Origin of the sequence: Tianweitania sediminis, assembly GCF_017813335.1 — a bacterium.
Taxonomy (GTDB): domain Bacteria; phylum Pseudomonadota; class Alphaproteobacteria; order Rhizobiales; family Rhizobiaceae; genus Tianweitania; species Tianweitania sediminis.
The window spans coordinates 57,672-115,342 of record NZ_JAGIYY010000005.1; the positions used below are offsets into that span (position 1 = coordinate 57,672).

50 protein-coding genes, 3 tRNA genes and 1 pseudogene (2 of these 54 cut by a window edge) are annotated in these 57,671 nt (G+C 61.6%); 33 read left to right on the plus strand and 21 right to left on the minus strand.

All coding sequences use genetic code 11. The annotated features are described in order from the left end of the window. Positions 1-78, plus strand: the 3' portion of a protein-coding gene (locus J5Y06_RS15060; RefSeq protein ID WP_209336019.1) for a hydroxymethylglutaryl-CoA lyase. Its footprint begins 849 nt before the window's first position; only the last 78 of its 927 coding nucleotides appear in the window; its start codon lies off the left edge, out of view; the stop codon is at positions 76-78. 24 nt (positions 79-102) lie between these two features. Next, a complete protein-coding gene (locus J5Y06_RS15065; RefSeq protein ID WP_209336020.1) occupies positions 103-1,281 on the plus strand; it encodes a CaiB/BaiF CoA transferase family protein in 1,179 nt (392 codons plus the stop codon). A gap of 97 nt (positions 1,282-1,378) precedes the next feature. Here J5Y06_RS15065 and J5Y06_RS15070 read toward each other — a convergent pair whose 3' ends face one another. From J5Y06_RS15070 to J5Y06_RS15125, 12 genes and pseudogenes are all read right to left on the minus strand, one after another. Further along, positions 1,379-2,656 (minus strand): TRAP transporter large permease, encoded by a 1,278-nt coding sequence (locus J5Y06_RS15070; protein ID WP_209336021.1) that lies wholly within the window; start codon positions 2,654-2,656, stop codon positions 1,379-1,381. Then, positions 2,653-3,183: a TRAP transporter small permease gene (locus J5Y06_RS15075; RefSeq protein WP_209336022.1), complete on the minus strand. Its 531-nt coding sequence runs from the start codon at positions 3,181-3,183 to the stop codon at positions 2,653-2,655. Before J5Y06_RS15075 ends, J5Y06_RS15070 begins: the two co-directional genes overlap by 4 nt. Further along, positions 3,180-4,424, minus strand: a complete 1,245-nt coding sequence (locus tag J5Y06_RS15080) for a TRAP transporter substrate-binding protein (RefSeq protein ID WP_209336023.1) — start codon at positions 4,422-4,424, stop codon at positions 3,180-3,182. The genes J5Y06_RS15075 and J5Y06_RS15080 overlap by 4 nt, the downstream gene beginning before the upstream one ends. 135 nt (positions 4,425-4,559) lie before the next feature. After that, a complete protein-coding gene (locus tag J5Y06_RS15085; RefSeq protein WP_209336024.1) occupies positions 4,560-4,877 on the minus strand; it encodes a hypothetical protein in 318 nt (105 codons plus the stop codon). Between the two features lie 335 nt (positions 4,878-5,212). After that, positions 5,213-7,330 (minus strand): hypothetical protein, encoded by a 2,118-nt coding sequence (locus tag J5Y06_RS15090; protein WP_209336025.1) that lies wholly within the window; start codon positions 7,328-7,330, stop codon positions 5,213-5,215. 107 nt (positions 7,331-7,437) lie between these two features. Continuing rightward, positions 7,438-7,617: pseudogene (locus tag J5Y06_RS15095) on the minus strand (hypothetical protein); the annotation flags it as partial. A 261-nt stretch (positions 7,618-7,878) separates the two neighbouring features. Continuing rightward, positions 7,879-7,954: transfer RNA gene (locus tag J5Y06_RS15100), tRNA-Val, on the minus strand. A gap of 93 nt (positions 7,955-8,047) precedes the next feature. Beyond that, positions 8,048-8,124 (minus strand) — tRNA-Asp (locus tag J5Y06_RS15105). A gap of 154 nt (positions 8,125-8,278) precedes the next feature. After that, positions 8,279-9,832, minus strand: a complete 1,554-nt coding sequence (locus tag J5Y06_RS15110; RefSeq protein ID WP_209336027.1) for a phospholipase D family protein — start codon at positions 9,830-9,832, stop codon at positions 8,279-8,281. A gap of 82 nt (positions 9,833-9,914) precedes the next feature. Then, a complete protein-coding gene (locus J5Y06_RS15115) occupies positions 9,915-10,712 on the minus strand; it encodes an ion transporter (RefSeq protein ID WP_209336028.1) in 798 nt (265 codons plus the stop codon). A gap of 162 nt (positions 10,713-10,874) precedes the next feature. Then, a complete protein-coding gene (locus J5Y06_RS15120) occupies positions 10,875-12,605 on the minus strand; it encodes a cation:proton antiporter domain-containing protein (RefSeq protein ID WP_209336029.1) in 1,731 nt (576 codons plus the stop codon). 213 nt (positions 12,606-12,818) lie between these two features. After that, positions 12,819-12,895: transfer RNA gene (locus tag J5Y06_RS15125), tRNA-Arg, on the minus strand. 874 nt (positions 12,896-13,769) lie between these two features. On the opposite strand from J5Y06_RS15125, the gene J5Y06_RS15130 reads away from it, so the two are divergent. The 5 genes from J5Y06_RS15130 to J5Y06_RS15150 are packed head-to-tail and all read left to right on the plus strand — an operon-like array spanning position 13,770 to position 18,217. Next, positions 13,770-14,759, plus strand: a complete 990-nt coding sequence (locus J5Y06_RS15130) for a TRAP transporter substrate-binding protein (RefSeq protein ID WP_209336030.1) — start codon at positions 13,770-13,772, stop codon at positions 14,757-14,759. Beyond that, a complete protein-coding gene (locus J5Y06_RS15135; RefSeq protein ID WP_209336031.1) occupies positions 14,756-15,166 on the plus strand; it encodes a cupin domain-containing protein in 411 nt (136 codons plus the stop codon). Before J5Y06_RS15130 ends, J5Y06_RS15135 begins: the two co-directional genes overlap by 4 nt. After that, complete coding sequence (locus J5Y06_RS15140; RefSeq protein WP_209336032.1) at positions 15,150-15,635, plus strand: TRAP transporter small permease; 486 nt, start codon at positions 15,150-15,152, stop codon at positions 15,633-15,635. Before J5Y06_RS15135 ends, J5Y06_RS15140 begins: the two co-directional genes overlap by 17 nt. Positions 15,636-15,639: 4 nt before the next feature. Then, entirely contained in the window at positions 15,640-16,923 is a 1,284-nt protein-coding gene (locus J5Y06_RS15145) for a TRAP transporter large permease (protein WP_209336033.1), read from the plus strand. Positions 16,924-16,966: 43 nt separating this feature from the next. Next, entirely contained in the window at positions 16,967-18,217 is a 1,251-nt protein-coding gene (locus J5Y06_RS15150; RefSeq protein ID WP_209336034.1) for a Zn-dependent hydrolase, read from the plus strand. 39 nt (positions 18,218-18,256) lie between these two features. Here J5Y06_RS15150 and J5Y06_RS15155 read toward each other — a convergent pair whose 3' ends face one another. Continuing rightward, positions 18,257-19,198, minus strand: a complete 942-nt coding sequence (locus J5Y06_RS15155; protein WP_209336035.1) for a LysR family transcriptional regulator — start codon at positions 19,196-19,198, stop codon at positions 18,257-18,259. Positions 19,199-19,725: 527 nt separating this feature from the next. Here J5Y06_RS15155 and J5Y06_RS15160 point away from each other — a divergent pair. From J5Y06_RS15160 to J5Y06_RS15180, 5 genes are all read left to right on the plus strand, one after another. Further along, a complete protein-coding gene (locus J5Y06_RS15160; protein WP_209336036.1) occupies positions 19,726-20,775 on the plus strand; it encodes a substrate-binding domain-containing protein in 1,050 nt (349 codons plus the stop codon). 67 nt (positions 20,776-20,842) lie between these two features. Continuing rightward, on the plus strand, positions 20,843-23,422 hold the full coding sequence (locus J5Y06_RS15165; protein ID WP_209336037.1) for an ATP-binding cassette domain-containing protein: 2,580 nt from the start codon (positions 20,843-20,845) through the stop codon (positions 23,420-23,422). A gap of 12 nt (positions 23,423-23,434) precedes the next feature. After that, positions 23,435-24,424: an ABC transporter permease gene (locus J5Y06_RS15170; protein WP_209336038.1), complete on the plus strand. Its 990-nt coding sequence runs from the start codon at positions 23,435-23,437 to the stop codon at positions 24,422-24,424. A 12-nt stretch (positions 24,425-24,436) separates the two neighbouring features. After that, positions 24,437-25,162: an amidohydrolase family protein gene (locus tag J5Y06_RS15175; RefSeq protein WP_209336039.1), complete on the plus strand. Its 726-nt coding sequence runs from the start codon at positions 24,437-24,439 to the stop codon at positions 25,160-25,162. Positions 25,163-25,179: 17 nt separating this feature from the next. After that, on the plus strand, positions 25,180-26,139 hold the full coding sequence (locus J5Y06_RS15180; RefSeq protein ID WP_209336040.1) for a sugar-binding transcriptional regulator: 960 nt from the start codon (positions 25,180-25,182) through the stop codon (positions 26,137-26,139). Between the two features lie 284 nt (positions 26,140-26,423). Here the strand turns inward: J5Y06_RS15180 and J5Y06_RS15185 are convergent, their stop codons facing one another. The 3 genes from J5Y06_RS15185 to J5Y06_RS15195 all read right to left on the minus strand — a co-directional run bounded on the left by J5Y06_RS15185 (position 26,424) and on the right by J5Y06_RS15195 (position 29,377). Continuing rightward, positions 26,424-27,200, minus strand: coding sequence for an SDR family oxidoreductase (locus J5Y06_RS15185; protein ID WP_209336041.1), 777 nt, complete (start codon positions 27,198-27,200; stop codon positions 26,424-26,426). 184 nt (positions 27,201-27,384) lie between these two features. Further along, positions 27,385-28,269 carry a Rossmann-like and DUF2520 domain-containing protein gene (locus J5Y06_RS15190; RefSeq protein WP_385932436.1) on the minus strand — a complete coding sequence of 295 codons (885 nt, stop codon included), beginning with the start codon at positions 28,267-28,269 and terminating at the stop codon, positions 27,385-27,387. A 16-nt stretch (positions 28,270-28,285) separates the two neighbouring features. Beyond that, positions 28,286-29,377: a TRAP transporter substrate-binding protein gene (locus J5Y06_RS15195; RefSeq protein ID WP_209336043.1), complete on the minus strand. Its 1,092-nt coding sequence runs from the start codon at positions 29,375-29,377 to the stop codon at positions 28,286-28,288. A 276-nt stretch (positions 29,378-29,653) separates the two neighbouring features. Here J5Y06_RS15195 and J5Y06_RS15200 point away from each other — a divergent pair, with 276 nt between their 5' ends. The 4 genes from J5Y06_RS15200 (at position 29,654) to greA (ending at position 34,713) form a co-directional block, all read left to right on the plus strand. Next, positions 29,654-30,724: an MBL fold metallo-hydrolase gene (locus tag J5Y06_RS15200; RefSeq protein WP_209336044.1), complete on the plus strand. Its 1,071-nt coding sequence runs from the start codon at positions 29,654-29,656 to the stop codon at positions 30,722-30,724. A 184-nt stretch (positions 30,725-30,908) separates the two neighbouring features. Continuing rightward, positions 30,909-33,227, plus strand: coding sequence for an FdhF/YdeP family oxidoreductase (locus tag J5Y06_RS15205; protein WP_209336045.1), 2,319 nt, complete (start codon positions 30,909-30,911; stop codon positions 33,225-33,227). A 25-nt stretch (positions 33,228-33,252) separates the two neighbouring features. Next, positions 33,253-34,119, plus strand: coding sequence for an oxygenase MpaB family protein (locus J5Y06_RS15210; protein WP_209336046.1), 867 nt, complete (start codon positions 33,253-33,255; stop codon positions 34,117-34,119). A gap of 111 nt (positions 34,120-34,230) precedes the next feature. Continuing rightward, positions 34,231-34,713: a transcription elongation factor GreA gene (gene greA / locus J5Y06_RS15215; protein ID WP_209336047.1), complete on the plus strand. Its 483-nt coding sequence runs from the start codon at positions 34,231-34,233 to the stop codon at positions 34,711-34,713. A 124-nt stretch (positions 34,714-34,837) separates the two neighbouring features. Here the strand turns inward: greA and J5Y06_RS15220 are convergent, their stop codons facing one another. Both J5Y06_RS15220 and J5Y06_RS15225 read right to left on the minus strand, forming a co-directional pair. After that, positions 34,838-36,412, minus strand: a complete 1,575-nt coding sequence (locus J5Y06_RS15220) for a GMC family oxidoreductase (protein ID WP_209336048.1) — start codon at positions 36,410-36,412, stop codon at positions 34,838-34,840. A gap of 55 nt (positions 36,413-36,467) precedes the next feature. Continuing rightward, positions 36,468-37,127, minus strand: a complete 660-nt coding sequence (locus J5Y06_RS15225) for a GntR family transcriptional regulator (RefSeq protein ID WP_245247910.1) — start codon at positions 37,125-37,127, stop codon at positions 36,468-36,470. 195 nt (positions 37,128-37,322) lie between these two features. On the opposite strand from J5Y06_RS15225, the gene J5Y06_RS15230 reads away from it, so the two are divergent. From J5Y06_RS15230 to J5Y06_RS15275, 10 genes are all read left to right on the plus strand, one after another. Further along, positions 37,323-38,150 (plus strand): alpha/beta fold hydrolase, encoded by an 828-nt coding sequence (locus tag J5Y06_RS15230; RefSeq protein ID WP_342453436.1) that lies wholly within the window; start codon positions 37,323-37,325, stop codon positions 38,148-38,150. A 17-nt stretch (positions 38,151-38,167) separates the two neighbouring features. Further along, complete coding sequence (locus tag J5Y06_RS15235) at positions 38,168-39,307, plus strand: FAD-dependent oxidoreductase (RefSeq protein ID WP_209336050.1); 1,140 nt, start codon at positions 38,168-38,170, stop codon at positions 39,305-39,307. Between the two features lie 54 nt (positions 39,308-39,361). Next, positions 39,362-39,952 carry an amino acid synthesis family protein gene (locus J5Y06_RS15240; RefSeq protein ID WP_209336051.1) on the plus strand — a complete coding sequence of 197 codons (591 nt, stop codon included), beginning with the start codon at positions 39,362-39,364 and terminating at the stop codon, positions 39,950-39,952. A 31-nt stretch (positions 39,953-39,983) separates the two neighbouring features. Further along, positions 39,984-40,442, plus strand: a complete 459-nt coding sequence (locus J5Y06_RS15245) for a YbhB/YbcL family Raf kinase inhibitor-like protein (RefSeq protein WP_209336052.1) — start codon at positions 39,984-39,986, stop codon at positions 40,440-40,442. Positions 40,443-40,511: 69 nt separating this feature from the next. Next, the gene (locus tag J5Y06_RS15250) at positions 40,512-41,234 is read left to right on the plus strand and encodes a class II aldolase/adducin family protein (protein ID WP_209336053.1); all 723 of its coding nucleotides are present in this window, start codon (positions 40,512-40,514) and stop codon (positions 41,232-41,234) included. A gap of 111 nt (positions 41,235-41,345) precedes the next feature. Continuing rightward, positions 41,346-42,971 (plus strand): GMC family oxidoreductase, encoded by a 1,626-nt coding sequence (locus J5Y06_RS15255; protein ID WP_209336054.1) that lies wholly within the window; start codon positions 41,346-41,348, stop codon positions 42,969-42,971. Further along, the gene (gene fhmpcd1 / locus J5Y06_RS15260) at positions 42,971-43,894 is read left to right on the plus strand and encodes a 5-formyl-3-hydroxy-2-methylpyridine 4-carboxylate 5-dehydrogenase (protein WP_209336055.1); all 924 of its coding nucleotides are present in this window, start codon (positions 42,971-42,973) and stop codon (positions 43,892-43,894) included. Before J5Y06_RS15255 ends, fhmpcd1 begins: the two co-directional genes overlap by 1 nt. Before the next feature lie 4 nt (positions 43,895-43,898). After that, positions 43,899-44,453, plus strand: a complete 555-nt coding sequence (locus tag J5Y06_RS15265) for a TRAP transporter small permease (RefSeq protein ID WP_209336056.1) — start codon at positions 43,899-43,901, stop codon at positions 44,451-44,453. Continuing rightward, positions 44,450-45,721 (plus strand): TRAP transporter large permease, encoded by a 1,272-nt coding sequence (locus J5Y06_RS15270; RefSeq protein WP_209336057.1) that lies wholly within the window; start codon positions 44,450-44,452, stop codon positions 45,719-45,721. The genes J5Y06_RS15265 and J5Y06_RS15270 overlap by 4 nt, the downstream gene beginning before the upstream one ends. A gap of 15 nt (positions 45,722-45,736) precedes the next feature. Continuing rightward, positions 45,737-46,744 (plus strand): TRAP transporter substrate-binding protein, encoded by a 1,008-nt coding sequence (locus tag J5Y06_RS15275; RefSeq protein ID WP_209336058.1) that lies wholly within the window; start codon positions 45,737-45,739, stop codon positions 46,742-46,744. A gap of 20 nt (positions 46,745-46,764) precedes the next feature. On the opposite strand, the gene J5Y06_RS15280 is transcribed toward J5Y06_RS15275, so the two are convergent. Next, on the minus strand, positions 46,765-47,172 hold the full coding sequence (locus J5Y06_RS15280; RefSeq protein WP_209336059.1) for a hypothetical protein: 408 nt from the start codon (positions 47,170-47,172) through the stop codon (positions 46,765-46,767). An 83-nt stretch (positions 47,173-47,255) separates the two neighbouring features. Here J5Y06_RS15280 and J5Y06_RS15285 point away from each other — a divergent pair, with 83 nt between their 5' ends. The 7 genes from J5Y06_RS15285 (at position 47,256) to pldH (ending at position 54,745) form a co-directional block, all read left to right on the plus strand. Continuing rightward, positions 47,256-48,293 (plus strand): putative B6 ABC transporter substrate-binding protein, encoded by a 1,038-nt coding sequence (locus J5Y06_RS15285; protein WP_209336060.1) that lies wholly within the window; start codon positions 47,256-47,258, stop codon positions 48,291-48,293. Positions 48,294-48,359: 66 nt separating this feature from the next. Further along, on the plus strand, positions 48,360-49,919 hold the full coding sequence (locus tag J5Y06_RS15290; protein WP_209336061.1) for a putative B6 ABC transporter ATP-binding protein: 1,560 nt from the start codon (positions 48,360-48,362) through the stop codon (positions 49,917-49,919). Continuing rightward, a complete protein-coding gene (locus J5Y06_RS15295; protein ID WP_209336062.1) occupies positions 49,916-51,010 on the plus strand; it encodes a putative B6 ABC transporter permease subunit 2 in 1,095 nt (364 codons plus the stop codon). The genes J5Y06_RS15290 and J5Y06_RS15295 overlap by 4 nt, the downstream gene beginning before the upstream one ends. 3 nt (positions 51,011-51,013) lie before the next feature. Then, entirely contained in the window at positions 51,014-51,949 is a 936-nt protein-coding gene (locus tag J5Y06_RS15300) for a putative B6 ABC transporter permease subunit 1 (protein WP_209336063.1), read from the plus strand. Between the two features lie 22 nt (positions 51,950-51,971). Continuing rightward, positions 51,972-52,778 carry a 4-pyridoxolactonase gene (gene pldA, locus J5Y06_RS15305; protein WP_209336064.1) on the plus strand — a complete coding sequence of 269 codons (807 nt, stop codon included), beginning with the start codon at positions 51,972-51,974 and terminating at the stop codon, positions 52,776-52,778. A gap of 13 nt (positions 52,779-52,791) precedes the next feature. After that, positions 52,792-53,970: a pyridoxamine--pyruvate transaminase gene (ppaT, locus tag J5Y06_RS15310; protein WP_209336065.1), complete on the plus strand. Its 1,179-nt coding sequence runs from the start codon at positions 52,792-52,794 to the stop codon at positions 53,968-53,970. Positions 53,971-53,998: 28 nt separating this feature from the next. Next, entirely contained in the window at positions 53,999-54,745 is a 747-nt protein-coding gene (gene pldH, locus J5Y06_RS15315; RefSeq protein WP_209336066.1) for a pyridoxal 4-dehydrogenase, SDR-type, read from the plus strand. Between the two features lie 121 nt (positions 54,746-54,866). Here the strand turns inward: pldH and J5Y06_RS15320 are convergent, their stop codons facing one another. Beyond that, on the minus strand, positions 54,867-57,116 hold the full coding sequence (locus J5Y06_RS15320; RefSeq protein ID WP_209336067.1) for a xanthine dehydrogenase family protein molybdopterin-binding subunit: 2,250 nt from the start codon (positions 57,114-57,116) through the stop codon (positions 54,867-54,869). Next, positions 57,106-57,671, minus strand: the 3' portion of a protein-coding gene (locus J5Y06_RS15325; RefSeq protein ID WP_209336068.1) for an FAD binding domain-containing protein. The gene runs 493 nt beyond the window's last position; only the last 566 of its 1,059 coding nucleotides appear in the window; its start codon lies off the right edge, out of view — the gene reads right to left on this strand; its stop codon occupies positions 57,106-57,108. The genes J5Y06_RS15320 and J5Y06_RS15325 overlap by 11 nt, the downstream gene beginning before the upstream one ends.

Consider the following 57,671-nt stretch of genomic DNA (forward strand, 5'->3'; position numbering starts at 1 on the left):
TTGCCGGCACGATTGCTGCACAGCTCTCCCGTCGGAACCCTGGTCGACCCGACTACGATGAAACGTGCGGTCGGTTGAACGCAACTTGCAAGGAGTCACCAGATGAGCCTGACCGGTACGCGCGTAGTCGATTTCACTCGGATCATTTCGGGTCCGTTTTGCACCCAGCTCCTGGCCGATCTCGGCGCGGACGTAATCAAGATCGAGACGGCGGCGGGCGATCCCCTGCGCGAGCAGGGCAAGAAGGTCGAGGGACTGAGCTGGTACTATGCTGGCTACAACCGCAACAAGCGCTCGATCGCAATCGATCTTCGCCATCCGGATGGACATGAAATACTCGCCGACATGATTGCCAGCAGCGACGTCGTGGTCGAGAATTTTCGCCCGGGCGTGATGGCCGCCATGGGGTTCTCCGACGAAAGGCTGCGGAAGCTCAACCCTCGCCTGGTCGTCTGCCACATCAGCGGTTTCGGTTCCAGCGGCCCGTACTCGCATCGTCCGGCGTTCGATTTTATCGCTCAGGCGCTCAGCGGGTTCATGAGCGTCAATGGCAATGCCGACGACCTGCCGCTGCGCAGCGGCCTGCCGGTTTCCGACCTGGTGGCAGGGCTTTACGGCGCGCTCGGCGTCACGGCTGCGCTGGCTGGGCTGCGCGAAGATCGTGCTTTTCGCAGCCTCGACATCAGCCTGACCGATGGTCTGGTCAGCCTGCTCAGCTACATGGCAGCGGACACGCTCGCCACTGGCGAACCTCCGCAGCGAAGCGGGAACGACCATCCTCTGGTGGCGCCCTATGGTCTCTTCCGCACTGCGGACAAGCCGATCGCCATCGCACCGAGCAATGACGCCATCTATGCGCGCCTGCTCAACGCAATCGGGCGCGACGATCTCGCAACAGATCCGCGCTTCGATACCAACGAAAAGCGCATGGCTGATCGTGAAGCGATCCGCCTTGAGATCGAGCCGGTCCTGATGACGGCGAGCGCCGAGGAATGGATCGAGCGCCTGAATGAGGGCGGGGTGCCGGCCGGCCCGGTACTGACCATTCCCGAGATGTTCGACGATCCGCAGATCCGCCACCGCGAGATGGTGCTGCCCGTTCCGCATGGCCCGCATGGCACGGTCCGGATGCTCGGCTTTCCAATCAAATCCACGCCCGGAAGCTGCGAGATGCGGCGCCCGGCGCCGGCTCTCGGCCAACATGGCGACGAGGTGCTGGGGGAACTCGGCTATGATCGCGATCGCATCGACACACTACGCGCCAAAGGCGCTTTGCGCTGACGTCGCACGGTCGGCACGTCTGTTCTCACGCGCGGACGTTCCCCACGGCACGCATCCAGCTGGCGGGACGCCGTTCAGCTGTGGCGCGGGCGCTGATCTAGGGGGTGCTCGATAGCCACAGGGTCAAGCCGGGAAACAGCGTCACCAGTGTCAGAACGACCAGTGACCACAATACGAACGGCCAGATATGGCGGATGATGGCGGCGACCGGCACCTTTCCGGCGCCGCTGGCGACGAACAGGAGCAGTCCCACCGGCGGCGTCAGCATTCCGATCATGAGATTGAGGATCACGATCATCCCGAAATGGATCGGATCTAATCCTAGGCTGGCGCCGATCGGTATGAGGGTCGGAATGAAGACGATCATCGCCGGAAGCGGCTCCAGAAAGAAGCCGACCACGAGCAGCAATATGTTGATCGTCAGCAGGACGATGAGGGGGTTGGAACTGATGCTGGAAATGGCAGCCGCGATTTCCAAATTGACGCGGCTTTCGGCAATAAGCCATGCGAGGGGGCCTGCGGCCGCCAGCAGGAACAGGATCGCTGCCGAACTGCGCGCGGCACTGGCCAGCGCCTTGCCGAAGCCGGACGGGCTGAGTTCGCGCAGGAAAAACATCGCCACGACGAGGGCCCAGACCGAGGCCAGCGCAGCCGCCTCCGTGTCGGTCACCAGCCCGAAACGCATGCCGCCGAGCACGACGATGGGGAGGGTCAGCACGGGCAGGGTCCGCAAGGTGGCGCGAATACGCTCTCGGTTTGACAAAGGCTTGCGGAAATACTCGACCTTCTGCCCCGTGGGGTAGAAGCGGCAGATCACCGAATATCCCATGAAGAGCAGGAAGCCCGGAACTACGCCCGCCATGAACAGCTTCATGACCGATACGTTGGCCATGACGGCGTAGATGATCATCGGTACCGAGGGCGGCAGGATGGGACCGAGCATCGCACCGGCGGCGATGAGCGCACCGGCATAGCCTTCATTGTATCCCTCCTTGCGCATCGCCGGAATCAGGATGCGCCCGGTGGCGGCGGCGTCGGCCGCGCCGGAGCCCGATACGCCCGCCATCAGCAGGTTGGTCAGCAGCGCCACCTGACCCAGTGCGCCCCGCACATGGCCGAGCAGGGCCAGCGCCCAATCGACCAGACGCTGGGTCAATCCTCCGAAATTCATGATCTCGCCGGCGAGGATGAAGAGCGGAATCGCGAGCAGCACAAAATGATCCGCGCTGGCGACGATATGTTGTGGAAGTATCGTTTCGTTGACGAGGCGATCACCCGTGATGATCGCGGCATAGGCGGCGATGATCATCGTGAAGCCGACGTCGAAACCGACAATGAGCAACAGCAGGAACAGGATGATGATGGACACGCTCATGACGCATTATGCCGCGCGATTGCAGCGTGTAGAGCCGCCAATGATCTGGCAACGAGGATGAGGATGATGAGCGCCATGCCCAGATTGAAAGACAGATAGATCGACCAGTATGTGAAGGGCGTGCCGAGGATTTCCATAAACGATCCGACCCGCATGACCGGAAGTCCGTAGAAGAGGAGCAGGCCCGCCATCGCCGCCATCACAAAATTAAAGATCAGGTCGCGAACCCCCAGCATACGTTCGCTGAGATAATGGGCGATCAGGTCGGCAGTGATGGATTCGTAGTGCAGGATGGCGACCGGGAAGCCGAGAAAGACGAGCCAGACCAATGCGATTTTCGAATATTGCTCATAGGCGGAGAAGCCGCTTCCCACCAGGTAACGGTCCGCCGCCTGCGCAAACATCAGCAGCAGAATGAATGCAAGCAGAAGTGAGATTGAGACCGTCAGCACCGTCCTCAAGACATTCGTGGCCGTGCGGAAAATCCGCACGGCCACCGGTTCCCCGGCGATCGGGTCTTCGCTCATTCGATCGCCTGGATCTGGTCGGTAAAGCCTTCGGGCCAGACCGAGCCTTCGAACTTTGCGGCAACGTCCTTCAGCGCCTCACGGAAAGCCTCGCGATCGGGAACGGTATAGATGACACCTTCCGCCTCAAAGACCTTGAGTGCTTCCTCCTGCAGTTTCACCTCCTCGGCGGTCGTGACTTTGCCGCCTTCCTCGGTCGCCTTGGAGATCGCCGTGCGCTCATCGTCCGAAAGCGACTGCCAGAGCTGCTCGGAGATAAACCAGCCGGTTGTTTCATATGCATGGCCGGTAGCCGACCAGTGCTTGGCGACCTCGTGAAACTTGAGCGGCAGCGCAAGGTCGAAACCATTGTCTTGGCCCTCGACCAACCCCTTCGAGAGCCCGGTATAGATTTCAGTCATCCCCATCGGTACGATCTGCACGCCCAGGGTCTTGAACGTCTCCTCGAAGATCGGCATGGCCGGGATGCGCAGCTTCATCCCGTTCAGATCCTCGGGCTTCTCCACGGGCCCCTTGACCGACTGGACGGCACGCGGGGAACGCTGGCCCCACGCCGCAACGATGCGCACACCGGTGGCTTCGGCGATATCATCATAGATCTCGTGGAAGGCTGGGCTGTTCAGCGCCCGCTCGGCATGGCCGGCATCGCGAAACAGATAGGGCGCGTAGATGACCGTCAGGGGGGCGGCTTCCTTGAGATAGGTGGCCGAACCCAGGCCGAAATAGCCCATCTCGACATTTCCCAGTTGCATGCCGGTCAGCAATTGCGGGATGTCCCCGAGTTGACCGTCCGTGTAGACCGAGGCCCTGAGTTCGCCGTCGGTTTCTGCCGCGAGCACCTCGGCGAAGCGCTGAAGCGCCTTGTCCCACGGACTTCCGGCTGCAGAGATGGTTCCGATGCGAATCTCCTTCGCGACCGCTTCGTCGGCTGCGAACGCAGCAAGTATCGATAGCGACGCGGCTGCGAGCACCACTTTCAGGGCAGTCATTTTCATTTGATCCTCCTCCTTTGGCGAGATGTCTCGCCGCCGCCTCCAAGCACCAGGACCATACAGGGTTTCGATCGCCAGGGAATTGATGAATGCGATGCAGAGTGTTGCCTGGGGCGCAACGCGGATCGGAATCTGTCCAGCTCCCCCGGCGGAGATAGTTAGCGTGCCGCTGTGGTTCAGCGTTCCCCCGTAACGGCTAACGGCCATGGTCGGGCAGGCCACCCAAGTCGAAGCTTGCTCGCGCGCCACAGTCCGCTGCCGCATACTCGTGGATGCGCCCGCCCAGTGTCGCTGGTCCCGGCCACGTTCTCTAGCGCGACAATCGCGGGGCGGGGTTCCGCCGTTAGCTGGTGCTGGTATCGTCCTTCTCGCGGTTCGGGGACCTTATCCATCCGCCAGTCTCCGGATGAGTGAGTCCCGGGAACCCACAGCGCGGCGCAGCGCTTCCACTTCTGCCTCGAGTTCATGGACGCGCTTGACTGCGTCACGGGCGACGTTCAGCGCATTCGCGGCGGAGACACGCGCGTGCTGCAGGCGCCCCGCCCAGAGCTGCTGCGCACGGTCCTCGCGTGCCTGACGCATCGCGGCCATGCCGTCGCGGTGCGCGTTCACGGCGACGGCCGTGGCAAAGGCACCGATCGACGCGATCTGGATAGCTGCTCCGTGTGCGGGGCAAGGTACGCTGCGGTGGTTGTGTACCATGAACTGACCTCCTCCGTTGGGACACCCTATGTGGCAGGATCCGGGAACGGCGTCGACGCCGGTCTGCGCGATTGGCGATCGCATGCCTGGTGGAGACCTAATGTCCGTCACTTTGCAGGGGACGGAGCACGCCGTGTAAGAGCGCGTAAGGCAGGCCCGACCTGCCCATCTATGGGGCGTAACCAAGCGGTAAAACGCGGCTTTGCTGTCGCCATCCCCTGTTCGAATCCAGGCGCCCCAGCCAACCGCACAACGGTATATAAGAACAATAGGTTAGCTGCCTCGGGACGAGGTTGGTAGTACATGCTGGTAGCGCACCTGGCTCTCCAACAAGCCTAGGTCGTTTGGCTTGTCCCTATTGGCGCGCGATCAGCTTGGCCGTAGCTCCATGAAAACTCCGACTCATCTACGTCTGCAATCAAGCCCCGCCGCTCCAATGCTCTCCGCAGGCGAACTTTTCCGACCCAGTTCAGAACTGATCCAAAGCCAAACGAGGGCCAGCTTATGAATTGCTGTAGGGCGCCGTATAGGCCAAGCCCAGTTCCCGCAGCATAAAGTACCGGCTGGTCGGCCTGCCAATTTACCCACCCGAAGACCGCGTTGAGCAAGAGAAGCAGGGCGATGACGGAAGCGATAAGCGTCGTGAAGTAGCGCACGCTAGTCATCCGTCTATTTGCTTCCGCAACAACCGCATTGATCGAGCTTTGCAATCGGCTGAGTTTCGCTTGCTGCTGAGCCTCGTTCGCATCAAGCCGCGACTGAAGGTTTCGTACCTCTCCAGCGAGCTGAGCTTGAATAGCAGCGGCCTGCTTGCGTTCTTCCGCATGCTTCCTCCTCTGAGCGGCAACTGCTTTCTCGTGTTCCTCCTTCAACTCGGAAACCGTAGCGCGCTTCATCTCTGCCAAGAGCGTGGGAATTGTAGCCTCCGTCAGGCGCTCTTCATCGCCCAGCGTGAAATCCATCAACTTCGTGACGGACCGCGCATCTTGAAGAAGAAGATCATATTGCGCTTCCTGCTCTGGAGTAATCGTCCGCAGCAGCTCACGAGCCCTCTGCACAACCTCCTTTCGGACATTGAGGACGCGTTCACAGTGGGCCAGCAAATGAGCTGTTGGAATATCGCTTTGGGCACCAAATCCGGTGCGAAGCCAGGCCGCCACAGCGAAGGATGCATGCTGGATTACCGGTGGGCAGTGCCTCTCCTGAACAATCCCGCACTCCAATGAAAACTGCCTTGCCAGTCTCACGAAAGCACCGTTGTTGGTGATAAAAACAAACCTGTTGTCGAAGATGTCTACTGCGCGGTGCCCTTCACGAAGCCTGCAGACCAACGTCATAACGGTGGCGTCGTGCCGTATCGCATCGGGGAAGCCTTGCCTCCAGTTGATAGCGGCTTGGAAGTCCTGGAACAGTGCCTCAGTGAAATGAACGTGTTGAGAAGGTGTGCCAGCAAGGGTGAGCTGTCGCACTGTCACACCGATAGCCCTCAACGCCCGCTCCGGGTCCCGCTGAACGATCTCGACGAATTGCTCCCTCACTTGGCCCTTGACTATAGCAGAATGGGTCGGACCATGACGGTTCTGACGAGGGGTCGCGAGGGTGGTTTTCAAGATGCGCGACATCTCGTCGCAGCTCTCTTCAAGGACAACGACCGAACAACCGATCTGCCGAGCAGCGTCTATGTTAAGGGACACGTCTCGCTGTGCCTCAGTGCCGGATACGCCGAGCGCGGCCAGCGCAAGCGGAGCGTCAAGCACGATTGTAAGCTTCGACTGTTCGCCATTTTGGCTCGGTTCAACGAAGTCCTGCACGACCTCGGTCAGCATGCCGACAGCAGCGAGTTTCGTAAGCTTTCCAAACAGCTCCTCATCGGTCTTGCTGACTTGATCAACGAACCGCGCTGCTAGGTATCGCTCATCCGCGTGCAGGTGAGTGTCCTCTGGAGCCAATGTCTTGAGAAGCTCAGAGTACTTGTCGCCGTTTGCGTCACGCTTCCCCTGTGACGAGACGTCGAGCGTGACAAGGAACTTGACAAGCAGGTCAAGGGCATCCTCGTCTGACCGATCGCGGTGCAGCAGATCGTTCAATGATTGCGCAAATTGCTGAAATGCCTCAACGACCTGACGCATATCTTGAGCGAAACTCGCGCCTTCATCGGCCTCTGCACTGCGTGCCTGAACTAACCAGATGCGTGCCTTGGGATCGGGCTTTACCAGCAAGCCGTGGGCTTCCAGCCGCTCCTGAAAAACGAGGGCTACCTCAGTTGAAATTTTCCAGCCGTACAGCTTGTGAAGACCAGCAATAAGCAAGCCGGTTTCAAAGACCTTGCCGTCCAGGAGGTCCAGCAACGGACTGAGGAAGGGAATTAGCGCGTCCAGTACGTCCGCTTCATTCTTCGGCTTTAGGCCTTCCAGTGTGGCGTAGACGCGTAGCGCCTGCCTCGTAACGGTCATCCGACAACCTCGCACTAGCAACGAGGATGGGATGAAACCAAATAGACCCCCCACCCATGGATTTGAGTAGTATATTGCGGGGCTTCCGCGTCAATTGTCAGGAACCTTCAAGGCACAAGCTTATGGCTGTGCCAAGTTTTCATCGCCGCCTCGGCCTTGCCTCGGTCTGCTTTGATGCGCAGGACAATTTGACTTGAAAGTCCGACCCAGCGGGCGATGTCGCTGATGCCGGCTGTGCCGGTGCGGAGCATGTTGAGTACCATTTGGAGGCTGTCTTGGCTGTAGCTGGGCTGCCGCCCGAGGTAAGCCCCTACCTTCCGCCCTGGCCGCCTCTATGCCGGCCCTCTGGCTCGCTTCATGCTCGGGGCTAGCGAAGCGTACAAGCCGTGGGGACCTTTTACTTCGGGGGCGCCGTCGCGTAGCAGCGCGGGCGCGCCAGTCGTTCAGAAGGTCCATTCTCAGACCGTTCCGGTCGATACCGCGGGAGCTACCGGTGGCGGTTCCGGTGGCGGCAGCTCTCGCCGCGTCTCGTAAGTCATTGAAAATTATGGTGGGCGATGAGAGACTCGAACTCCCGACATCCTCGGTGTAAACGAGGCGCTCTACCAACTGAGCTAATCGCCCGCACCGGTGAAACCGGCAGTCACTTTTGGTGGCATCGCGTTGAAGAAGCTTCAACAAACAATGCAAGGACGTTGTCCAAGTCCTTGAAGAGAATGGCGCGAGTGACGGGGCTCGAACCCGCGACCTCCGGCGTGACAGGCCGGCACTCTAACCAACTGAGCTACACCCGCGCATCTCTTCGTCGGCCGTTGCCGGCGACGTGGTGGCGTCATTACGGACTTCGCCCGGGGGTGTCAAGCGACCACCCGAAGAGTTTCGCCGGCGTTGTGAATAAGGGGCATGACCTTGCGGCATGGAGACACAACTTGGCTCGTCGCCGCCGTCTCAAAGCTGTGAGCGGATCGGCAGCCAGCCGGTGAACCAGGCGACGGCGCGTCGGAGAATCCCTGCGTTGGGCTCCGACCTGTAGACAGCAACTTTCGCCTCTTCCTGCGTACGCCAGCGCAGCGAGCCATCGTCCAGGAAAAGTTCATAGCTGAAGCTCGGCCCGATCTCGCGCTCGAACAAGGCAGTCATCTCGGAAAGAAGCGCGGGCGAGCGAAAGAGCACGCCCATTTCCGTGTTGAGGGCGATCGAGCGCGGATCGAAGTTGAACGAGCCGATGAAGCCTTTCTCGCCATCCACGGTAAAGGCCTTAGTGTGCAGGCTGGCACCGCTTGACCCCAGCAGAGAGAAGCCCCGACGAAAAATGTCAGGCCGTAGCTCGTAAAGCACAATTCCGGCTTGGAGCAGGGGAACGCGGGCCGGTGCATAGCCGCCATGCACCACCGCCACGTCCGTCGCGGCGAGCGAGTTGGTGAGAACCCGGAGGGTGAGGCCCTGCTGCCTCCATTGTTTCAGCGCCTGTATGCCTTCGTTGCCGGGAACGAAGTAAGGCGAGGTGATGTCGATGCGCCTGGTGGCGGAGGTCAGTACGGGCAGAAGCTGCGACATCAGCCAGTTGCCGCGCTTGTTTCCAAGCGTTTTCTCGGGTGGATCGCTGACCACACGCGCTTCGGCAGTCCAGTGGATCGTGCCGTGTTGCAGGAAAACACGGAGCGACGTGTGATCCCGAAGGCGATCGAAGAATTGCCGCGTTGCCGGCGCTTCAACTGCGACCGACAGCTTCTCTCGCATCGCCGAAATGTCGGCGCGCCGCCCCTTCGCCAGCGCCCCGATAGGAATGGCGGATGCGCTGTTCCAGAAGGCGTCAAAGACTGCTTCCACCTGCTTCACCAGGGGGCCGAGCAGCACAAGGTCGAGGTCGCGGAAATTTGCTTCCTCATCAGCGTCGAAATACTCGTCGCCGATGTTCCGGCCGCCCACGATCGCCATACGGCCATCGGCGATCCAGGCCTTGTTGTGCATACGCCGCGTGGCGCTGAACGCCCGCAAGATCATTTCCAGCCCCCGGCGGAGGCCCGGGGTTCTGGCGCGCGTCGGGTTGAAGAGCCGCAGCTCGATGTTGGGATGGCTGTCGAGCGCGAGATAAACAGGATCAGCGCCGCTCGCGTTGATGTCGTCAAGAAGAAGCCGCACGCGGACGCCGCGGTCTGCGGCGGAAACCACCTCCTGCGTCAACAAGCGCCCGGTCAGGTCATCATCCCAGATGTAATAAAGAAGGTCGAGGCTGCGGCCGGCGCTGCGGGCGGATATGGCCCGGCCGACAAACGCATCCAAGCCATCGGACAAAAGCAGCAGCCCGTTTCCGGCGCCGGCGGGAGGCGACAACGCCTCCACAACGGCATCAAGCGGCGTCGAAGAGCCCGCCACGGGCAAGGCTTGCGAGGGTTCGACGCGAAGCTGGCGAGCGAACTGCCCGTAGGACCACACGGAAAGCACGGACAGAAGCGCCACGCCAAGCGCTGCGACAACAAGAAACAGGATCAGATCCGACACGCTGCACGGCCCCACTTTTCCGGCAGGGAGTGTAGTTCAACTCCTGCCGTTTGCCAGATTGAAGGGCTATGCATCGGGGATGTCAGCTCGGCCTCGCTGGCGGCGTTGCTGCGCCGCCGTAAAGCGCCTGGATCTCCGCTCGGAGTGCCCGAACCTCTTGCAGGATGAGGTCCTGCTCATCCTTCATCTGAGAACGCTCTTCGGATGCCGTGGACTCATGCTCCTCCTGCATGGCCGAGACGATGATGCCGATGAACAGGTTGAGAACGGCAAAGGAGGTGGTCACGATGAAGGGAATGAAGAACAGCCACGACCAGGGATAAACCTCCATCACGGGACGAACGATGCCCATGGACCAGCTTTCCAGGGTCATCACCTGGAACAGGGTATAGGCGCTTTCGCCGAGGGTCCCGAACCAGTCTGGAAAGGATGCGCCAAAAAGGTTGGTCGCGATCACCGAGGACACATAAAACACCAGCGCCAGCAACAGCACGATCGATCCCATGCCGGGCAGGGCGGCAACGAGCCCGCCCACCACGCGGCGAAGCGAGGGAACCACGCTGACAATGCGCAGAACGCGCAAGATGCGCAGGGCGCGCAGCACGGACAGATTGCTCGTTGTCGGGATCAGCGCGATGCCCACAACCAGGAAGTCGAACACGCGCCAGGGATCGTGGAAGAAGCGGCCACGATAAACCAGCATGCGCGCAAGCACCTCCAGAACGAAGACGGTGAGCACCAGGCGGTCGATCACAAGCAGCACTAAGCCAAAGCGCGCCATCGCCCAATCGGACGTTTCCAATCCAAGCGTAATGGCATTGATGATGATCAAGATGGTGATGAAGCGCTCGAATCGGCGCGACTCGATCAGCGTCTGCATGGCTTGTCCTGCGTTGGGAAGAGTCGGGTGACCAGTTGCCGACACGGCGGGCGGGCGTCAACTCCCCTTCTGGCATCGGGCAAGTTGCGGTTCAGGCAGGCGCCGGATCGCAGCTGACACCGGATCAACAGCGGACCTGATGCTGCAGCGTGGGAGGCAGAGCTAACCCGTTTCCCAGGCGCCGCGTTCAAGTTGCAAACGGTGCCGAACCGTGTCCTCGTCGATGCCGCATCCGGCGAGCACGCGACCCGCGAGCTCCAAACTGCCTTCAACCGTTTCGGGGACGGTCGCGGTCGCGCCGGCCTTCAAGAGGCGTTTGGCATGGTCGTGGTCGCGCGCGCGGACGTAGAGCGGCACATGCGGAACTGCTTGGCGGATCCGCTGCGTCAGGTTCTGAGTGACCATCTCGTCACCGATCGTGATCACAAGGGCCATCGCATGCTCGACTCGTGCTGCGCTTAAGACCTCAATGCGCGACGCGTCGCCGAACCGAACCGGTTGTCCCAGGCGGCGTGCTTCGGCGGCAGCTTCCGGATTACAATCGATCGCCAGGTAGGGGATTTGTTCACGATCGAGCACGGACGCAATCATCCGTCCAACCCGGCCAAAGCCGGCCAGCACCACATGTCCCTGAAGGTGCGGCACGAATATGGCCTCCGCTTCCTCCTCTGCGGTGGCCGAGCGCCGCTGCAGCGCTGCGCCGAGCCGTCGTGCCCCGCCGGCAAGCGCTGGCGTCACCAACATGGACAGCCCCGCGACGATGAGCATGAACTGCCCAACGGGCTGCGGGAGCAGGTCCAGGCTCATCGCCAGACCGACCACGACGAAGGCGAACTCCCCAGCCTGGGCGAGCAACAATCCCGTTTCCACCGCGACATGCCGCGGCAATCCCCACACTAGGCAGAGGGCGATATTGATCGCGGTCTTGAGCGCGATGAGCCCCACAACAGAGGCCGCAATCAGCACCGGTTCCGCGCCAAGCGTTCTCCAGTCGATCCCCATGCCGACCGACATGAAGAACAAGCCCAGCATCAGCCCCTTGAACGGATTGATGTCGACCTCAACCTGATGCCGGTATTCCGTTTCTGCAATCAACAGGCCGGCGAGGAACGCACCGAGCGCCATCGAGAGGCCAGCGAGGCCGGTCACCGCCGCGGTGCCGATCGCGATCAGCAAGATGATCGCCATGAAGGCCTCGCGGCTTTCGGTTCGGGCAACCACGTGCAGCAGTCTTCGCAGCAGCAGCCTGCCCAGGAAGTAGATTGCTGCCACCGTCCCAGCCGCCTTGGCAATGGCGAGGGCAAGGCTGCCCGCAAGGCTGCCGCCTCCTGCGGCGGTGCTGACGATGCCGACCGCAAACAGGATCGGCACCACCGCCAGATCCTGCATCAGGAGAACGGAAAACGCCGTTTGCCCGACGGGGGTGCTGAGACGCCGCCGCTCCACAAGCAATTGCGTGACGATGGCGGTTGATGACAGGGCGAGACAAGCGCCCAGCAGAATGGAAGCCTCAACGGAATTGTCCCAAGCCCAGGCGAGGATCCCGATTGTTGCGGCCGTAACGAGGATCTGCGTCGAGCCCAGCCCGAACACCGATCGGCGCATCGCCCAAAGCCGGTCAAACGACAGGTCCAGGCCAATGGTGAAAAGCAGAAAAACAACGCCAAGCTCCGCCAGCGCCTGAACGCCATCGAGGTCACTGATCACCAGGGCCGCCACGACCGGGTTCTCGTCCGCAAGCAAGCCGAGGCCGAACGGGCCAACGAGGCCCCCGATCAACAGGTAGCCGAGAACGGGACTGATGCGACGCTGCAGCAGCGGCACGATGACCCCTGCGGTGATCAGGAAGATCGTGACTTCCCGGAGATACGGGATGTGGACGTGCTGCTCCATGACTCATCTATTCGGCCACAGCGTGAGTCGTGTCGAGCACCCCGGAGCATTCTTCCCCGAAGCCCTAGATCAACGGGCGAACGGCAAGCTTGAGAAAACAACCAACCGGCGCGCACGTGAAGAGAAGGAAGGGTATTCGGCCGGCGGTCAGCATGGCTGAAACGCGAGCCTGCGGCCGGACACTGGCGCCGTGTTTATGCCTCTGAACCAAAGTGGCGCACCCGACAAGATTCGAACTTGTGACCTCTGCCTTCGGAGGGCAGCGCTCTATCCAGCTGAGCTACGGGTGCAGGCCGGGCGCGAACCGCGCCGGGATGTCTTAGACGAAGGCGGGCGCGGCTTCAACGGGTATCGACAGTGGATCAGCGCGAGATGCCGAAGGCAGAGGTCACAAGTTCGAATCTTGTCGGGTGCGCCGGAGTGGCAGGTTTGTGGCGGGGGAGGGGCGCTATGTGACGTCGTTTAGCCGATAGGATCCTCCTCCATCGATAACAGCGCCAGTGCCGGAAACACTTCGATCAACAAGTGCCCTCCGACGCGCTTCGCGCCTGCTCGGCATCATCTGAGGCGTTCAGCTCGTGCTTGAAACGCCGGATCGGCGCGTTGTCGTCGAACATGCCGATCTTCGACGTGTTTGCCGGCTGGACGCCTCCGCGGGCTCAGGAGATCGTTCAAGCCGCGACACGATCTACCGGACGCATGCCTGACTTCTTGGGAATAATCGTGGGCCAGCGCGATATGCGGACGTCGCATTCTGCCAGGTTCAGGTTCTTTGTGCATAAAGAGCCTACGCGAATGTAAGGTCGCAAAGCGGCTTCACAAACGGCAGCGCAATTGAACCCTTCCCGCAGCAGGGATGCCACGGACCACCATAGGAGCCGCAGCCGCATAGCCTTAGCGGCGAGATACAGCCGCTGGCTCATTGACTCCTTGCGAACGGCCAGGACCAGTCTGGCACCGAATGCACGACGGTTGCCGCATATAGTGCATCCACCGCGATCCCCCAAGCTATCTGAGCCCATCGGCAGGCGCGATCCTCAAGCGCGGCTACTTCAGCCTGCTACGCGATCGCCTATGTGAAACATAGAGCTCGCCTATTTGTCCTGATCATTAAACGATCTTAGGCTGACTGGTGCCCAATTGATGAGCATTAGGAGCCTCGTTATGATTTCATCCTCCCTGCGGAAGGCGATCCTTGGCAGCGCCATCGCCGCCATCTTCCTGAGCACTGCACCACTACGCGCGGCGGATGTCGAAATCCGTCTGGCTCACGTGCTCGCTGAAAGCCATAGCTGGCATCAGGCTGCTCTTGGGTTTGCAGAGCAAGTTGCCGCCGAAACGGAGGGACGGGTTGAGGTAAAGATCTTCCCGTCCGGCCAGTTGGGGACCGAGACTGAAGTCATTGAGGGCCTCCAGTTCGGTTCTATTCAGGCCGCCATCATCGGCAGCGGTTCGTTTCAGTCTATCGAGCCGAAGATCGGCATCATCGAAATGCCCTATGCTTGGCCCTCGCGCGAAGTCGCTTTTGAGGCGCTTGACGGTGAGCTGGGCGATCAGCTTGCTGCGTTGCTCGCAGACAAAGGCATCGTCAACCTGGCTTGGTGGGAAAACGGACTCCGCAACGTCACCAACAATCGCAAGCCGATCGAGACACCTGCAGACCTCAAAGGCCTCAAGATCCGCGTGACCCCCGATCCAGTCCGCTTGGCCGCGTTCCAAGCTCTTGGCGCAGAACCCGCTCCACTGGCGTTCGGCGAACTTTATTCAGCCTTGCAGCAGGGTGTCTTCGACGCACAGGAAAACCCGGTCTCCATCATTCTGAGTTCGTCATTTTTTGAGGTGCAAAAGTATCTCTCGCTGACCGAGCATGTTTGGGGCGCAGCCTGTCTCGTTATTTCCAAGTCGGTCTGGGATAAAATTTCCGAAGAAGATCAGGCAGTTGTTCAAGCGGCCGCAAGAAAATGGCGCGACCGGCAGCGGGAGATGGTCGGGTCAGCCAGCGCTGAGGTGATCGCTGAGCTCAAACAGAAAGGTATGCAGGTCAACGAGGTCGACAAGGCGCCCTTCATTGAAGCTTCGAAGCCAATCTGGGATGCGCAGGCCGACACTTTTGGGCCGGAGTTGATGTCCGCTATCGAGGCATATCGTCAGTGAGTGACCTCGTGTGCGAAGTGGTCGAATTGGACGGGGTAGCCCCCGTTCAGTTCTTCGATTTTCAGCAACAAGTGCTGTTCTCGCCCAAGGAGCGGGGCGAAGGCTTTATCAAGTTCGCAATAAGCACGGGTAAGCGCGGCGCCAAGAGTGTCGCTCATGCTCATCCCCGGGACGAGGTTTCTTTCACGATCAGGGGTGAAGCGATCTTGAGGGCGGCCAACAGAGAGTATCACCTGCGCGAGGGATCCGCCGTTCGGGTGCCGCCCGGTCTCCACCACACGGTAGAGGTCGTTTCGGAAGAATGGGTCGTAATCGCCGCCTACTGCGATGAATGCTCGCTTTGTCGGGCAGATATCAAGATTCCTGCGATGGCTATAACGGAAGATCAAGATGCTGCGAACATCTGATGAAGCACGCACATCAGCCGCCGTTCACATTCTGGATCGATTCGCGCTCCTTGTTGGCGCAATCGGCGTGCTGGCCTTCACCATACTTGTCGCTTACACGGTCGGCGCTCGCTACCTTGTAGGACGCACTCCATTCTGGTCGGAGGAACTCCCGCGCCTCCTACTGATCTGGGTGACCTTCATAGGCGCAACTGCCGCCTTTGCCCGCAACACACACTTTGAGGCGGGCCTGCTGCCGTTGATCGTTCGCAGTGACCGGGCGCAGCGTGTCGCGCGACTGGTCGCATCGCTGGCTTCCGTCATCTTCCTCTTGATCCTTGCAAAGACTGGCTTTGACATCACCAGACACACCTGGGGCAACCTTACGACGGCGATGCGCTGGCCGGTGGGGCTGACCTATCTCGCGCTTCCGGTGTGCTGCTCCCTCAGTGCTGTGGCCGTAGTCAGCCGTATCCTGAGCCGGAACTGATAAGATGACTTTCGAACTTGCTCTCCTTCTCGGCGTGTTCGTCGCACTTATTCTCATCGATGCTCCGATCGCGGTCGCGTTAGGGCTAGCGTCCGTCGTCTACATTTTCGTAGCGGATCTCGCGCCGATGATCGTGGTTGCGCAGCGCGCCATTTCCGGCATCGATTCCTTCACGCTGCTGGCGATCCCGCTATTCCTGTTCGCCGGCCTCTTGATGGTGCATGGGGGCTTGGCGCCACGCATCGTCCGGCTCTGCTCGGCGCTAGTCGGTCGAACCACAGGCGGACTCGCCATTGTGATGGTAGCAGCCTGCATGCTTTTCGGTTCGTTGTCAGGTTCGGGGGTGGCCGACGTCGTCGCGATCGGCACAATGTTGCTTCCCGCGATGAAGGTGCGTGGCTATGATGAAGGCTTCTCGGCTTCGTTGCTTGGCACCGCCGGTTCGCTGGGATCGGTCATTCCGCCTTCGATCGTCTTGATCGTGTATGGAACTGCCACCAACTCATCCATTGGCCAACTTTTTGTCGCCTCCATCATCCCGGGTATCCTGCTTGGTTTCGGGTTGATGGTCGCAGCTTATTACATCTCGCGCAGGAACGGATGGAAGGGCGGCGAAGCCTTCGCCTGGCCGGAGTTCTGGAGCGCTCTCCGCGGCTCCCTGCTGGCTTTGCTCGCGCCGGTAATCATCATCGGCGGCATCCGCGGCGGCTTCTTCACGCCAACGGAGGCCGCTTGCATCGGCGTGGTCTATGCGCTCTTCATCGGCGTCTTCGTTTACCGAGAGCTGACCGTTCCCACGATCGGAGACCTGCTTCGCCAAACAACTGAAATGACCGGTGCGATCCTGTTCGTCATCGCGTGTGCGTCGATCTTCGGCTGGATCCTTGCAGCTGAGCAGGTGCCTCAGCTCGCGGTTGATACCATCTCGGGGCTCACCGACAGTGCCACCATTGCGCTTCTCTTGATGATGGCCGTGATGCTCGTGCTCGGCACCTTCATGGAGTCAATCGCAATCATCCTCGTCCTGGCGCCGGTGTTCCTGCCGATCCTGCGCGTCTACGGCATTGACCCGGTTTATTTTGGCATTCTCCTGACGATCAACCTGGCCATTGGAGCCAACACCCCGCCGCTCGGTATCGATTTGATGGCGGCCTGCCGGGTTGGTGGCATCCCGATGTCACGCGCGTTTGGCTATCTCCTACCATTCATCGGTGTGATGACCGGCATCCTGATCTTCCTCGTGCTTTTCCCATGGATTGTCACGGGCCTGCCGCACCTGATCTTCTGACGACGGCCATCCGCCCGGCCAATACGCTACCTAAAGGATGAAGATGTCGATCTCACCTGTCGCTGGCATGTCCCTCGACCGCTTCTGGGCTACCATCGAAAGCTCCGCCAAGATAGGAGAAGGGCGTCCGGGCGGATTGGCGCGCCTGACACTATCTGATGCGGATCGGCAGATGCGTGATCAGTTCGTTGTTTGGTGCAAAGATGCGGGCCTGAGGGTCACTGTCGACGAGGTGGGCTCCATCTTCGCGCGGCGGGAAGGCGCCAACGCTGAGGCCCACCCAATCCTCATTGGCAGCCATCTTGATACGCAAATCAATGGCGGGCGCTATGATGGGATCGCCGGCGTTCTGGCCGGTCTTGAGCTTTGCCGAACCCTTGATGACCTCGATTATAGAACGGAGCGGCCTATAGAGATCGTCAACTGGACAAACGAGGAAGGCTGCCGCTACTCGCCACCTATGGTTGCTTCGGGATGTTTCGTTGGCGCCTACTCTCCCGAATGGGTTCATGAGCGCATTGGCGACGACGGCAGCCGCTTCGGCACCGAGCTTGAGAAGATCGGCTATCGTGGCATTATCCCTTGTGTGCCGCGCTCGGTGGATGCCTACTTTGAATTGCACATTGAGCAAGGTCCTCTTCTTCACGCTGAAGGATGCGAGGTCGGTGTTGTAACTGGCGGCTTTCCGAGCCACGGCATGCTTGCCCGCTTTGCCGGTGAAACCGCTCATACGGGTCCTTGGCCGATGGAGTTGCGCCGAAACGCGCTCGCGGCGGGCGCGCGTTGGCTTTCAGCGGTTGATGATCTCGGAATGGAGTATGCCGGCACCGGCGGCAAGGCGACGGCAGCACGACTTGCAGCCTGGCCAAACAAGCCGGGCATCCTGTCAGACACCGCAGACGCCGTCTGCGACGTGCGTCACGGGGATCCTTCAACCACCAAGGTAATGGCGGAGCGTATGCGGCGGTCGCTTTTTGAGGCTGCAGCACGCAATGGCTGCGAGGTTGAGATACTGGACGAGTGGCTGTGGGGCGGTGATATCTTCGATCCCACCCTTATTGCGTCTGTCCGGCAACACGCTGGTCGGCTCGGCTATCGCTGGCGCAACATCGTCAGTCAGGCAGGACATGACGCCTACTTCATGGCTCGCCATTGTCCCACCGCCATGGTGTTCACACCCTGTCGGGGCGGCATCACGCACAACAACCGCGAACATTGCGAGCCTGACGATTTTCGCGCCGGCCTTGATGTCCTACTGCATGCGGTGGTTGAGCGGGCAGACAGGAGCGAGTGAGCAGGATGCTCAATTCGCCGCCGTGAGCCTCTCGGTTGCTCACGACGCGCTGGTTGACGAAAGCGCGAGCAGTTCGTCTACAACACCAAGGTATGTTCGCTCGACGGTTCGTAGCTCGACGTTCGGATTGGTGACCATGTAGACGTCAGCGCCTATCGAACCCTGAAGCGTTGGCAGGGGATAGATCGACCCCGCCGCCACATCCTGCTCGACTGCCGTGATGGGCAAGATGCCGATGCCGAGGCCGGACATTATCAGGCGTCGCACTTCTTCTAAGTGGGAGCTCGAGCCGACGACACGCTGCCCCAAATTAGAACCACTCCGCAGCATGTCCATCGGCTCGAAATTTCCGCCGTCGACAGCGCAGGTGAACGCCACAAATGGCTCCTGCTGCAAAGAAGCAATCGACACCTCTTCCTGCCCGAATAGCGGATGCTCACGACCGCAGAAAATTGCGAAGTTCTCTCGACACAGAAGACGGCACTCGAGGCCGACAACCGGCTTCATCAATAGGCAGACACCTATGGGCGTAGCCTCTTGCACCACCTGACGGACAATGGCGCTGCTGTTGGCCACGTCAATCCGCCAAGTCAGAGAGGGGTGCCGCTGATGCGTGAGCCGAATCGACTCATCAAGCAGGAACGACTGCAAGTGGCTGACGACGGAGAGGCGTAGGAGGCCGGTCGTGATATCCTGATCCCGCGCAATCTCATTGCTCAAGCGCGCCACGCTTTGAAATAAGTCGGCGCAATATTTTGCGACGATCTCACCGTTAGCGGTGAGAGCGAAGTGACGACTGTTCCGTTCGATTAGTTGCACACCCAAAGTGTCTTCCAGCCGTTGCAGCGCGAGCGAAACTGTGGGTTGGCGGAGAGCCAAACGCTGTGCTGCTCTCGTAATGCTTCCTTCTTCGACGATGAAATGAAAGGTCCGCAGCGAATTCCAATTCATATCGGTGACGAGCTGGGCGATAGGTCGCATATCACTGCTTCGGAGCCGGTTGCACGCTGCGCTGTCGGATTTCGGATTTTTCAGAACTGCGCAACAACTAGCGTATGGAGTAAAGACCGGTCAAACGCGAGCGCCGCTAGGGCGTCGGTCGCCTGGACGACGACGCAGCCAGGATTTCTACGGGTGCACTCGGCCACGAAAGACCGCCAACCTTTAACAAGGCAAGCCTTCTCCACAAGGGGAGCTCCGATGCGGGTTGAGCCCGTATGCACCCGCACGACGCCATCGAAGAGCCAGAATCCCGGGACGAGAGAAACTTAGTGGCGGCTTGTCCGCCCACGAGGGGACTGTTTCTGCGCGCCAGACGAGAGAGCCGGCGACAGAACGAGAAGGCTGCAAACAAAAGTGTACACTGCGGACATTTGCCAATCGACTGGTCGGCCTAATCCGTATCCGCAAAACTATTTCCCGAATTTTTGCTTGCTCGACGAACAAATGCTCATTTAGGATGACTGACGCTTGCAGCTATCAGGTCAAGCGCCCACCGGAGGAACAACATGATTGCGAAAACGCTGAAGGGCTTGGCCCTTACTGCAGCGCTTGGACTTGCAATGTCGCACGGCACTGCGCAGGCTCAGGAAGCAGCTGGAAAGAGAATCGGCATTGCTGCTCGCGAGATCACCAACGACTACAATCGCGACATCATCGCGGGCGCCGAAAAGGTGCTCAAGGAGGCGGGCGCCGAGGTTGTTGTCACCGACGGTGGAGCCGACCCTCGCAAGCACAATGAGAACATTGAGAGTCTGATCAATTCCGGTGTGGCCGGCATCATTGTTCAGCTCGGTGACGCGCAACAGCTTGCGCCCGTTGTGGCTAAAGCCACAGCTGCCGGTATTCCGGTCGTGACAACATCCGTCGGCTCCAAAACGGAAGGCGCTTTGGCGGATGTGGGCGGCGACGACGCCTTGATGTCGGCTATGGTTAGCCGCGCGCTGCTTTCCAGCATCGACTACAAGGGTGATGTCTACGTATTTTGGGTGCCGGGCGCTCCTATCCTAGAAACGCGCAAGCGTATTCTGGAAGCTATGGTCGCCGACTATCCGCAGGTGAAACTGCACGAGGTCCCGACTGAACACAGCGCGGCGCGCGTTCAGGCGCAGATGGAAGACATTCTAACGGCCAATCCTGAGCCGGGCAGCGTCGCCGCCGTCTGGGGCGCTTACGACTTGCTTGTTTCGGGCGCTGTGGAAGCAGTGCGCCGAAACAATCGTAGCGAGATCAAGATCGCCTCCATCGACGGCGACCGCGTTGGTTTCCAGATGCTGCTCGATGAAGAAAGCCCCTTCATCGCAACCGTGGTTCAAGACGTTCCGCGCATCGGCTCGCTTGCCGCTGAGGTCCTTTTGCAGGGAATGGCCGGTGAAACGGAGGTCCCGAGCACGCTCTTCACCGATGCATGGCTTGCAACGCGAGCCAATGGTGTTGCCTCGGCCGAGAAGCGTTGGGGTGAGGGAATCTGGGATGAGATGTCCATTCCGCGTGCCGACGTCGAAGGTCGTTGGGACCAGAACGGCGACCTGATCGTCGTGCATCCAATCCTTCCTTAGCCGTCGCGATGAAGGTGGCGGATAATGCCGCCACCTCTTCCTTGAGCTTGCCTCCCGAAAGTGTCCGATGACAACCACCATCGAAGCCGCGCGTCCTGACTCCCGGTTCGCAGCCCCCGTCCTGGAATGCCGCAACATCGGCAAGGAATTTCCCGGCGTGGTTGCACTGAGCGATGTCTCGCTTAGCATTCGACCTGGCGAGATTCACGCATTCCTCGGCCAGAACGGCGCCGGCAAGTCGACGCTCGTGAAAGTACTCACCGGCGTCTATGAGGCTGACCGTGGCGAGATCCTCGTGGAAGGAAGACCGGTCCAGTTTCGCGACCCCCGCGACGCGGAAGCGAACGGCATCGCGATCGTCCATCAGGACCAGCCGTTGGTGGCCCAACTCGATGTCACCCGAAATGTGTTTCTCGGCCGCGAGATCACGCGGGCTGGCGGCGTTCTCGACCTCACAGCCATGCGTGCGAAGACAGCCGATGCTCTTAGGAAAGTCGGCGCCACCTTCGACGCTGATACGCTTGTCGCCGAACTGAGCGTCGCGCAGCGCGAGCTGGCTGCGATTGCCGCAGCCCTCGTCCGCAAGCCGCATATCCTAATCCTCGACGAGCCCACGGCGTCGCTCAGCGACAACGAGGCCGAGCTCTTGTTCGGCATCGTGCGCGGCCTGCGCGACGCCGGTGTGACGATCATCTATATCTCGCACTATCTCGACGAGGTGCTCGACCTCGTCGACCGCGTCACCGTCCTGCGGGACGGTAAACTCGTCGGCACGATGGATGTCGGCGACACGTCGCGCGCCGGCATCGTTCAGATGATGGTTGGCCGCGACATCGAGCAGCTCTACCCAAAGGAGGCGATCCCAATTGGCGAGCCGCTTCTGGAGGTCCGCGGGCTTGTCCAAGGTCACATGCTGCGCGGCGTCGATCTCGATGTCCGGCGCGGCGAGATCTTCGGCATCGCTGGCCTCATGGGCGCGGGTCGAACCGAGCTCGCTCTATCGCTAATCGGCGCCTTGCCTCGCTCTGCTGGAACCGTCACTCTTGGTGGCAGGCAATCAAATCCAGCCAGCCCGCGCGCCGCCAAGCAACAGGGTTTCGCGCTGATCCCGGAAGACCGAAGGCATGAGGGCCTCGTCACCGATATGACGGTGCGCGAGAACCTGACCTTGCCGGAGCTGTCTCGGTTTTCGCGGGTCGGCATCATCCGCTTTCGCAGCGAGCGGGCAGCCGCGACTTCGCTCGTTGAACGGCTGCGCATTCAGCCGCCGAACCTCAATCAGCTGACGCGTAATCTTTCCGGCGGCAACCAGCAGAAGATCGTCATCGGTCGCTGGCTTGCCGGCGATGCCGAAGTCTTCCTCTTCGACGAGCCGACGACGGGTGTCGATGTCGGTTCCAAGGTCGAGATCTACAAGCAGATGGTGGAACTGGCGCGCCGGGGCGCTGCCGTCATCTTCATTTCCTCGGACTTCGAAGAGATTGCCGGCATGAGCGACAGGATCGCCGTCATGCACAAGGGCCGCATCAACAAGCTCTTCCAGCCCGGCGAAGCGACATCGGAAACGCTACTTTACTGGGCATCGGGGTCCGGCGAAGGGGTAAACCCCGATGCCGACACCAAGGTTTCGCTGGCCGACGACGCCGATAGCCAGATGCCATCTGGAACGGCCGTTGCCTCTGCTGCTGAAGCTGCGCCGCCGAGTGTCTGGGCCCGCTGGGGCACGATCGGCGGAATGGTCGTCGTGCTGGCGCTAATCACGATCCTGGCGCCACAGTTTCTCTCGCTCAACAACATCTTCGACGTGCTGAAGCAGGGCAGCGTGCTAGCCTTCATCGCGCTAGGGCTGACCGTGGTGCTGATTGCCGGCGGATTTGACATGTCGGCGGGAGCCGTCAGCCAGTTCACCACGAACTTGGCGGCCGGAACGATGATCGCCGGCATGGGCTCGGCCGCTGCTATCGGGCTTGGCGCGCTTGTAGGGCTGCTGGCAGGTGCGATCAACGCCGCCTTGGTGCTTGTCTTCGGCATGCCCGCCTTCGTTGCGACTCTCGGAGCTATGTTCGTCGCGATGGGGGCAACGCTTCTCTATAATGGCGGGCAGGCGCTCACGCTCTCAAACCAACCCGGCTTCTTCTTCATTGGGCAGGGCTATGTCGGGCCAGTGCCTTTCGTGTTCATGCTGTTGTTGATAGCGACGGGGGTCCTGCATTTCGTGCTGAAGCACACGCGGCTTGGCCTCCGGATGTATGCAGTTGGTCAGAACCTCGTCGCCGCGGAACTACGGGGTATCGGCCGCGCGCGTTATGCGACGGCGTCCTTCATGATCGGCGGTCTGGTCCTCGGCTTGGCCGGCGTTGTCCTGGCCTCCTACGCCTACGGCGCCTCGGCGTTGGCGACGGGCATCGACTTCCTCATCAGTGCTTTGGCTGCGGCTTTCCTCGGAAGCACCTTCAACCGCGCTGGCGAACTCAACGTCATCGGCACGGTCATTGCCGCACTCTTTCTGGCATCTTTGTCGAACGGTCTGATCTTGATCGGCATCTCTAGCCAGGCCCTGCCTGGGATCCAGGGTCTGGTCCTCATCCTTTCCATCGCACTCGGCGTGATCCACAAGCGTGGCATCGGCCAGGTCCTGATCTTCTAAGGGAGCGCTGCGATGTCGAATTCTTCCATCTCCAAGTCCCAAGCGTCCTCGGCTTCAGCGATCGGCTTCCTGCGGGACTACGGTGCGATCCTCGGCATGATCGTCGTGCTGGGCATCTTCTGGTATCTAAAGCCGGCGTTTCTCACGGCCGGGAATATCGAGAACGTTTTTCGCCAGAGCGCCATCGTGATGATCATGGCGCTCGGTTTGACGATCGTCATGAAGATGCGCGGCGTCGACCTGTCGATCGCACAAACGGCCGACGCCGCCGGCTTGATCGCCGCAATGCTCATCATTGCAGGCTATCCCGTCTGGATGGCTTTTGCGATCCCGTTGCTGTTCGGTCTCGTGGTCGGCCTCGTGAACGCTGCGCTGATGGCCTATGTCGGCGTTCCTGCCATTATTGGAACGCTCGGCATGATGTTCGTCATCCGCTCCGGCGAGTTGATGGCAACCAACGGCGCCGAGCCGCAGATCCTGTTCACGCTGCCGCGCGGCGTCACACGCAACTTCCTGTGGCTTGGACAGCGTGACTTTGGGCCGTTCGCAGCGCTGATCGTGCTGGCGATCGTGGTCTTCCTGATCGTCTTCATAATCATGCGCTACACCCGCTTTGCCCGTTACGCCAAGGCGGTTGGAAGCAATGTGCGCGCAGCCTTCCTTGCCGGCATCGACATTCGCATGACGTTTGGCTCAGGCTTTGTCATCGCCGGTGTTCTCGCAGCACTTGCCGGCGTGGCGCTCGTGTCGCGCACAGGCATCGCCATGCCGCGCGGCGCCGAGCCCTTCCTCCTCGATGCCTTTGCCGCCGCGTATCTCGGCACGCTCGCCTCGCGGCAGGGCGAGATGAGCATTACCGGGACGCTCGTCGGCGCACTGTTCATCGGCTTCCTAAGCAACGGCCTGACCTTGCTTGGGCTCGGCGCCCCTTATCGCTACGCGCTGAACGGCGGCTTCATCTTGCTCGCCATGGCCATCGGCGCGCTGAAACGAAAGACCTGACGGAGGATCCCCATGACGCTCATCATCGACGCGCACAACCATCTCGGCACCCGCCATGGCGCCAGCCAGACTGGGGCGGACCTCGTGGCCAAAATCGACGCCGTTGGTGTCGACAAGGCTGTGATGTTCCCCTTCGTCGAGGGCAACTTCACCAACGATCCAATCAAGGAAGCCTACGATCAGTTTCCCGACCGCTTGATCCCCTACTGCGCGGTCAATCCCTGGCAGCCTGACGCTGCTGAGGAAGTACGTCGCTGCGTGCGCGACTGGGGCTTCAAGGGCCTGAAGCTGCACCCAACCATCAACGGCTTCCACCTGTCCGACGCCGGCCTCGTCGATCCGCTTTTCAAGATCGCCGATGAATACGGCATTCCGGTCATCGTCCACGGGGCGAGCGATCTGCTGAACAGCCCACCCGAGTTCCGGATTATGGCAAAGCGCTTCCCGAACGTGGTGCTGCTGATGGCCCATATGGGCTTCTTCTGGTCGGTCGATCAGGCAATCGAATATGCCCAGGAGTGTCCAAACCTATACCTCGAGACCTCGCGCGCGCCGATCTTCGAAATCCAGACGGCCGTGAAGGCGCTTGGCCCCGAGAAGGTCATCTGGGGCACGGACTCACCCTTCGTGGACTATGAGTGGGAGTTCAAGAAGATGGAGCGCGCTACGGACGATGCCGAAGGCTACCGCGCGATCGTGGGCGGCAACATTGCCAAGATCCTGAACATTTCCGGCTGACGAAGGCGCAGGCTCGCATGGCGATTTCAGAACGAGGTGAAGCCGACAGGCGGCTCGATCAGGCGGCACGCGCGGCCTGGCTCTACTATGTAAAGAGCAAGCGCCAGGACGACATTGCGCAGGAGCTCGGCATCTCGCGCCAGATCGTGCAGCGCCTGATCGCGCTGGCTCTCAGTGAAAACCTGATCAGCTTCCAGGTCAGGCATCCGCTCTCTGAATGTATCGCGCTGGCCGACCGTCTCAAAGAAAAGTTTGGGCTGCAGTTCTGCGAAGTCGCCCTAAACGAAGCAGGCAACACCGAAGACATCCCAGCCGTGGCGACGGTGGCTGCACACTACCTTGACAACGTGCTGATGCAAAAATCGCCCGTCACAATCGCCGTAGGGAACGGCACCGCGATGCGTGAAACTGTTATGCGTGTGAGTGCGGCAGAGCGGCCCCAGCATCGCTGCGTCTCCCTTATGGGAAATTTAACGCCCCATGGCCGGGCGAGCCGCCATGATGTGGTGACAAAGCTAGCAGAGCGCATCAATGCGCAGAGCTATCCACTTCCGATGCCCTTGGTCGCTGCAACGGTTTCCGAGCGAGACATTCTGCAGGCCCAGCTGGGCTACAAGACCCTCCGTGGGCTCGTTGACGAAGCTAGCCTGCTCGTCATGGGTAGCGGCAATGTCGGTTGGCAAGCTGGCATCCATGCAGATGGCTTCATCACCGACCCCGAACTCGCAGAGGCCATGGACGCTGGAGCCGTCGGCGAGGTGCTAGGCGGCGTGATCGACAAGTCCGGGCGATTTGTCGAGGTGAGCTATTTCGAGCGCCTGACCTCGCTGTTTCGCGCACCGAACAGCAAACAGGCGACTCTGTTGGTCAGTTCTGGTCAGATCAGGGTGCCGGCCATCCATGCGGCGCTGACAGGCAAGATCGCAAATGCGCTGATTACCGACGAGAATACAGCGAAGTCGGTCTTGGCCGTCTGATCTCCTTTCTGCATGCGCCGGAGCGGCAATCTCGTGCCAAAACAGCGCACTGTTTGCTTGTTAGCTAAGCTATCGATTTCGCCAGAATCCACGTCCTGATCGAGGCCCAAAACGAGGACTTCGGAGGGCAGCGCTCTCTCCAACTGAGCTACGGGTGCAGGCCGGGCGCGAACCGCGCCGAGATGTCTTAGACGAAGAGCCGCGGCTTCAACGGGTATCAAGCTTCGATGCGCCAGATTGGAAGGCCGCGTTCCGAGCTTCGGGATGACCGCCGGTAGGGTGAATCAGACGACCATCGGCGTCGCCGCACCATCCATGCTGATCGACACGCCGGTGATGTAGCTCGCTTTTTCGGACGCCAAGAATAGAACCGCGTTGGCGATCTCCTCCGGCTCGGCCATGCGCCCGAGCGGAATGCGGGCGATGCTGCGCGTTCGCGCTTCGCTAGGCGAAATGGATGCGAGCTGCGCATCCGCCTCCAAGCCTTCCGCGACCCGTTCCGTTTCGGTGAGACCCGGATTGATTGCCGCGATGCGGACGCCCTGGCTGGCATAGGCATGGGCGAGGCCGGTGGTCACCAGCATCAGGGCTGCGTTGGCAGCACCGCCGGCAACATGGATGGGCGACGCGACTTTACCGCCATTGCCGATCACATTCACCACAACGCCATGCCCGCGCGCAGCCATGCGCTTCACCACCGGGTCAATGGCATTGATGTAGGAAAAGAACTTTGCGTCCATGGCAGCCCGGTAGGCCGCCGGCGTCAGGTTGTCAGGCGCCGTGCGCTTGGCGGCACCGGCGCTGTTCACAAGAACATCGATCGAACCGAGATGCTGTTCTACCTGCTCGATCGCATCGCGAGCCTCCTGCTCATCCACGAGGTCCGCCGCAAGGGCATACACGCCTGGCAACGCGCTCACCGCTCGTTCGACATTCTCCTTTGAGCGGGAAACAACGGCGACCCGGGCGCCCTCCTGCAGGAAAGCTTGGGCGCAGGCGAAGCCGATCCCCTTCGTGCCGCCCGTGACAAGCACGACCTTTCCTTTTAGGCCGAGATCCATGGTGTCCTCCTGCTGCGGGTTAGCCGGGCCTGGGGACCGCGGCGCTGGACTGTGAGTGCCGTTTATCGAACCGAGAAGCGCCCCAACTTAGGAGCCACGCCGCCTCCGGCCCCAAGAAAGACGAAGACGCCGCGCCATCTGCCGGAAGTCCTCGATCGATGCCAGCCGATCTAGCCTGGGCAAATCAGCTCTCCTCATCGACCGGGCGTAAGGTAGAGCCGCTCCGCTTCAACCGTCGCGCCATGAAGCTCAGCGCCTGGTAAACCTCGCCGGCTTGGGGATGCCATTCGCTCACAGCCACGTGCTGGCGGGTGACGACCGTCCAGTCGCCGCGAGACGCCGGTCCTGTCAACGCGCCCTGTGGGCCGAGCGCGGTGACGTTCTCCACCACCGCTTCTAGCATGGACCTGTTCAGCGCCTTTGCCACATCGTCGGGAACCCCCGCCTGCTGCCACGCTTCCCGCGCAAGTGCCTGAAGCACAACCGCAAAGTTGCTCGAGATCACTGCGGCCGCATGGTAAAGTGGCTTGCCCTCCGTGCTGACAGGGAAGGTGTGCGCGCCAAGGCCCTGCATCAGGTCTGCGACAACCTTCAGCCCAGCCGAGTCTCCTTCCAGTCCGCATTGGGTTCCGGGGAACTGCGCTGCGGCCAAGGCCGGATCCGCGAATGTCAGCACCGGATGGGCGCTGACCAGCGACCAGCCGAGGTCACGCAACGGGAGCATCTCGCTCGCCGGGAGAAAGCCGCTGCAATGAACCGCGACCGCGGCGCCCTGCTGCTGAACGTCCCGGAGTTCAGCCGAGATGGTGCCGATCCTCGTATCCGGCACGGTGATCAACCAGATGTCTGCCGGCCGCATGGCTGCCAAGGAGGGCACCGCCGTGCCACTGCCGATAAAGGCAGTGGCCGCCGCCGTACGCCCGGGATCGTGACCGCACACGTCCTGTATGTCGTGCAAGGCCGCGTCGGCGATGCACCTGCCCAGGGTCTGGCCGACCTTGCCCGGGCCAACCAGGTTGACCGTCAGGCGCGGCGCCATACAACCGCCACCCGCGCCCGGCCTTTGCAGGCTGTCATCTGGATGATCACCAGTTCTCGTGTTTGGCCCGCAGCATCAGGGTGTCGTAGCTGAAGTCGGCGATCTGCCACCATTGGTAAGTCTGGTCGCGGAAAGCGGTTTGATGATCAAGCAGCTTCTTGAATGCTGGGCTCTTTTCGCCGAGTTCCGTGTAGAGCTCGCGCGCCGCTGCGTAGCTCTGCTGCAGTACGTCTGGCGGAAAGGCGCGCAACTGCGTCCCTTCTGCCACGAGCTTGCGCAGGGCGATCGGGTTCTGGGCGTCGTATTTCGCCGTCATTTCCGCGCCGGCCGCCATAGCTGCCTGCTGCATCACAGCGCGATAGCGCTCGGGCAACTCGTTCCATTTGTTGAGATTGATGAAGAGGCTCATATTGGCCGCTCCTTCCCAGAACCCGGGAAAGTAGTAGTAGGGCGCGATCTTGGCCAGGCCGAGGCTTTGGTCGTCATAAGGGCCGACGAATTCGGCCGCGTCGATCGTTCCGCGTTCGAGAGAAGGATAGATGTCGCCGGCCGCGATCTGCGTCGGCACCAGACCAAGCTTCTGCAGCACCGAGCCCGCAAGACCGCCGATGCGCATCTTGATGCCGCGGATGTCCTCGACGCTCTTGATCTCCTTACGGAACCAGCCGCCCATCTGGGTGCCGGTATTGCCGATCGGCAGGTGGTGGATCTGATATGTGGCGCAGAACTCGTTGTAGAGGTCGTTGCCGCCACCTTGATAGAACCAGCCGTTCTGTTGGCGCGCGTTGGGGCCGAAGGGGATGCAGGTGCCGAAAGCGAACGCAGGGTCCTTGCCGATGTAAAAATATGCGCCTGTGTGTCCCATCTCGACTGTGCCGCTTTGCACGCCGTCCACTATGCTGAGCGGGGGGATCAATTCACCCGCGGCGAACACCTGGATCTTGAACTTGCCGTCCGTCGCGTCCGAAACGAACTTAGAGAAGGACGTGCCTGCACCGTAGATGGTGTTCAGCGAGGTGGGGTAGCTGGATTGCAGCCGCCAGTTCACCTCAGGGCTTGATTGGGCAATTGCCGGCCGCGCCAGCGTCGACGCTGCCGCTCCTAGCCCAAGGGCTCCGATGAAATTTCTACGCTTCATACCATCCTCCCAGGTCATGCTTCGCGGTCTGAACACTCCGGCATAAGACCGGCGCCTGACGTCGAAGGGTCGACTCGCCTTTCCTTTAGAACAGAGCATGCTCGTCTTCGCCAGTGCGCAGGCCGCAGGCTGTGGCTGATCAAAGAGGATTGCTGTTGGAAGGCGGCAACATCACGTTCAGGATCGGCCGTCCAATTGCGTTTGGCGGCGGCCTGTGTCTGGAAGGGCGGGGTGTCTGCCGAACCCGTTCCAGGCTCGAAAACAGGATGGCCTTCCATGAACCGTCGTACCTTCATGAAGACCCTGGCTGGAGCAGCCTTGCTGACTGGGATCATCGGCGCGGGCGGTGCCTTAGCACGCGGCATCAACCGCTATTATGATGGTCCTGTCAGCGATCATTTCGATGGCACGCACTTCTTCAATCCAAACGGCGCGGAGCCATCCGGCATGGTGGATTTCCTGCGGTGGCAGTTCGGCGGCGGCCGCAGGGAATGGCCCGACGAATGGCCGGCGTCGGTTGTAAAGGCGAAGCCGGAGCCGCGCGTTTCAGGCTCCAAGCTTCGCGTCACCATGATTGGACATGCCACGCTCCTGATCCAGGTCGACGGCTTGAACATTCTGACTGATCCGCTTTATTCGGAGCGCGCGTCTCCTGTGTCGTTCGGCGGCCCAAAGCGGATCAATGCGCCGGGAGTTGCCTTCGAAGATCTAGCTCCGATCGATCTCGTTCTCGTCACGCACAATCATTACGACCACCTCGACATCGACACGTTGCGGCGGCTCCAGGCGAGCCATGATCCTCTCGTGGTCACGCCCCTTGGAAACGACGCGATCATCCACGAGGCCGTGCCGCAGATGCGTGTCCAAGCCCAGGACTGGGGCGACGCAACGAAGGTCGGACCGGCCACCATCCTCTGCGAACCGGCGCATCATTGGTCCGCGCGCGGCATTTGGGATCGGCGGATGGCGCTGTGGGCTTCCTTCGTGATCGAAACCAGCCATGGCAGCATTTATCATGTCGGAGACACCGGCTTTCATCGCGGTATCAACTATCGTGCTGCCGCAGAAAAATACCCGAAGGGTTTTCGCCTCGCCCACCTTCCGATCGGCGCCTACGAACCGCGCTGGTTCATGCAGTACCAGCATCAGAACCCGGCTGAAGCCGTGCAGGGCATGCTGCTTTGTGGAGCCAGGAGCGCTGTTGGCCACCATTGGGGCAGCATCCAGCTGACAAACGAAGCGGTGGATCAGCCGCGGCACGATCTGTTCATGGCCCTGGCCGACGCCGAAGTGCCGCGCGACCGCTTCAGGCCCATGCTGCCGGGTGACGTTTGGGACGTGCCCTGAAGTTGAAGAAGCCAACCGCTGAACAGGGTGGATTAATCCGCCGCCAGCTTCATCGGCAGGCCCAGACTTCCCCGCTGCGGAAGACGGGCGCTCACGTCTTTGTTTGGAAAGCACGGTTGGCGTCAAGCAACCTTGGTCCATATGCGTTTTGACGAGAGTGCTGCCAGATAAAAAGGAGCGGCCGATGTCGGAACGCGAAAACACGGTCCAAGAAGACACGGTCCACTACGATGGTCCTTCTGGAGGCTGGGGTTCCCTGCGCGGCATGACCCGCATTTTCGGCAAGGAATGGAGTACGCCCGGAGCCACGGAAACCCTTTACCGCCAAAACAAGCCGCACGGCTTTATGTGCGTGTCCTGTTCCTGGGCGAAGCCGGCCAACTACCATCCCTTTGAATTTTGCGAGAACGGCGCGAAGGCCACGCTGTGGGAATTGACGACGGCGCGTTGCACGCCGGAGTTCTTCGCCAAGCACACCGTCTCCGAGCTGAAGGGATGGACAGACTACGACCTTGAACAGCAGGGTCGCCTTACCCATCCCATGCGCTACGACCCTGCCACCGATCATTATGTGCCCTGCGAATGGGACGAGGCGTTCAACGCCATCGGATCGCAGCTGAAGGCGCTCGATCCGAAGTCTGTGGTTTTCTATTCTTCGGGCCGCGCGAGCCTGGAAACCTCCTATCTCTACGCGCTGTTTGCCAGGCTCTACGGCCACAACAACCTGCCCGACAGCTCCAACATGTGCCACGAGACCACGTCGGTGGCGTTGAAGCAGGTGATTGGCGTTGGCGTCGGAACTGTTGTGTTCGACGATCTCCAGAAATGCGACTTGATCTTCTTCTTCGGCCAGAACCCGGGCTCCAACAGCCCGCGTCTGCTCCATCCGCTGCAGGAAGCGGCGAAGCGAGGTGTCGAGATCATCACCTTCAATCCCGTCAGGGAGAAGGGGTTGATCGCGTTCACCAACCCGCAAAGCCCGCTCGAGATGCTCACCGGCAAGGAAACACAGATCAGCTCGCAGTATCACCAAGTGCGCCCGGGTGGCGACATTGCGGTGCTTCTTGGTCTGGCCAAGCACGTGTTCGATGCTGACGATGCAGCCAAGGCGCAGGGGAAACGCATTCTCGACGTGTCGTTTATCGAGACCCACACGAGCGGCCTCGAGGCTTTCGAAGCCAAGGTGCGGGGAACGTCCTGGGAGGAAATCGAGGCCGAGTCCGGTTTGGGGCGCAGGGACATCCAAAAGGCGGCCCAGGTCTACGTCAGATCGGAGCGTGTGATTGCCATGTTCGGCATGGGCCTGACCCAGCACACGCATGGCTTTGAAAATGTTGCGTCGCTCGTGAACCTGCTCCTTCTGAAAGGCAACATCGGTCGCGATGGTACGGGCATCTCGCCGGTGCGGGGTCATTCCAACGTGCAGGGGCAGCGGACGGTGGGCATCGCCGAAAAGCCGGAACTCGTGCCGCTCGACAAGATCGCCGAACAGTTCGGCTTCGAGCCTCCGCGTGAAAAGGGCATGAACACGGTGGAAACCTGCGAAGGAGTTCTGTCGGGTGAGGTGAAGGCCTTTATCGGGCTGGGCGGCAATTTCGTGCGCGCCGTGCCGGAGCGCGTGCGGGTGGAAGAAGCCTGGCAGCGGATGGACCTGACGGTGCAGGTTGCGACGAAGCTGAACCGCAGCCACCTCATCAACGGCAAGGCGGCTTATCTGCTTCCGTGTCTCGGCCGCACGGAAGAAGACAAGCAGGCTTCCGGACCCCAGGCGGTCAGCATGGAAGACACGTTCAGCCATATCTACGGATCCCTGGGCCGGCGTAGCCCCGCTAGCCAGCATCTGCGCTCCGAACCCGCGATCGTTGCGGGCATCGCCAAGGCGACATTGGCCCCCAACCCGAAGGTGAAGTGGGACGAGTGGATCGGCGACTACGGACTGGTGCGCGACCTGATCTCCGAGACCTATCCCGACAAGTTCGAGGCCTTTAACGCACGGCTTTGGCAACCAGGCGGCTTCTACAAGGGGAATGCGGCGCGCGAACGCATCTGGCAAACGGAAAGCGGCAAGGCCGAGTTCATTGCGCCGGACACGCTCACCGCATGCGGCTTCACCGACGAGCCGGGGCGGTATCGCCTGATCACCATGCGCTCCAATGATCAGTTCAACACCACGATCTACGGCTACAGCGACCGGCTGCGTGGCATCGAAGGGACGCGCGACGTGCTCCTGATCAACCCGCAGGAGATGGAGCGCGCACAGCTTCATGAAGGGCAGGTGGTTTCCCTGGTCGGCGACGCGGGCGATGGCGTTCACCGCGAAGTTTCCGGTTTGAAGGTAACGCCATTTGATCTGCCGGATGGATGCCTGGGCGCTTATTATCCCGAGATGAACCCGCTGATGCCGATTTGGCTGCACGACGAGAAGTCACTCACTCCCGCTGCGAAATCCGTCCCTGTGCGGATCAAGCCAAGCGGCGGAGAAGAGGCCGGCGAGCGGCACTGAGTGGCGCGGCACTTTTGGTTGCGGCATGAGCTTCGTCCAGACCACCATACAACAACAGGTGCGCAAGCTCGTCGGGTCGAGCGACCCCAGGCTGGATGAACCGAAAGGTGATCCGGGCCTGCTGGGTCCCGACTCGGTCGCATGGCTGGTCCATAGCGACTTCACGGCCATGATGGTTGGCGGCATCACGGCGCTGCTGCTTCAGATGCTTCACCCGAAGGCTCTCGCGGGTGTTTGGGATCATTCCGGATTCCGCGATGACATGATCGGCCGGCTCAACAGAACGGCGCAGTATATCGCCGGCACCACCTACGGGCCGACGGAGCAGGCCGAGAAGCTGCTCCACCGCGTGAAGGAGGTGCACGACCGGGTCCAGGGCACCTTGCCGGATGGAACCCACTACTCGGCCAACGATCCGCATCTCCTGACCTGGGTACACGTGGCCGAGGTCCACAGCTTCCTCCAAGCCTATCTGCGCTACTGCGACCCTCATCTTTCGCGCGCCGATCAAGATCGCTATTTCGCGGAAGTTGCCTTGTTTGCAAGAAGGCTGGGCGCCGAAAGCATCCCGCTCACGCGCGCCGCGGTGGAGGAGTACCTGCTGCGCATGCAGCCGGAGTTGCGCTGCGACCACCGCACGCGCGAAGTCGCGTCCGTGCTGCTTTCGCAGCCAGCGCCATCGCTTCTCCTGCGGCCGTTTCGCGACGTTGCCATGGATGCGGCGGTGGATCTTCTGCCGCTCTGGGCGGCAAAGATGCACGGGTTCGGCTTGTCACGCGTCCGTCGCGAGCTTGCGCGCGCGGGCGCACACGGGATCCGGGCCGTGATGCGGCCAGCCCTTCGGGACACTCCGGCCACGCGAGCCCGCCGGCGGATGCAGGATGCAGTCTGAAGCGGGGCGTTTCCCCTTTCGGCAAAGCGGCGGTAGGGTGACGAGGGACAGGGTGGTTGAACCCCGCTGCTTCGTTCCGCAGGTTGGAAGGTTCAGCGAAGGATCGTCAGAGTGAGCGTCGCATTCGTCAAGGAAGAAAGCGCTGAGGCTGCGTCGGAAACCGTTCTGCCGCCACGCCCGATTTCTGGCCGGATCAACCTGGTGACGGAAGCCGGTCTGGCGATGCTCCGGGATGAGCTTGCCCGCGCTCAACAGGCGCTCGATGCGGCCAACCGGCTGGAAGACGTCAACGAGAAGCGGCGTCAATCCGCCGTGCCGCTTCGGGACGTGCGCTATTTCGCCGAGCGTGTGCGCACGGCGCAACTCACCGCCGCTCCGGCAACGACGGATGTTGTGGCATTCGCCCATACCGTGACGGTTGAGCGTGCCGACGGACGCGTCCAAACCTTCCGCATCGTCGGTGAAGACGAAGCGAATCCGTCTGAAGGCACCATCTCGCACGGATCTCCGCTGACGCTCGCGCTCATGGGCAAGGGCGTCGGGGACGTGGTCCGGCTCGGAGGCCAGGAGATCGAGATCACCTCGATCGCCTGATTGTGCGTCTTCTTTGAAGTCCAGCGGACAACAACAACTGACGGCGCCAGCCGGACCCGGTGGCCACGCCATCGAAGATACACGAAACGGCCTCTGGATCTTACCTCACTGCCACCGTGTAGGGTCAGGCCTGGGCGGGTTCAGGCGCTTCGGCAAGAACGGAGCGGGCAAAGCTTTCGGCGATGGCCAGCACGGCAGCATGGATCGGTCCGGCCGTCAGCGTCGGCATGACGGATGCATCGACAACAAAGACGTTGTCCAGGCCTTTCAGCCGCAAAGACGGGTCGACGACGGCACCCGCATCCTTGCCCATTCGGCAGGTGCCGCACGGATGGTGATGGGTAATCACCGCCTCTGCAACAAACGCATCGATCTCCTCGCGGCTCCACACCGGACCAGGAAGAAGTTCGCGTTCCCGCCAGTCTCCCAGCATCGGATGGTTGCCCAAAGTCCGAGCTGCGTCGAGCGCCACACGAAACAGCTGCCGGTCACGCTCCGTTTGTAAATAGGCCGGGTCGATGATCAGCGGGTCGCCGAGGTCAGGGCCGGTGATGCGCAGCGCGCCCCTGCTGGTGGGATGCGTGACCCCAAACAGAAGTGAATAGGCGGTACCTGCGGCTGGCGCCTGGAAGCGCTCCGACACGATCGGCGCGACACCGCAGCCAACAACGATGTCGGGTTGGCCGGACGCTTCGAATCCATCGGCCTTCAGATAGGCCATGGACTCCGAATGCTGGAGTCGCGATGGTGGCACGGGCTTGCGGGAAGCGTAAAGATTACCAGCGCCCAGAAGATGGTCCTGAAGGTTTCGGCCGACTTCCGGAACGTTGATGAGGCATCGCACGCCTGCGGATTGCAAGACCGCCTCGGGACCAATGCCGGAGCGCATGAGCAGCGCCGGGCTTTCAAGCGCCCCGGCACACAACACGATGCGCTCGGCCTCGTAGTCCGCCGCTCCATCCGGGCCGATGAGCTGAACGCTGCTTGCCTGGTTGCCTGCATAGTTGATTTTGCTGACCTGATGGTTGGTCAGGATGGTGAGGTTCTCCCGAGCGCGGACCGCATGCGTCAGCCACGCGTCCGCAACCGTGACGCGGCGCCCTTCACGTATGTTGAGGGAGTTCGGCGTAGCGCCAACCATCTCGCCACTGTTGTGGCCGGAAAGCCGCGGCAGGCCGAGCGCGGCACCCGCCTCGAGAAAGGCGCGCGTCACGGGGTTGATCTCTTCAGACGGCAGGTAAACCGGCATAGGTCCGCCCTTGCCGTGCACCCCATCGCCCCCAAGGGGATGATCCTCGATTGCCTGGAAGGCTGGAAGCAGGCTTTCCCAACTCCAGCGCCGATCCCCGGTCGCGTCTGCCCAAGCTTCATAGTCGAGCGGATGCCCTCGCATGTAGCCCATCGCGTGCAGGCAGCTCGATCCGCCAACCACCTTGCCGCGCGCCCAGTGATGAACGCGGCCAGCCGTGCCTGACTGCGGCTCGGTGCGATAATCGCGATCGAAGCTCCGGCCATGGAGCTTCGGCCAGGCGGCGGGATTCCAGATGTCCGGGTCCTTCGGCTCCTCCCCAGCCTCAATCAAGATGACGCGGCGGCTGGGATCTTCGCTCAACCTGGCTGCAAGAAGAGAGCCCGCGGAACCGCCTCCGACGATCACCACATCCGCCCACATCGTTTGCGCGCCTTCGGCAACCCTCATCGCCCACTCCATGTCTGATGTGCCCGCCGAACCATTGTGACGGTTGAGGCTCGCGTCAGTCCTTGCCGGTCATCGACAGCTGGGCTGCTGCCTTGGCCTTCACCAGGTGGCGCTGTGCGGCCTTGCGCGCTTCCTTGACGTTTCCTTCGGCGATGGCTTCGTAGATGTCCTTCATCTCCGCCAGGCTGCTCTGGGCACGGCCCTCCAAAGACATCGAGCGTCCGCGGAAGAAGCTGATCCGGGCAAGGAGGCCTCGATGAACTTCTTCGAGAATGGGGTTGCCGCAATTTACGAGGATGATCGAGTAGAACTCCGCAGCTGTCATGACCTGCGCAAGGTTGTCCTTGCTTGAAGTGGCCTCTTCGAACGCGGTCAGCGAGTTCTTGAGGTCGACCAGACGCTCTTTGGAAATGGCGGAAGCGCAGCGGCCGGCGGCCTCGACCTCCAGCAGCTCACGAACCTCATAGATGGCGGTGGCTTCTTCCCAAGACAGGGCCGGGACGGATGGCCCGCGGTTGGGGACCATCTCGATCAGCCGCTCCGCGTGAAGGCTGCGAAGCGCTTCACGAAGGGAAGGGCGGCTGACACCGAGCTGCGCACAAAGCTGGCTTTCCACCAGTCGGCTACCGGGCTGAAACAGACCCGAGAAGATGGCCTGTCGCAACTTGTCGACCGTTTCCTGCTGGACCGAGCGTGGCGCAATCCTTAGGTTCATTTCAGGCGGCATTCGTTACGCCTCAGCCTCCAAGCACGATCATGCGCGTCACCAGCCACACTGGCTCGAATGACACACAGAGCAGCTGCATTGTCATTCGTCAAGATTGAAAGAATGTCTGACAATCCTGTTGACGAGTGGCCGGCTTCATGATCCCTTTGTCACCAACAAAAGAAATAACGGGAACTGAACATCGTGGCAGATTTGCCATACAACCGTCTTAGCGCGAGGAAGATCGACACGGGTCGCATCGTGCTCAATGTGCGCGAAGCGGGCGAGGGACCGCTGATGCTGTTCTTCCACGGCATCACGGCGAATTCCGCGGTGTTCGCACCCTTGATGGACGCCTTCTGTGATCGCTTCACAACGATTGCCGTTGATCAGCGCGGCCATGGCCTGAGCGACAAGCCGGAAAGCGGCTACGACGCAAAAGACTTCGCGGATGACATCCTCAGCCTGATTCAAACGCTGGATCGCGGCCCGGCCATTCTTGTTGGCCATTCGCTTGGCTGCCGAAACTCCGTCACCGCGGCAGCAACAAACCCAGATCTGGTGCGCTCGGTGGTTGGCATCGATTTCACGCCGTTTATCGAAACCGAGGTGTTTGATGCCTTGGCGTCACGCGTGAATGCCGGCGACCAGCTGTTCGGCCACCTTCAGGCCGTGGAAGCCTATCTCGCCAACCGTTATCCGAACATCCCCGCGCCGGCTATCAAGGTTCGCGCTGCCAGTGGCTACCAGGCGGTCGAGGGCGGCTTCCGCCCGCTGGCTTCGCCCACCGCCATGGCTCAAACCGCAGAAGGGCTGCGCGCCGACCTCGTTCCGGCCTTCCGCGATGTGACGCGACCAGTGCTGATCGTGCGAGGCGGAGACAGCAAGCTGGTTTCGGCTGCGGCCCTCCAGAAAACGAGCGCCCTCAGACCCGACCTTCCGGTTGTCGTGGTTCCGGGTGCCGACCACTACGTCAATGAGGTTTCGCCGGAGATCACGATCAAGGCGATCCGCAACTTTATCGACGCTTGACGCGCAGGAACATCAGAATGGCGAACATCAACAACAGCCCCTCCAAAACGCGCCGCGCCGAAGTTGCCGGCGCGGGCTTTGCCGGTCTGACGGCAGCAATTGCGCTTCGGCAAAATGGCTGGGATGTCCGGCTGCATGAACGGAGCGGTGAGCTGCGGGCTTTCGGCGCCGGCATCTATCTTTGGCATAATGGCCTGCGCGTCCTCGAAGCTCTGGATAGCTTGAACGAGGTGCTGCAGGGTACGCACACGCCACCAGCCTATGAAACCTGGATGCACAACAAGTCCGTGTCCAAGGAAACCTTCAACGGTCTGCCCTGGCGCATCATGACGCGCAGCCACCTGCACAATGCGCTTGTGGCTCGCGCCAAGGCAGTTGGCGTTGATATCCGCGTCAACTCGGAAGCCGTTGCGGCAGATCCGTCCGGTCAACTGACGCTGCAAACCGGCGAGGTGATCGAGGCCGACCTCATCGTCGGAGCGGATGGCGTGAGCTCCAAGGTGCGCGACTCCATCGGCTTCAAGCAGGAGCGCTGGGGCTCCAAGGATGGCATCATCCGTCTTATCGTTCCACGCAAGAAAGCCGAACTCGGTTATGGTGAGTGGGACAACACCATCGACATGTGGAACCATTGGCCGCGCGTGCAGCGAATTCTTTATTCACCCTGCAACGACGAGGAACTGTATCTCGGGCTGATGGCTCCGTCCGACGATCCGCGCGGCTCGCGCGTTCCGCTCGATCTGGAAGTCTGGGTTGAGATGTTTCCCTTCCTCGAGCCGTGCCTTGTTGAAGCGGCCAAACTGCAGTCCGCGCGCTACGACCGCTACGAAACAACGAAGCTCGACAGCTGGACCCGAGGCAAGGTCGCGCTTGTAGGCGACGCCGCTCATGCCATGTGTCCAGCGCTCGCGCAGGGCGCTGGTTGCGCGATGGTGAACGCCTTCAGCTTGTCGCAGGATGTGGAAGCGCACGGCTCCGTGGAAGACGCCCTCGTTGCCTGGGAAACGCGCATCCGGCCGATCACCGACCGGACCCAGCAGATTTCGGCTGATTATGCGGCGAACCGCTCCTTGTCGAAAGGCAACATGTTCACGCCGGAAGCGCTCGAAGCGGCGCGATATGATCCGATCAAGGGCGTGTATTCGTGGCCGCAGTAAACCCGATGTCAGCGTGTCCAAACGCCTGGCAGTTCTTTCCCGTCCGGAGATGACATGAGCTACTCGAAGCAGGTCGAACAGGATTATGAGGTCCGAGGCTGGTATTCCAGCGTTCAGGAGATCCGACATGATGGCGGCGAGGCAGGCGAGCCGCTTGTGAAGGCTGCTGTCGGCGTGATCATCCGCAACCCGTTCGCCGGCCAATATGTGGCAGACCTGTCGCCGCTGACGAAAAACAGTGCCGGCATCGGTCATGCGCTTGGCGAACGCGCTGTTGCGCTTCTGGGCGGACGCCCGGTTCAAAGCTACGGCAAAGGGGGCATCGCCGGGATCAACGGAGAACAGGAGCATGTTGTTGCCTGCGTCACCACCGTGTTCGGCGACCCTTTGCGCGAACAGGTTGGAGGCGGCGAAGCCTGGATCTCGTCGGCCAGCAAGGTGGCGGCGGCGGGAACCTCGATCGACATCCCGCTCGCCCACAAGGACGAACTCTACATCCGCTCACACTATGACGCTGTCACGTTCTGCGTGCCGGATGGTCCACGGCCGGACGAAATCCTGATCTGCGTTGCCGTGGCAACGGGTGGACGCGTGCACCAGCGGGTCGGCGGCAAGACCGTGGCAGACCTCCACGCGGCCGGTTGAGCCGCTCAAGAACCAAGGAAAGGACCAGTTCATGCCCCTCAACATCAAGGACCTCAAGATCACGTCGTCCGATTTCGAGCCGCTCGGCATGCTTCGCGATGAACATGCCGGCGACAAGGGCAACGTGCTTCCCAAGCTGACCGTGAGCGGCGTGCCCGCCGAAGCGGTGGAACTCGCCGTGATCTGCCATGATCCGGATGCTCCGCTGGCTAATGGCTTCACGCATTGGACCGTTTACGGCATCGATCCATCCACCACGGATCTCTCCGACGCGCAGGACAAGTTCCGCGTCGGGCCGAATGGCGGCGGCGACAAGCAGTATTACGGGCCGCAGCCTCCCGCAGGTCACGGCAAGCACCATTACTACTTCTGGGTTTACGCGCTCGACACGCAGGTCGAAGGCACGCCGACGCGGGAAGAGTTCCTCCAGCGCTACGCAGACAACATCATCGAACAGAACCGGATCGTCGGCCTCTACGAGAACAAGTGAAATCTGCCGGGCTCGCGATCAACAACAAGAACAAAAACGATCGCGACAGCCCGGAATGGGAGACTGACCGTGACAAATCAAGACGCAACGTACCAGGAGCTCTTCGAGGAACTGGCGACAGCCACGAAGATCCTGGTGCACGAAGGCATCATGGATACGTTCGGGCACATCAGTGCCCGCGATCCCCAAGACTCCAATAGCTTCTTCCTTGCCGAAAAGCTGGCACCGGCTTTGATCACCGCCAACGACATGATGCGGTTCAACCTCGAAGGCGAAACGACGGACAATCGGCCTTCCTATCTCGAGCGCTACATTCACAGCGAGATCTACAAGGCCCGGCCTGACGTGCAATGCGTGCTCCACACGCATTCTCCCGCAGTGCTGCCTTATTGCTTCACGGACACTCCCCTGCGCCCGGTCACGCATATGGGCGCGATCATGGGTGAGGTCGTGCCGGTCTATGAGATCCGCGACAAGCGGGGCGACGACACCGATCTTTTCGGCGGCAGCCCGGATGTTTGCGCCGACATTGCCGAAAGCCTCGGCGGCGCGACTGCCGTCCTCATGGCGCGGCACGGCGTCGTCAATGTCGGAAAGTCTGTGCGCGAAGTGGTCTTCCGGGCCTTCTATCTTGAGCAGGAAGCCAAGGCGCTGACGGCAGGGCTGCAGATCGGCAAGGTCAACTACCTGACGCCCGGCGAGGTGAAAACGTCGGGGCAGCTCGTTGGCAAGCAGATCGACCGGGGTTGGGACCACTGGTCGCAACGGCTGAAGCAGGCTGGTCTGACTTAACTTTGGCTTCCGCCGCGTACCCTTCCGGAAGGGCTCGGTTCGGCCCAGCCCTTCCAGCTCAGAGTCAACGGTCCTGACCTCCTGGCGTCAGGCGAAGCGACGAAACGTATCATGCCGCACGCGCAAAGTTACGACTACGTCATTGTTGGAGCCGGATCGGCCGGTTGCGTTCTCGCCAACCGGCTGAGCGCAGATCCACGCTGCTCGGTGCTCCTGATCGAGGCCGGTGGCTGGGATCGCGATCCGATGATCCACATCCCACTCGGCTGGGGAAAGATCCTCACCGAACGCCGGCACGACTGGATGTATTTCTGCGAGCCCGAGGAGAATGTCGGCGGCCGCAAGGTCGAGTGTGCGCGTGGCAAGGTGATCGGCGGATCGTCCTCCACGAACGCGATGGCCTATGTACGCGGCAACCGAGGGGACTACGACCGCTGGGCTGCCAACGGCCTGCCTGACTGGTCGTATGAGAAAGTGTTGCCTTACTTCCGCAAGCAGGAAAGCTGGGAAGGCGGTGAGAACCGGTACCGCGGCGGCTCTGGTCCGGTGCGCACGCAGTTCTGCCGCTACAAGGACACGCTGATCGATGCCTTCGCGGAAGCAAGCCGGCAGGCCGGCTACCCGCAAACCGATGACTACAACGGGGAACAGCAGGAAGGCTTCGGTCGCCTGCAGATGACGATCGCGAACGGTCGGCGTGCTTCATCCGCGTCTGCCTATCTGCGCCCCGCTCTGAAGCGGCCTAACCTGACCGTTTTGACGGAAGCCATGGCGACAAAGATCGTCTTCGAAGGCGCGCGCGCCACCGGCATCACCATCAGCCATCGCGGCGAGCAGAAGACTGTTTCAGCCCGTCAGGAAGTGCTGCTTGCTGGGGGCGTCATCAATACGCCGCAACTCCTGATGCTGTCCGGCATCGGTGCGCCGGAAGAGCTTGCCGCGCATGGGATACAAACGCGGGTCGGTCTGCCTTCCGTGGGCAAGAACCTGCAGGACCACGTTTCGGTTATCCTGATGTACCGCCGCCGCCAGCCTGGTCCCTTTCTCCACAAGATGAGAGCCGACCGTATCGGTCTGGATTTTGCGAAGACTTACCTGACCGGCAAGGGCTTTTCCGGCGATGTTCCTGGGGGTGTGGTCGCGTTCCTCAAGAGCGACCGGGACCGGCCGCTGCCGGACGTGCAATTGCTTTTCACGGCAGCGCCGCTGGCGGCATGGCCCTATTTCCCACCGTTCAAGGCGCCTTTCCCGGATGGCTTCGCCACACGGGTCGTGGCAACGCAACCGGAAAGCCGGGGCTCGGTGAAGCTCGCTTCGGCAGATCCGACAGCAGCGCCCCTGATTCACCAGAACTTCCTTGCTTCGCAGAAAGACTGGCAGTCGCTGCGCGCCGGCTTCCGCGTGGCACGCGATCTGGCCTCTCAGGCGGCCATGCAGCCCTTCATAGAAGCCGAGTTCTTCCCCGGCGCGAAATGCCAGACAGACGACGAGATCGACCAGCATATCCGCCAAACCTCGATCACCGTGCATCACCCGGCCGGCACGTGCCGAATGGGCAGCGACGAGGCGTCTGTAGTGGATCCGCAGCTGCGCGTGCGCGGCATCGCCGGGCTCCGGGTGGTTGATGCCTCTGTCATGCCCGACCTCGTGTGCGGCAACATCAACGCAGCGGTGATCATGATTGCGGAAAAGGCCGCTGATCTGGTCGCCGCATCAAGGGTCAGGGAGGCCGCGTGATGATCGAACGCATCGCCATCATTGGCATGGGCACAATGGGGCCAGGCATGGCAGCCCGGCTGGCGCGCGGTGGGCTTCAGGTGAGCGCTTATGACGTGGCTCCAGCTGCGATCGAGCGTGCACAGGCCATGCAGGGCATGGCGGAAGGTGTGCTGGATTCACTGGGGATCGCAGCGACGGGCGCTGGTTCGGTCCGCTTCACCGATGACATCGCCGTGGCCGTCTCAGGTGCTGATCTCGTGATCGAGAACGTACCGGAGAAGATCGAGATCAAGGCGGAGGTTTATCGGCAAATCGATGGGCTGGTGAGCGCCGAGACGATCGTCGCCTCCGACACATCTGGCATTCCGATCACACAGCTCCAGGCGCATATCTCGAACCCGGCGCGGTTCGTCGGCATGCACTGGTCGAACCCGCCACACATCATTCCGATGATTGAGGTGATCGCGGGCGAGCAGACGGCACCGGAAACCGTCCATACCATTCGCGATTTCATCCGCTCGCTCGGCCTGCTGCCGGTGGTGGTGAAGAAAGATGTGCCGGGCTTCGTGGAGAACAGGGTTCTCTATGCGCTGCTGCGCGAGGTCGTTGATCTGGTCGAGCGTGGTGTCATCGAGCCGGAGGATGTCGATACCTGCGTATCCTGGGGCATCGGCTACAAGCTCGCGGTCGTCGGCCCGATGGCGCTGCTCGATATGGCCGGGCTCGATATCTACAACTCGGTTTCAACCTTCCTCAATGCCGACCTCGCCGACCGCAAGGACGTCGCGCCAATGGTCGGGCAGAAGATCGCAGCCGGCACGCTCGGTCTGAAATCAGGTGAGGGGATCTACAGCTACACGCCGGAGCGCATCACCGAACTGCAGCGCGAGCGCGCCCGCAAGCTCGTTGCGATCCGTCGCATTCTCGAGGGGACCGACTGAGATCATGGCAGCCGCGGAAAGCCAGCCGGTGACGTCGACCACCCGATCTTCGGGTCTGCCGCGTTTCAGCGGCGCGGTCATGGGCGTGCTGCACACAGCTCTCGGCGTGATCCTGCTGTTTGTCGTGCTGGTCAATTTCGTGAATGCCGTGAGCCGTTACCTGTTTGGCATCTCGCCCGTCGGCGCTGACGAACTCATGGTCTACATCGTCATCTGGACCGTGATGATCGCCGCAATCGTGTCGCTGATCCTGCGGTCCCACATCAACGTTAACCTACTCCCTTTCTACACGTCCGGCCGTGCCCGCCACGTTTTGCACATCATTCACGATGCGGCGGCGATCCTGGCCTGCGGCTATGCCACCTACGCGTCCTGGCTGTTCATCGGGCGGATCTCGCGATTGGGCGTGACGAGCATGGGCCTCGGCATTCCGATGACGATCCCGCACGCGGCTCTCCTTGTCGGTTTCGCTGGCTTGACGGTGACCGGCGCCATCATGCTGATCCGCGACGTCCTTGCCTTCGCACGGAACGCACCGCATGCGGAGGTGAAATCGTGATCGCCTCTCTTGGCATCCTTCCGCTGTTGCTGCTGGCCCTTGGAACGCCTGTTTTCCTAGTTTTCCTCACGGCGGTTGCCGTGACAATGATGTTTGTGATGCCGCTGCCGCCGGTTGCCTTGCAGCAGGTGTTGTTCGGCGGGTTTGACAACTACGCACTGCTGGCGATCCCGTTCTTCGTGTTCGCTGGCGAGCTGATGAACTCCAGCGGCATCGCCACGCGCCTCATCAACTGGGCGATGGCAATGGTGGGGCGGGTTCCTGGCAGCCTCGGCGTTGCGACTGTGGGCGCATCGACCGCAATCGGCGCCATTAGCGGATCAAGCGTGGCTGCCGTCGCCGCACTGGGCAAAACGCTTTATCCCAAGCTGGTCGCAGCCGGCTACGGCAAGGAAAGAGCCGGCGGGTTGCTTGCGTCCAGCGGCGCGATCGACATCGTCATCCCACCGAGCATCGCGATGATCCTTTATGGACTCGCGGCCGAACAGTCGATACCACGGCTGTTCATGGCGGGCGTGCTGCCGGGCCTGTTGATGGCAGCGATGATGGCCGGCTTCGTCATTGTGGTCGCCCTGCGCAACCGGATTCCGAGCGGCGTGCGCTTCAACGCGAAGGTCGCATGGGCCACCACCAAGGACGCGATCTGGGCCCTGCTGATGCCCGTGTTTGTGCTCGGCGGCATCTACATGGGCCTGTTCTCGCCGACCGAGGCCGGCGGCTTCGCCTGCGTGTACGCCATGATCGTTGCGCTGTTCGTCTACCGCACGATGAGTTTGGCCGACGTCGTTCGTGCCGCCGGCAACGCTGCAATCCTGTCCGGCCAAATCCTTATCATCGTCGCGGCCGCTGGCGTCATCACCTGGATGCTGACAACCCAGGGTGTGCCTCAGGCCATCACCGCCTGGATCCAGGCGCTCGAGCTCAGCGCACTCAGTTTCCTGCTCGCCGTGAACGTGGTGCTGCTCGTCATCGGCTGCTTTCTCGACCCGACCTCCGCGATTCTCGTGTTCGCGCCTCTCCTTGTTCCGATCGCCATTTCGCTGGGGATCGATCCCGTTCACTTCGGCATCGTCATGACGGTGAACCTCGCGATTGGCATGTTCACGCCGCCGTTCGGGCTCAACATCTTCGTTGCGCAATCCGCCACCGGTCTGCCCGCCCACTCGCTTTATCGCGGCGTTGCACCCTTCGTGCTCGTCCTCCTCACCGCCTTGCTCATCATCACCTATGTCCCGGCCCTGTCGCTGACGCTTGGCTCGAGACTGTAGAGAAAGGGAACTCCGATGCTTTCAAGACTTCTCAAGGCCGCTGCCCTCACAACCGCGATCGCCCTGGCACCGCTTGCCGCGGCGCAGGCGCAGAGTACGATGAAGCTCGCATCCGCAACCATCAACGACGTGCAGCATGAGTGGCAGAAGGTTTTCGCCAAGGAACTGGAAGCCCGCGTTCCCGGTGCCGTTAAAACGGAGATCTATCCGGCCAGCCAGCTTGGTGCGATCCCCCGCCTGGCCGAAGGCGTGCTGCTCGGCACCATCGAGGCCTTCACCACACCGACCTCCTTCATGACCAATGTCGACCCCCGGTTTCAGGCGTTTGATGTTCCCGGCCTTTTCAAGACACCGGATGATGTGCGTGCCGCCATCCACGATCCCGAGTACCGCCAGCACCTGGAGGAAATGTTCCTCGACAAGGGACTTCGTGTGATCGGCGCAATCTACAACAGCCCGACTGTTGTGTTCACGATGAAGGACGTCACAACCCTGGAAGGGTTGCGGGGCCTGAAGATCCGCACATTCGCCTCGCCCCTGCAGATCAAGCCGATGGAGCAGGTCGGGGCGACGCCGCTGCCCCTGGCGCTCAGCGAGGTCGTGCCGCAGCTCCAGTCGGGAGGGCTCGACGGAATGCTGGTCGGAATGCCGATCCTGACGGCCTTCAAATACTACGACGTCGGCAAGAACATACTCGACCTGCGTTTTGCGGAAATTGTCTCAGTCACTGTGGTGAACGAGGACTGGTTCCAGTCGCAAACGGACGAGGTAAAGGCTGCCATCATCGAGGCAGGCCGGGCCGCGGAAGAGCAGGTCTTTCCCTGGGGCGTCGAGAACGTCCAGAAGACCTACAAGATCTGGGCTGACAACGGCGGCAAGATCAATGAGCTTTCGGCCGAGGACCAGGCCAAAATGGAAGCAGAGTTCTCCAAGCTGGCGACCGATCTTCTGGCGTCGCAGCCTGAAGTTCAGGCGGAGTATGACCGCCTACGCGCTCTTGTGGATGGACAGGCGAAGCAGTGACTCTGTCCGCGACAACACGATCAACGGCAGGTCAGTCGGTCATTGTCGGCGCTGCACTCGAGGGCTTGAGCCTTCGGCTGGTCGCGAACAAGATGCAGGTCCCAGCGGGTTTCGAAGGTGCGGCCTTCGAGACCACACCAGGCGCGCTCAACGGGCAGCGCCTCGCCGCGTGCGTTGATCGCCGCCCAGGTTCCGGTTGCGGCATCGAAATGCAACCCGAGGGTGGCGCTCGCATCCGGCGCGATGTGGGCAAGGTCCATGGCAAACCAGTGGGCGATCTCGGCTTGGCACAGGACGGGGGCGGTTCCCGAGTTCCGAATTTCCATCGGAACGGCGACCAGCTTTTCCTTATCAACGGTTTCCGCCGCCTGCGCGGAAACGGCAAGCCCGAGGCCACAGGCCACAACAAGAAGGAGGTTTGAATTCAAGTCAGCACTCCAGACTCGGTCAGAACAAAACAAAGTCGACTTGTGACTGTGCATTGGGAACTAATCAACAACGGGAGACGGAAATGACAAAGTGGATGAAGAGCAGCGTTCTTGCTGCGGTGACGGCGACGTTAATGGCAGGAGCAGCCTTGGCTGCCGACGTGAAGTCGATCGCCATCTTGACCCCTGAAGAGGGCACGGACTTCGGCTGGAACCAGCAGGGCGTCGACGCTGCCAAGGCCGCGGCTGAGGCTGCCGGCATCGAGGCGATCGTGGCGTCGGGCCTCGGCTACGGCGATGTTCGCCCGGCCATGCGCGAAATCGCGGCGGATGGCGCCAGCCTGATTATCGCTCACGCGAGCGGCTATGCGACCTCCGCGCCAGAAATCGCGGCCGAAACCAACGTTCCGGTGGCGATTGTGGACTCGCCCCAGGCTCTGAAGGAAGGACTCGTCGCCGATTACACGCTGAGCGGCCACCAGGGCGCCTATCTCGCTGGCCGCCTGGCCGCCAAGATGAGCAAGTCCAAGCATGTGGGCATCGTTGTGTCGGGTGAGCCACCATCGTGGAACTCGCAGTCCGCCGGCTTTGCCGAAGGGGTCAAGGCAGAGAACCCGGACGTGAAGATCACCTATGCGGTGATCGGGCCCGCCGCCTACAGCGATGCTGCGGGAGGACGCCGCGTAACCGAGAGCGTGATTGCAGCGGGTGCCGACATCATCTTCGGCCAGGGCAACGGCTCGAGCTTCGGCATGTTGCAGGCGGTGGAAACCACCAAAACAGCCGACGGCGGGAAGGTGCTGTTCATCGACGTCATCGGGGACAAGACGTCCGTTGCCAAGGACTTCCTCCTGAGCTCGGTTGTTTGGGACATCACGCCTGTCTACTCGGCGATGATCCAGGACCTGAAGGACGACACCTTCGGAACCAAGCGCTACGCGATCGGGCTTGCCGACGATTCGGTGAAGCTGCTCAAGACCGACCAGATCCCGGACGACGTCTGGTCCGAAATCCAGAAGATCCGCGAGCAGATCATCGCTGGCGACATCAAGGTAGAGCCGACATTCGAAGCTTCGGCCGTCCGCACCTTGATGACCGACGTTTCGGCCGACGCCAAGTAAGTCATTGGCGTGTCAGGGAGGAGCGACATCGCTCCTCCCCTTCTAGGATCGGGCTGGATGCCAGGCATGCAAACAACAACGAAACCGCCGGAGATGCGACAAGCTATCGTGACGCTCGACGGCGTCACGAAGCGGTTTCCCGGCATCATCGCCAATGACCGAGTCGATCTCGTGATCCGGGCTGGAGAGGTGCACGTCCTCCTGGGCGAAAACGGCGCCGGAAAGTCGACCCTGATCGGCATGTTGTCTGGACTACAGCAGCCGGACGAAGGCAGAATCCTCATTGACGGCAAGGCAATGCCGATCCGCTCGCCGAGCCACGCATTGTCGCTGGGCATTGGCACGGTCTTCCAGCACAACATGCTCGTGCCCTCTCTCACAGTCGCCGAAAATCTGGCGCTTGGTGGCAAGTGGTGGCAGAAACCGAGACTGGGCGAACTCGCCGCCCGGGTCGATGAAATCGCCAGGCCGCTTGGCATCAACATCAATCTCGACGCCGTCGTTTCCGATCTTTCGCTCGGTGAACAACAACAGGTCGAGATCGTCCGCGCGCTGCTGCGCAACAGCCGTCTGCTGATCCTGGACGAGGCGACCTCCATGCTGACGCCGCAGGGCATCGCGGAACTCGGCGCCCTCATGCGCCGTCTTGTGGAACGCGGTCTCGCGGTCGTCTTCATCACGCACAAGCTCGGGGAGGCAGCAGAGTTTGGCGATCGCGTTTCCGTGCTGAAGCTCGGGCGAAAGGTGGGGGAGATCGGACCGGACCGTCTCCGCTCTCTCGAACACGACGAATTGGTGGACGAGATCGTCTCCAAGATGTTTGGCCGCAACGCGGGCGACGGCGCAATCTCCATTCCAGACCGTCCAGCCAATGACGAAGCGCTCCTCGCGGTTCGCGACCTGAGGGTCCTCCCGGGGAAAGATACTTCGGGCCTCGAGGCGATCTCGTTCATGGTCGGTCGGGGCGAAATCCTGGGGGTCGCAGGCATTGATGGCAACGGGCAAAAGCAACTCGCCGAAGCCCTTGCCGGCCAGCGGCGGACGGATGGCGGCAGTGTCACGCTGGCTGGTCGCAGCCTTGACGGGCTGGACGTCGGGAAACGGCGTGAACTCGGCCTGCGTTACCTCACCGACGATCGCCTAGGGGAAGGGACGGTCGGCACGTTTCCGGTGTCGATCAACTACTTCTTGAAGCAAATCGGCGAACCGCCATTCTGGCGCTCGGGAATCGAGCACAGCCGCGAGATCAACACGCACGCGCGTGATTTGACCCGACAGTTCGATGTTCGCACGCCCTCCCTTTCGACGCCCGTTGGCCGGCTGTCCGGCGGCAATATCCAGAAGGTACTGATCGCCCGCGAACTGGCTGAAGGCGCCCGTGCGGTCATCTTCAACAAGCCCACCTACGGGCTCGACCTTGCCAACACTCAGGCCACGCGCCAGCGCATCAGGGACGTCGCGGGGCAGGGCCTCGCCGTTCTCCTGATTTCAACGGACTTGGAGGAACTCCTCAGTATGTGTCACCGCATCGCAGTGATGTCCCAAGGTCGGCTCGTCGGAACGATCGCGAACGGTGCTGGCGCCGGCGAACGGGTCGGACGTCTCATGATCGGGTTGGCGGCATGAGCGGCGACGCGACCTCAGCAAGCGCAACGCCGCTTGACGCTTCCGGCGGCGGAGGGAGCGCGCGCGACATCGGTCGCCGCCTGCTCATCACGCTAGGCCCTATCGTTGTTTCTCTGGTGCTCGCGGGTTGCGTGCTGCTTGTGCTAGGCATCAATCCGCTGGCCTATTACGGCTACGTGGTCGATCGCGGTCTCCTGTCCCCGCTGGGGTTGCAGCAAACGCTGACGCGGATGGCACCGCTGCTCTTCCTGGCGGCCGGCCTGATCGTCGCCTTCCGGGCAGGCATGTGGAACCTGGGTGGCGACGGTCAGTTCCTGCTTGGCGCGGTCACGGCAGCCGCGAGCGCCCCTTTGTTGGTGCAGGTCCTCCCGGGCTGGCTCACCCTTGTCGCAGCCTTTGTGATCGCGACCGTGGTAGCCATGATCTGGTCTCTGATCCCGGCACTTCTGCGTGCCTATCAGGGGGTGAACGAGATCATCACCACGCTGATGATGTCGTTTCTTGGCGTGTCGCTCGCCAATGTTCTGGTGAAACTGGTCTTTCTAGATCCTGCCACCACCGTGCCGCAGACCCGCACCTTGCCTGTGGAAGATCGGCTGCCACGCTTATTCGAGACAACGGTCACCAGCGGCCTGCTTTTCGGTCTGGTCACAATCATCGCTGTCCACCTCATGATGACGCGCACCGCCTTCGGACTGAAGCTTCGAGTGGTCGGCGCAAACCCGCGTGCTGCTGTGCATGCGGGATTGAATGTGCCGCTGCTCACCGTGACGGTGTTCGCTCTTTCGGCCGGCCTGATCGGCATGGGCGGCGCGGTCGACATCGTCGGCATTCAGGGCAATGTCCGCGCCGACTGGAATCCAGCTTACGGCCTTGCGGTCATTCCAGTCGTTTTCCTGGCGCGCATGAACGGCTTTGCGGCAATCGGCTTCGTCTTTCTCCTGTCGGTTCTGTCAATTGGCGGGGAAAGTGCGGCAAGGCGGCTCGGCGTGCCCCAGAACTTCACCATGGTTCTTGTGTCAATCGTGCTGATCACGCTGGCGGTCGCCGAATATCTCGATCATCGCTTCAACCAGGCACGGAGGGCTTAAGCGATGGGCGGATTTCTGAGTGAGACCTTTCTTGCAGCCCTTCTGTTTGGCGCGATAACAGCTGCGATCCCGCTGCTGCTGGCGGGCCTTGGCGAGCAGATGTCCGAGAAAGCGGGCGTGCTCAACATCGGCATCGAAGGAATGATGATCGCGGGCGCCTATGCGGGCTTCCTTGGCGCCTATTATTCTGGCTCTTTCTGGCTTGGCTTCGCGACAGGGGCTGCTGCCGGCATCCTTGTTGCGGCGCTGATGGCCCTGTTATGCGTTCGGCTCGGCCTCAACCAGATCGTGATCGGTATCGCGCTGACCCTCGGGCTGGAGGGATTGACCGCATTGCTGCATCACTTCCAATTCTCGCGCAGCTATCCGCGGCTTCCGGCGGCGCAAGTCACACCCATTCCGCTGCTGGCCGAGATTCCCGTCTTCGGTCCCGCGCTTTTCCGCCACCACCTGATCGTTTATCTCGCGGTTGCAGCCGTCTTCGCGATGATCTGGGTTTATCGCCGCACCCAGCTCGGTCTGAACCTGCAGGCCGCAGGCGACAAACCTGCGGCCCTCGACGTGGCCGGCATCGACGTTGTTCGGACCCGCACGGCGGCCGTGCTGTTCACGGGCGGTATGGCCGGCCTCGGCGGCGCTTATCTCGCTAATGTCGGCGCAGGCCTGTTTATCCCCTTCATAACCAACGGCGCTGGCTTTCTTGGTATCGTGCTTGCCATGCTGGCCCGCGGCCGGCCGCTCTGGGTGCTGGCCGGGGCGCTGATCTTCGGCGGCTGCCTGTCCTTGACCACGGCGGCCCAGGTCGCGGGCATCAACGTGCCGACCGATGTCATCCAGATGGTGCCGTTCCTGGCCGTCATGGCGATGCTGGTCCTGTTCGGACGACGCGCCAGCCTGCCGGCTGCCCTTGGTATTCCCTACGAGCGCGGCGCGCGCTGACGATCAAGAAACGGAGGTAACGATGACTGATACGAAGGTCTACCTGCTCGACGGCGGCTCGCTGGTGCTCGACGGCTATCATGTTTTCTGGAACCGTGGCCCGGGCGGCGAGGTGCGTTTCCCGGTTTACTCGATCCTGATCGAGCACGCCGAAGGTCGCTTCCTGATCGACACCGGCTATGACTACGACCATGTCATGAAGGTTCTGCCCTTCGAGAAGCCGATCCAGTCCAAAGAGCAGACGATCCCCGGCGCACTCGGCTTGCTGGGGCTGGAGCCGAAGGATGTGGGCGTCGTGTTCAACTCGCACTTCCACTTCGATCACTGCGGCGGCAATAAGTATTTCCCGCATGCCAAGAAGATCTGCCACAAAAGTGAAGTGGCCCAGGCCTGCACGCCAGAGCCCTTTGAGCATCTCGGCTACTCGGACCTCTCCTTTTCCGCCGAAGCGGCCGAGGCTCGCGGTGCGACCGACCAGCTCCTTGCCGGCACAACCCGCCAAAACTCGAGCTTCGAGGGCATCGAAGGGGATGTCGAACTCGCCAAGGGCGTGCACCTGATTTCCACCCCTGGCCATTCCATCGGCCACTACAGCCTGTTGGTGGAGTTCGGGACGCGCAAGCCGATCCTTTTCACCATCGACGCGGCCTACACGCAGAAAAGCCTGGAAACGCTGTGCCAGGCCTCGTTCCACATCGACCCTGTGGCCGGCGTGGAGTCGATGCGCCGGGTGAAGAAGCTCGCCGAGGAAAAGGGAGCGGAGCTGATGTTCTCTCATGACATGGAGAACTTCCAGACCTATCGCACTGGCACGCAATACTATGGGTGAGGGGGGCCGCGTCATGCGCTACGCCGACGATGCAGAGCCTGTCATCACGCTTACCTCGGGGCCCGTTAACGCCTACCCCGACGTGCTGCGCGGTTTAAGTCGTACAGTCCTTTATGACTACGATCCGGCGTTCCAGATCTTCTACGAAATGGTCGTGGAGAAGGCGCAAAAGGCGATGCGGCTTTCAACCAAGCCCGTGATCCTGCATGGCGAGCCGGTGCTGGGGCTGGAAGCGGCGGCGGCTTCGCTGATCTCGCCAGATGACACGGTGCTCAACCTTGCTTCCGGCGTTTACGGCAAGGGCTTCGGCTATTGGGCGAAGCGATATTCGCCGAATTTGCTTGAGATCGAAACCGCCTACAACGAGGCCATCGACCCGCAAGCCGTTCGAGACATGCTGAAAAAGCATCCCGAGATTTCCGTGGTGGCGGTTTGCCACCACGATACGCCATCCGGCACGATCAACCCGATCGACGAGATCGGCGCTATTGTCGCCGATCATGGCGCGTTCCTGATCGTTGATGCCGTCTCGTCCTTTGGTGGCATGAAAACGCATCCGGAGGATTGCCAAGCGGCAGTCTACATCACCGGCCCGAACAAGTGCCTTGGTGCGCCTCCCGGCCTCACGATGGCCGGCGTCAGTGACCGTGCCTGGGCGAAGATGAAGGCGAACGCGGCCGCTCCCCGAGCCTCCATGCTGTCCATTCTGGATTGGGAAAAGGCGTGGTCGCGCGACGAGCCGTTTCCTTTCACGCCGTCGGTGGCGGAAATGAACGGGCTCGACGTCGCGCTCGATCTTTACCTCCGCGAAGGCCCTGAAGCGGTGTGGGCCCGACACGCGCTCACAGCAAAGGCGACGCGTGCCGGCCTTCGCGCCATGGGACTGGACCTGTGGGCGGCAAGCGAGGCGATCGCGTCGCCGACCACAACCGCCGTTCGAACGCCTGAAGGCGTCGATGAGGCGGAGCTACGACGCCAGGTCCGCGCCCGCTACGGGGTCGTGTTCTCGTCCGGCCGCGGCGAAACGCTCGGCAAGCTAACTCGTATCGGTCACATGGGCCCTACGGCCCAGCCGATCTACGCCCTTGCAGCACTCGCAGCGCTCGGTGGCGCTTTGAACGCAATGGGCTCGAGAGCCGATGTAGGCGCAGCCGTCACGGCAGCCATGTCTGTGATCGACGCAGACGCATGAACTTGCAGAAAAAGAACGGGGAACAATGATGAGCGGAAAACTTCAAGGTAGGACGGCGCTGGTCACTGGTGCTGCGCAAGGCATCGGCAAGGCAATCGCCACGCGGCTTGCGTCGGAAGGCGCGACGGTGGTCGTCAGCGACATGAACGGGCCTGGCGCAGAAGCGGTCGCTGCCGGGCTCGGCAATGGTGCATTTGCGGGAGAGGCCGACGTTTCGGATCCCGCTGCCGTTGCTGCCCTGTTCAAGACGATCGAGGAGAAGACCGGCGGGATCGACATTCTCGTCAACAATGCTTCCATTGTGCCGTTCGTGGCGTGGGACGACGTTGACCTCGAACATTGGCGCAAGATTATCGACGTGAATCTGACCGGCACCTTCATCGTCACCCGTGCAGCAACGGACCAGATGCGCGCCAAGAAGAAGCCGGGCCGCGTCATTTCAATCGCGTCCAACACCTTCTTTGCCGGCACGCCGAACATGGCGGCTTATGTCGCGGCAAAGGGCGGAGTCATCGGCTTCACCCGCGCACTCGCCACCGAACTCGGCCAGTATGGCATCACCGCCAACGCAGTGACCCCGGGCCTGATTGAAAGCGATGGCGTGAAGGCCAGCCCCCACAACGGGGCCTTCGAGTTCGTAGAAATGCTTCAGGCGGTGAAAGGCAAGGGCCAGCCGGAGCACATCGCCGACGTCGTCTCGTTTCTAGCGTCTGACGATGCCCGCTGGATGACGGGCCAGACGGTCAATGTCGACGCCGGCATGGTCCGGTACTGACCGAGACAGGTCAGGCCAGGCTGCAGCGCTTAGGCGGCGGGATCGCTCGTCCCGCCGCTTGAAAGAGCAGGATTCGGGGAACTGACGATCGCCCGCCCTAATTCCGAGCGCGCGAAGCGTTCTAAATCAAATCCTCGATCCGGATCGGGAAGCGGCGAACGCGCCTTCCTGTTGCGTGCCAAACTGCGTTGGCAATGGCGCCTACTGTGCCGGTGATGCCAACTTCACCAACGCCCTTTACGCCCAGGGCGTTGACGTGTGGGTCTTCTTCCGGAATCAGGATCGCCTCCATCTCCGGAATGTCGGCGTTCACCGCAACATGATACTCGGCCAGGTCCGCGTTCATGATGCGGCCGGTGCGCCGATCCGTGACCGCCTCCTCCAGAAGTGCAAACGAGGCCCCCCAGATCATCCCGCCGAAATATTGGCTTCTCACCAGCTTGGGGTTGATGATGCGGCCGGCGGCAAAGGCGCCTACCATCCGGCTGACCCGCACCTGGCCGAGATCGGGGTCGACTTTCACCTCGGCAAACACGGCTCCATGCGAATACATCGCGTGTCGTTTGGCATCTTCCGGATCCCGCGCGGCATCGGCCTTGCCGACCATGTCTGCACGACCGGCGCGCTGAAGGATGTCGGCATAGCTTTCGCTGCGGCTTTCGTCGTCGCGCCGGTGAAGCCGGCCGTCGCGCGCCACAACGCCCACATTGCCGGCGCCGAACAGCGGGGACCGTGCGTCGGCCGTGGCGGAATCGGCAAGCTGGCGGATCGCCTCATGGCTTGCATTGCGCAATGCCATGCCGGCACTGCCCGTATGACCGGATCCACCGGCAACCCCGCCGTCCGGCAGGGTTGATAGGCCGGAATGGAACTCGACCTTGTCCATGTCGAGCCCGAGCGACTCTGCGGCGATCTGCGCAAGCGCTGTCCAGGCACCCTGGCCCATATCCGCCCCGGCCGTTTCCACCAGCGCCGTTCCATTCGCACGCAGTGTCGCGCGGGCAGAGGCGGGGAACTGCGGACAGCCGAAAAGGGCGGTGCCCATGCCCCAGCCGACCAGGAAGCCATTGTCGTCCCGCATCTGGCGCGGCTCCATCGGGCGTCCCGACCAGCCGAAGCGCTTCGCCCCCTCGGCGTAACATTCACGAAGAGCCTTGGACGAGTAGGGCTTGCCGCTGCCGGGTTCGGTATCGGCATAGTTCGCCAGGCGGAAGTCCAGCGGATCCATGCCACAGGCATAAGCGGCTTCGTCCATCGCGCTTTCCAGCGCCGCAGACCCGGAAGCTTCACCTGGCGCCCGCATGGGTCCCGGCGTTCCGATATCGAGCCGGAGCCCGGTGTGCTCCGAAACAATGGCCGGGCTGGCGTAAAGGCCTTGGGATGCATTGGCGGCGGGTTCGAGAAAATCCTCGAAGCTGGAAGTCGCCGACAAGGAATGGTGATGCAGCGCCGTCAGCCTGCCGCCGCCATCCACGCCGAGGCGCAGCCTCTGCCAGGTTGCGCCGCGGTGTCCAACGGGCCCATACATCTGCGCCCGCGTCAGAACGAGCTTCACGGGGCGCTTCAGCATGCGCGCCGCCATCATGCCGAGAAGCTGAGGGCCGTTCAAAATAGCCTTGGATCCGAAGCCGCCACCGAGAAATGGTGAGCGCAGCACGACATTCTCGACCGGGATACCAAAATAGGTGGCGTAAGCGCTGGCACTGATCGCGAGCGCCTGGTTCGGCATATCAATCGTCAGATGGTCGCCGTCCCAGGATGCAACCACCGCATGGGGCTCCATCGCGTTGTGATACTGTGCGGGTGTTTCGTAATCGCTCTCCACAAGGTGGGCTGCGGCAGCAAACCCCGCCTCGAGATCGCCGTGGGCTGCCCGTGGCGGCGAGCCGAGAGCGACGGTCTGCGCATCGAACCGCATGCCGTTGTCGGGGCCGGTGCGCGCGTCTTCGACCTCGTATCGTGGGGCGAGAAGCCTTGCGCCTTCGGTTGCGGCTTCCAGGGTGTCCGCCACCACCACAGCGATCGGCTGATGGACGTAGCGCACCGTGTTGTCCTGGAGCGCCTCGATACGCAAGCCGAACCTGCCGAGTTTCTCATCGGGGTCGTGCGCGAGCGGCGGCTTGTTGTCGGGCGTCATCACCTCGACCACCCCGGGATGCGCCTTGGCGGCGGCGACATCCAGGGCCAAAACACGGCCGCGCGCGATCGTGCTGACCGCGGGCACCGCATAAAGCATGCCGTTCGGATGATTGTCCGCCGCATAGGTGGCGCGGCCGGTGACCTTCAACACACCGTCACGGCGGGAAAGCGGCTGGCCCGCATTGGAGCCGAACCGGGGGAGTGCGACATTGCCTGCAGCGTCAAGCGACATGGTTAGATCCTGCTTGAGTGGTGAACACGGATCCGGGCAGCGGGATTGTGCGCTCCGGCGTTCCGGTTGCAGCTTCGGTAAGGGCGCGCACCACGATGCGGCGCGCCAATTCGATCTTGAAGGCGTTGTGTCCGGACGGTTTTGCGTCCGCCAAAGCAAGTCGGGCTGCTTCCGCGAAAGCTTCAGGGCTTGCCGGCTTGCCCGTCAGGGCGTCCTCGGCCCGTCTCGCTCGCCAGGGCTTTGCCGCCACCCCGCCAAGGGCAAGCCGCGCGCTTTGTACGACGCCTGCATCCACCACAAGGGCGGCCGCGGCCGAAACCACCGCGAAGGCATAGGACGTTCGCTCGCGCAGCTTCAGGTAGCGGGTGTGGCTGGCGAAATCAGCTGCTTCCGCCGGCAATCGCAGCGCAACGATCAGCTCGCCGGGCATCAGCGCGCTTTCAACCTCGGGCGTGTTGCCGGGGAGGAGGTGCAGTGCTTCAAGGGCAAGCTCACGACGGCCCTTGTGACCCTCGATCTCGACAACCGCATCGAGCGCCACGAGCGGCACGCAGA

Bases quoted from the DNA above. Each gene is read 5' to 3' on its own strand.
- J5Y06_RS15065 (WP_209336020.1), top strand. From the start codon at position 103: ATGAGCCTGACCGGTACGCGCGTAGTCGATTTCACTCGGATCATTTCG.
- J5Y06_RS15070 (WP_209336021.1), bottom strand. From the start codon at position 2,656: ATGAGCGTGTCCATCATCATCCTGTTCCTGCTGTTGCTCATTGTCGGT.
- J5Y06_RS15075 (WP_209336022.1), bottom strand. From the start codon at position 3,183: ATGAGCGAAGACCCGATCGCCGGGGAACCGGTGGCCGTGCGGATTTTC.
- J5Y06_RS15085 (WP_209336024.1), bottom strand. From the start codon at position 4,877: ATGGTACACAACCACCGCAGCGTACCTTGCCCCGCACACGGAGCAGCT.
- J5Y06_RS15090 (WP_209336025.1), bottom strand. From the start codon at position 7,330: ATGACCGTTACGAGGCAGGCGCTACGCGTCTACGCCACACTGGAAGGC.
- J5Y06_RS15115 (WP_209336028.1), bottom strand. From the start codon at position 10,712: ATGCAGACGCTGATCGAGTCGCGCCGATTCGAGCGCTTCATCACCATC.
- J5Y06_RS15120 (WP_209336029.1), bottom strand. From the start codon at position 12,605: ATGGAGCAGCACGTCCACATCCCGTATCTCCGGGAAGTCACGATCTTC.
- J5Y06_RS15130 (WP_209336030.1), top strand. From the start codon at position 13,770: ATGATTTCATCCTCCCTGCGGAAGGCGATCCTTGGCAGCGCCATCGCC.
- J5Y06_RS15140 (WP_209336032.1), top strand. From the start codon at position 15,150: ATGCTGCGAACATCTGATGAAGCACGCACATCAGCCGCCGTTCACATT.
- J5Y06_RS15145 (WP_209336033.1), top strand. From the start codon at position 15,640: ATGACTTTCGAACTTGCTCTCCTTCTCGGCGTGTTCGTCGCACTTATT.
- J5Y06_RS15150 (WP_209336034.1), top strand. From the start codon at position 16,967: ATGTCGATCTCACCTGTCGCTGGCATGTCCCTCGACCGCTTCTGGGCT.
- J5Y06_RS15155 (WP_209336035.1), bottom strand. From the start codon at position 19,198: ATGCGACCTATCGCCCAGCTCGTCACCGATATGAATTGGAATTCGCTG.
- J5Y06_RS15160 (WP_209336036.1), top strand. From the start codon at position 19,726: ATGATTGCGAAAACGCTGAAGGGCTTGGCCCTTACTGCAGCGCTTGGA.
- J5Y06_RS15165 (WP_209336037.1), top strand. From the start codon at position 20,843: ATGACAACCACCATCGAAGCCGCGCGTCCTGACTCCCGGTTCGCAGCC.
- J5Y06_RS15170 (WP_209336038.1), top strand. From the start codon at position 23,435: ATGTCGAATTCTTCCATCTCCAAGTCCCAAGCGTCCTCGGCTTCAGCG.
- J5Y06_RS15175 (WP_209336039.1), top strand. From the start codon at position 24,437: ATGACGCTCATCATCGACGCGCACAACCATCTCGGCACCCGCCATGGC.
- J5Y06_RS15180 (WP_209336040.1), top strand. From the start codon at position 25,180: ATGGCGATTTCAGAACGAGGTGAAGCCGACAGGCGGCTCGATCAGGCG.
- J5Y06_RS15185 (WP_209336041.1), bottom strand. From the start codon at position 27,200: ATGGATCTCGGCCTAAAAGGAAAGGTCGTGCTTGTCACGGGCGGCACG.
- J5Y06_RS15195 (WP_209336043.1), bottom strand. From the start codon at position 29,377: ATGAAGCGTAGAAATTTCATCGGAGCCCTTGGGCTAGGAGCGGCAGCG.
- J5Y06_RS15200 (WP_209336044.1), top strand. From the start codon at position 29,654: ATGAACCGTCGTACCTTCATGAAGACCCTGGCTGGAGCAGCCTTGCTG.
- J5Y06_RS15205 (WP_209336045.1), top strand. From the start codon at position 30,909: ATGTCGGAACGCGAAAACACGGTCCAAGAAGACACGGTCCACTACGAT.
- J5Y06_RS15210 (WP_209336046.1), top strand. From the start codon at position 33,253: ATGAGCTTCGTCCAGACCACCATACAACAACAGGTGCGCAAGCTCGTC.
- J5Y06_RS15220 (WP_209336048.1), bottom strand. From the start codon at position 36,412: ATGAGGGTTGCCGAAGGCGCGCAAACGATGTGGGCGGATGTGGTGATC.
- J5Y06_RS15225 (WP_245247910.1), bottom strand. From the start codon at position 37,127: ATGAACCTAAGGATTGCGCCACGCTCGGTCCAGCAGGAAACGGTCGAC.
- J5Y06_RS15235 (WP_209336050.1), top strand. From the start codon at position 38,168: ATGGCGAACATCAACAACAGCCCCTCCAAAACGCGCCGCGCCGAAGTT.
- J5Y06_RS15240 (WP_209336051.1), top strand. From the start codon at position 39,362: ATGAGCTACTCGAAGCAGGTCGAACAGGATTATGAGGTCCGAGGCTGG.
- J5Y06_RS15245 (WP_209336052.1), top strand. From the start codon at position 39,984: ATGCCCCTCAACATCAAGGACCTCAAGATCACGTCGTCCGATTTCGAG.
- J5Y06_RS15255 (WP_209336054.1), top strand. From the start codon at position 41,346: ATGCCGCACGCGCAAAGTTACGACTACGTCATTGTTGGAGCCGGATCG.
- fhmpcd1 (WP_209336055.1), top strand. From the start codon at position 42,971: ATGATCGAACGCATCGCCATCATTGGCATGGGCACAATGGGGCCAGGC.
- J5Y06_RS15265 (WP_209336056.1), top strand. From the start codon at position 43,899: ATGGCAGCCGCGGAAAGCCAGCCGGTGACGTCGACCACCCGATCTTCG.
- J5Y06_RS15275 (WP_209336058.1), top strand. From the start codon at position 45,737: ATGCTTTCAAGACTTCTCAAGGCCGCTGCCCTCACAACCGCGATCGCC.
- J5Y06_RS15285 (WP_209336060.1), top strand. From the start codon at position 47,256: ATGACAAAGTGGATGAAGAGCAGCGTTCTTGCTGCGGTGACGGCGACG.
- J5Y06_RS15290 (WP_209336061.1), top strand. From the start codon at position 48,360: ATGCAAACAACAACGAAACCGCCGGAGATGCGACAAGCTATCGTGACG.
- J5Y06_RS15295 (WP_209336062.1), top strand. From the start codon at position 49,916: ATGAGCGGCGACGCGACCTCAGCAAGCGCAACGCCGCTTGACGCTTCC.
- J5Y06_RS15300 (WP_209336063.1), top strand. From the start codon at position 51,014: ATGGGCGGATTTCTGAGTGAGACCTTTCTTGCAGCCCTTCTGTTTGGC.
- pldA (WP_209336064.1), top strand. From the start codon at position 51,972: ATGACTGATACGAAGGTCTACCTGCTCGACGGCGGCTCGCTGGTGCTC.
- ppaT (WP_209336065.1), top strand. From the start codon at position 52,792: ATGCGCTACGCCGACGATGCAGAGCCTGTCATCACGCTTACCTCGGGG.
- pldH (WP_209336066.1), top strand. From the start codon at position 53,999: ATGAGCGGAAAACTTCAAGGTAGGACGGCGCTGGTCACTGGTGCTGCG.
- J5Y06_RS15320 (WP_209336067.1), bottom strand. From the start codon at position 57,116: ATGTCGCTTGACGCTGCAGGCAATGTCGCACTCCCCCGGTTCGGCTCC.